We start from the raw sequence: 57,671 nt of genomic DNA on the forward strand, positions 1-57,671 counted from the left end.
GCTCCAGGCCGCGCCGTGCCTCTTCGTCGAAGGCAATGATCTTCGGCATATTGGAGTGTTTCCTCCTGGGCTTGAGCCATGCGGAGGAGTGCCTGCCGCCGGCGGGGCCCAAACGAACATGATGATCGGGCCGTCGGCCCGGGCACCCGTCGCGCCAGAGGTTGGCACTCAACCCTGTCGAGTGCTAACCCACTTATAGCCTTCGCGAGCCCTGAAAGCAACCGCGCCCGGGACTGTCCCGGCGGTGTCGGGAGCCGCCGGGACCCGCCAGCGACCGTCCCGTTGGTGACCCCGTGATCGGGGGCAGACTGGACGAGCGGGCAGCACGCTGCTCGGTGTGGGGGTTTGCGGATGGGGATCCCAGCAGACGCCACCGAGCCGGGACCCGCCGGCGATGGTGCGGACGGAGCTGTTGCACGAGACGGCCCGGACCAGGGTGACGAGGCTGCTGCTCCCGGCCGGGAGCGTGATCCGCAAGGAACCGCTGGGTCCGGGCGCCCGGTGGCGGCTGCGCCACGAGGTCGACATCCTCGAGCGGCTGGCCGGGGTCGAGGGGGTCGCACACCTGGTGGGCGCCGGGCCCGACGGCCCGGCCCCCGCCCTGCCGGCCGCCGAGCTCGACGGCGCGGGCTCCGCCCTTCTGGCCGACAGGGGCGGCGTCCCGCTGGCCGGCCTCGGCGGCCTCCTGCTGGCCGACGTCGGTGGCGCGGACCTGTCCCGGCGGGTCACGCCCATGGACCCGGCCGAGCTGGTCGACCTGGCCGGGGCGCTCGCCCGGGCGGTGGCGGGGATGCACGGGCGCGGTGTGCTGCACCGGGACATCAGCCCGGCGAACATCGTGGTGAACCGGGCCGGGAACCGGCCGTACCTGATCGACTTCGCGCTCGCGACGACCGCCACCGAGATCCAGCCCGGGTTCGCCCATCACAACGAGATCGTCGGGACGGTGCCCTACCTCGCGCCGGAGCAGACCGGCTGGACGGGGAGCCCCGTCGACCAGCGGGCCGACCTGTACGCCGTCGGCGCCACCCTGTACGAGCTGGCGACCGGCGCGCCGCCGTTCGGCTCGGGTGACCCGCTGCGGATCATCCACGACCATCTCACCCGGGTGCCCGTGGCGCCGTCGGTGGTGAACCCGGCACTGCCGGCCGGGCTGTCGGACGTCGTCATGCACCTGCTGGAGAAGGAGCCGGACGACCGCTACCAGAGTGCCGAGGGCCTGGCCCTCGACCTCGTCCTGGTGCACCGCGGCGCGTGCGTGCGGCCCGGCGAGCACGATCTTCCGGAGCGGCCGCTGACGCCGTCCCGGCTGGCCGGCCGGGAGCGGGAGACCGGCGAGCTCCGCGCGGCGTTCACCGACGCGGTGGCGGGCCGCTGCCGCGGGATTCTCGTCGCCGGGGTGCCCGGGGTGGGGAAGACGTCCCTGGTGAACGAGCTGCGGTCGATCGTGGCCGGTGCCGGCGGCTGGTTCGTGACGGGCAAGTTCGACCAGTACCGGCGGGACCAGGAGTACGACGGGGTCCGCCAGGCGCTGCGGGCGCTGGGCCGGCTGCTGCTGGCCGAGCCGGAGGGCTCCCTGGACGAGGTCCGGGAGCGGCTCCTGGGCGGGCTGGGCCCCGGAGCCGGCATGGCCGCCGCTGTGGTGCCCGAGCTGGCCGTGCTGCTGCGGATCCCGCCGAAGGCGGGCGACCCGATGACCGCGCAGGTACGTGCGCAGCGCGGCGCCGCCGAGACGCTGCGCGCCGTCGCGTCCCGGGAACGTCCGCTGGTGATCTTCGTCGACGACCTGCAGTGGGCCGGTCGGACCCCGCTCGGCGTGCTCGACCTGATCCTCGGCGGAGAGAAGGACCACGAGGGGCTGCTGGTCGTCGGCGCCTACCGGGACGACGAGGTCGACGCCACGCACCCGATGGCGCCGATGCTCGCGCGCTGGCGGCGCCAGCCGGCCGGGCCGCGCCACCTGCGGCTGCGGAACCTGCCCCCGCCCGACCAGGCCGCCATGGTGACCGACCTGCTGCGGCTGCCTCCGGAGCGCGGCCGGCAGCTCGCGCGGCTGATCGCGCCGGCCACCGGGGGCAATCCGTACGACACCGTCGAGCTGGTCAACTCGCTGCGCCACGACGGCCTGCTGACCCGGGTGGCCGGCCGCTGGCGGTGGGCGCCGGAGACGCTGCGCGCCCGGCTCGCCCGGGCGGACGTGATCGAGCTGCTGCGCGCCCGGGTGGCGGCGCTGGCCCCGCCCGCCCGGGAGGCACTGGCGGCGGCCGCGTGCCTGGCCGGCCAGGTGGAGTTCGAGCTCCTGGCGGCCGCGACCGGGCAGGCGGCGTGGGAGCTTGAGCGGCGGCTCGCCCCGGCGTTCGCACGCGGGCTGCTGGTGCTGGAGACCGACGGGCGACGCGGCGTGCGCTTCCGCCACGACCGGGCGCAGGAGGCCGTCCTGGCCGGCCTCACCGGGCCGGCGGAGCGGGCTCTGCGGCTGGCCCTGGCCCGGCGGCTCGCCGGCCGGCCCGAGTACCTCGCCGTCGCGGCCGCGCAGTACCTGCCGGTGCTCGACGAGGTGCGCCTGCCCGCGGAGCGGCGGTTGACCGCCGACCTGCTGCGGCGTGCCGCCGACGAGGCCACGCTGCTGAGCAACTACCCGCTGGCGGAGCGGCTGCTGGCCGCCGCGGTGGCGTTCACCGACCCGGCGGACACCGACCAGCTGATCGAGGTGCACACCGGCCGGCACGCCGCCCTGTACATGCCCGGCCGGCTGGAGGACGCCGACGAGGAGTACGGGACCCTCGGCCGGCTGTGCGCCGATCCGGCGCGGCGCACGGCCGCGACCCTGGTCCAGGTCAGCAGCCTCACCAACCGGGGCCGGGCGGGGGCGGCGCTGAGTCTGGGTTACCAGCAGTTGCGGTGGCTCGGCCTCGCCATCCCGGAGCGGGACGACCTCGACGGGGAGATCGACCGCGGCCTGGACACGCTCGATCAGTGGCTCGAGCGGACCACGACGGCCGACGACCTGCGGCGGGCCCGTGGCGCGGACCTGGCGGGGTCCGGCGCCGCCGAGCTCATCAACCGGCTCATGCCCGCCGCGTTCTTCGAGGACCAGCAGATGCTGGCCTGGCTGGCCATACAGACACTGCGGATGTGGATCCGGGACGGTCCCGGCCCGGCCCTGGCCGGCCCTGCCGGCCACGCCGGGTTCGCCGCCGTCGTCCGGCGCGACGACTATCGCACCGGGTGGCGGGCGCTGCGGCGGATCATCGAGGTCTGCCGGGCCCGCGGCTACGAACCCGCGCTGTGGCAGGTGCGTTTCCTGTATGTGCTCGGCGCCGGTCACTGGTTCGACCCGCTCGAGGAGAACGTGGGCGCGGCGCGCCGCGCCCTGGAGGGCCTGATCCGCAGCGGCGACCTGCAGAACGCGTGCTGGACCCACTACGCGCTGGTGTACGGCCTGTTCGACTGCGCGCCGTCCCTCGACGTCGTCGCCGCCGAGGTCGACGAGGCGCTGGCGTTCGCCGCGTGCACCGGCAACGGCCACGCCGAGGAGACGTTCTGCATGTACCGCCACCTGACGGACGTGCTCCGCGGCGCGGCCGGCCCCCCGGCGGCCGACGGGACGTCCGACCTGGGCCGGCTGGGCGCGGAGCTGCTGGCCGCCAACCCGCTGGCCGCCGCCCAACTGCACATCACCCGGGCGGTCGCCGCGGCCATCCTCGACCACCCGGTGGAGCTGGCCCGGCACACCGCGGGGGCGATGGCGGTGCTGCCGGCCGTCCAGGCGCACTACTCGACGGCGCTGGCGCGGCTGCTGCGCTCGCTGGCGCTGGCCGGCCAGGCCCGGGCCGCGGTGCCGTCCCGGCGTGCCGCCGTGCTGGCCGAGCTGGACGAGCTGGACGAGTCGATCGACTGGCTGGCGGCGCGCGCGGCCGACGCGCCGTCCAACTACCTGCACCTGCTGCGCCTGGTGGAGGCGGAGCGGGCCTGGGCGGCCGGGGAGTTCCGCGAGGCGGCTTACGCGTACGGCGTGGCGCAGCGGGAGGCCGCCACCCGGGCCCGGCCGTGGCACCAGGCGCTGATCCTGGAGCGCGCGGCGCGGTTCTACCTGGCGCACGGGCTGGAGGAGGCCGGCCACGTGCTGCTCGCCGCCGCCCGCCGCCACTACCTCGCGTGGGGCGCGACGGCGAAGGTCGCCCAGCTTGACTGGGCCCACCCGGCGCTGCCCGCCGGGCCTGTCGAGCTCACCGGGCCCGGTGGACTCGTCAGGCCTGAGAGCATCACCGGGCCCGGCGGACTCACCGGGTCCGACGTGGCGGGTCCGGCCGCCGACGTCGCCCGCCCGGCGCCGGTGCCGGCGAACGCGTCGGGCGCGGACCCACCGGCCGGGCGGCGCGCCGTCCTGACGACCGGGACCATCGATCTGCTCGGCGGCGTCGCGCACGCTCAGCTCCGAGACCAACGTCGGCGGGCTGCGGGCCAGGGTCGCGGGCATCCTGTCGGAGATGGCCGGCGCGACCGGCGTCCACCTGCTGCTCCGTGACCAGCAGGATCAGGGTTGGCTGGTGCCGGTCGGGAACGGCGGCTCCGTGCCGCTGCCCGAGGCCGCCCGGCGGCGCCTGCTGCCGGCCTCGGTCGTCCGCTACGCCGAACGCACCCGGGAGCCGGTCGTCGTCGTCGACTCGATCCGCGACGACCGGTTCTGCCGCGACCCGTACTTCACCGACATCGACCGCTGCTCCCTGCTGGCCGTCCCCCTCATGATCCGGGGCAGGCTGCGGGCGATGCTGCTGCTGGAGAACCGGATGATCCGCGGTGCGTTCGCCACCGAACGCCTCGAAGGGATCATGCTCATCGCCGGGCAGCTGGCCGTCTCTCTCGACAACGCCCTGGTGTACGCCTCGCTGGAGCGCAAGGTCGCCGAGCGCACCCAGCAGCTCGCCGCCGCCAACCGGCGGCTGGAGCAGCTCTCGCGTACCGACTCGCTCACCGGCCTGGCGAACCGGCGGCGCCTCGAGGAGGTCCTCGACGCCGAGTGGCACCGCGCCCGGCTGCACTCGACGCCGATCGCGCTGGCGATGATCGACATCGACCACTTCAAGCTCTACAACGACCACTTCGGGCACACCGCCGGTGACCGGTGCCTGCAGCGGGTCGCCGCCGGCCTGGCCGCGAGCCTGCGGCCCACCCATACGGCGGCGCGGTTCGGCGGGGAGGAGTTCGCCGTCGTCATGCCCGACACCGGCCCGGAGACCGCCGTCGAGCTGGCCCGGCACCTGCGCCGTGCGGTCGTCGAGCTGGCCGAGCCGCATCCGCTGGTGATCCACCGGATCGTCACCGTGAGCATCGGGGTCGCGGCGACCATTCCCGCCCCGGGCGACGAGGTGGCGGCGTTCGTCGAACGCGCCGACGTCGAGCTCTACCGGGCCAAGCGCGGCGGCCGGGACCGGGTGGAAGGCCCCCTCCCGCGCCCCGTCACCCGTTGAGCACCCGGATTACCACGGCGCGGGCGAGAGGCCGGGCTCGAACGCGGCCGCGCTCCCTTCAACGGCGGCTGAGCGCACCGAACGGGACCTCGACACCGTGCCCCACGGCCCCGTACCCGGCTGTCAGAGCTGTGGTCATCGTGCGCCTCCGGTCTCCTGTATCGCGGCGACGAACCGCCGCGCCACGTCGATGAGCTCGTGCCCGGGGACGTCCCCGGGCACGTCCCCGGCCGCGTTGTCGAGCGCGCCCGCCATCAGCGTGACGTCCTTGGCGAGTGTCGGGCCGGCCGGTGTCGCGGCGATGGCGGCCAGGGAGCCGGCGCGCAGGCGCAACCCGGAGGCGACGCACGCCGAGCTGCTGGTCGTCAGGATCGCCGCGAGGCCCTCGGGGTCGACGCCCAGGGATCCGCCGGCCGCCATCGCGGCGTCCGTGAGCGCGATCTGCGCGGCGAACAGCGTGTTGTTGATGAGTTTCGCGTGCGATCCGGCCCCGACCGGGCCGAGGTGGACGACGTGGTCGGACAGCGTCGACAGCAGCTCGCGCGCCGCGGCGACCGCCTCGGTGTCCCCGCCGATCATGATCGTCAACTTGCCGTCCAGTGCCCGGGGGGCACCGCCGCTCACCGGCGCGTCGAGGACGCGCAGACCGTGCTCCGCCGCCCGCGCGGCGATCTCCCGGATCTGCGTGGGGGAGACGGTGCTGTGCACGAGCACGACGGCACCGGGCCGCAGGGTGCGGACGAGGCCGTGTGGGCCGAACACGACCTCCTGGACGCCGTCCGCGTCGAAGACGCAGATCCCGACCGCGTCGAGCCCCGGATCCATCTCCGCCGGCGTCGCCGCGACGGTCACGCCGGTGCCCGCGAACGGCTCCAGCGAGGCCGCCCGCCGGGCGTACAGGGTGAGATCGTGGCCCTCGGCCTGGATCCGCTGCGCCATCGGCAGCCCCATGCTTCCCAGCCCGACGAAACCCACCTTCACCGCGTCCTCCTTCGGCAAGAATTGACCTGTATCCAACACGCGGGTTCCCTGGTCAGAGGTGACCCCGCCGTACCAGCGCCGCCATGACGCAGGCCGAGGGCGCGAGCGGGATCCACACCGTGATCAGCCGGTACCCGAGGACGGCGGCGAGGGCGGAGGTGGGTGACTGCCCCGCCGCGACGATCGCCGCGGTCAGCGCCGCGTCCAGCGAGCCGAAACCACCCGGCGACGGGATGAGCGCGGACGCGCTGCTGGCCAGGTAGTAGATGGCGAACACCGCGCCGGCGGCCAGCGGGAGATGCAGCGCCCGCACCACGAACAGCAGGGTCGCCGCGTGCAGGAGCGGGATCGCGGTGGAGCCGCCCCAGAGCATCACCGCCCGGCTCGGCACCCGCAGGATCTCCGCCAGCATCCGGGCCTGGGCCGTCACGTGCGTCCAGCCGCGCCGGCACGCCCGCCGGACCGGCGGCAGGGCCCAGCCGACCGCGAGCAGCCCGGCCACCACGGCGGCCACCGTGGCGATCAGCCCACCAGGTGGCCCGCTCATGTGCAGGAACCCGCCGGAGAGCAGCGCGACCAGGACCGCGACATGGGTGATCATTCCGGCGGTGGCGTCGAGTCCGACCGCGGCCACCGCCTCGCGCAGGGGGACGCCGTGCCGGTTGAGGAAGCGCAGCTTCACCGCCCCGACGCCGAAGCCGGCGGGCAGCACGTGGTTGGCGACGCTGCCCGCCACCTGCACGGCCAGCATCGGCCCGACGGGCAGCCGCCGGGCGACCGCCCCCTGCAGGCTGGCGGCTCCCGCGATCCAGGTCGGCAGGGCGGCGAGCATCGCGACGACGAGCCAGCCCGGGTGCGCGGCCGTCAGGTGGCGGACGCTCGCCGTGACCGTCGACCAGCTGTGGAGCAGCCAGAGCACCGCGAGCAGCGGGACGACGCAGGCGAGGGCCGTCCGCCACCGGTGGCTCGCCGAGCCCGCCGGCGGCCGCCGGCCGTACGCGGGCTCGGGCCCTACGGCCTCGGCCGGCGCCTCAACGACCATCGCCGCGCTCCGGCACCGTCATGCCCACCCGGGCGCCGCCCACCGCGACAGCCGTCCGGGCCCCGGCCTCGGCATCTGCCCCATCCTCGGCATCTGCCGCGGTCCATGCCGCATCGGCGGCGGCGCCGGCGCCGGTCGGGGCCTGCCCGCTGAGGATGCCGGCGAGGCGCAGGCTGAGCGTCTCCCAGCTCCACGCCGCCCGCATCCACGCGCGGCCGGCCGCGCCCATCCGCTCCGCCTGCCGCGGGTCGTCGAGCAGGTCGATGACGGCGGCGGCCACGGCCGTGCGGTCGTGCCCGTTGACGGCCACGCCGGTGCGGCCGGGGATGACGACGTCCGGTGCGCCGCCCTGGGCGCCGGTGATCACCGGCAGGCCGCTGGCCGCCCCCTCGAGCGCGGAGAGCCCGAGGCCCTCCAGGTCGAGCCCGCACAGCCGGGTGCGTGACGGCATCGCGAAGACGTCCGCCGCGTCGAGGTAGGCGGGGAGGAGCTCCTCGGGCACGGGACCGGCGAAGTGCACACCGTCGGAGACGCCGGTCCGCGCGGCCAGGCGGCGCAGGCGGTCCTCGGCGGGCCCGCCGCCCACGAGCAGCAGCCGCGCGTACGGGTGCCGGCGTCGGACGTCGTGCCAGCCCCGGATGAGTGTGTCCTGGCCCTTGCGGGTGACGAGGCGGGCCACGCAGATCACGACCGGCTCGTCCGACCAGCCCAGGCCCCGGCGGATCTCGTCCCCGCCGGCGCCCGGCTGGAACCGCTCGGTGTCGACGCCGCCGGTGAGCCGGGCCAGCTCGGTCCCCGGCGGGGTGACCGCCGCGAGCCGGCGGCGGGTGAACTCGGTGAGGTAGGTCAGCACGTCGACCCGCGCGCCGACGGTGGAGACCAGCAGCCGTCCGAACGGCAGCCGGGACCAGGCGACCTCGTGCCCGTGGCTGGAGGCCACCACCCGCTCGACGCCGGCCTCGCGCAGCACCGGCGCGAGCACGCCGAGCGGGGCGGCGGTGGGGAACCACGCCACCTCGCACCCGTGCGCCCGGACGGCGGCCCGCAGCTCCCGCCGGCCACGCGGCGAGGTGATCATGCCGTGCTCGGTGCGGATCACCGGAAAGCCGAGGGTGCGGTCGAACTCGGCGTCACCGGGCTGGGTCGGGGCGAGGACGACGGCCCGGTCTGGGGGCAGGCCGGCCGTCAGCCGGCAGGCGAACGTCTGGATCCCGCCGATCGTCGGCGGGAACTTGTCCGCCACCACCAGCACACGCGGCATGTCGTGGACGGCGGGCAGGGGCTCCCGCTGCCGGGCGATCACCGGGGCGCGCGGGGGGCGGGCGGTGGCGGACGGGCTGCTGGGGCGGGCTGGTGATGGCAGTGGACAACCTCTCACGAAGGGGAGCTTCGCCGCTGGATCGTGTGACGCTGATGAGAGCGCTCCAGGCGCGCGGGTCACCGCTTGTCCCTCGGGCCGGCTCCGGGGTCGAGGGCGCGCATCCCACGATTTTGCCGTCCGCCTGTGGCCGCCTGGTCAGGGCGTTGCCGCCGGCTTCCCGACACCACCGTCCGGCGCGGACATGGGACTCCTCCAGGTTCTACCGGTCCGGCGGGGAACCGCCCGCGGCGGGCAGCGTGAGCGTGACGACGGCGCCGCCGTCGGGATGGTTGGCGGCGGTGGCGGTCCCCTGGTGGGCCCGCGCCACCGCCGCGGCGATGGCGAGCCCGAGCCCGGTGCCCCCGAGGCCCGTCCCGCCGCTGTTTCCGCTGGTGCCGGCGCCGCCGTGGTCGCGGGTGCGCGCGGCGTCGGCGCGGCTGAAACGTTCGAAGGCACGCGGCAGGAAGTCCGGGGGGAACCCCGGGCCGCGGTCACGCACCCGCACGACGACGGTCCTCCCGGCCTCACCCGGCCCGGCCCGGACGTCCACGGCGGTGCCGGGCGGCGCGTGGCGGATGGCGTTGGCCACCAGGTTGTCGACCGCCTGGCGGAGCATATCGGGGTCCGCGTCCACGGCGAGGGCCGGGTCGGCGTCCAGGTGGAGGCGGACCTGCCTGGTCTCGGCGTGGCCGGTCGCGGCGCGGGCGGCCCGCTCGAGGAGGTCGCCGACGTCCAGCCGCCGCGGGGCGGTGATGCCGCTGTCCATCCGGGCGAGCGTGAGCAGTGACTCGGAGAGCCGGATCAGCCGCTCGGTCTCCTCCGCCGCGCCCGCGACCGCGTCGACGAGCTCGTCACGGGTGCGGGCCGGGCGGCCGGCGAGCTCGAGCTCGGCCTTGAGGTTGGTGAGCGGGGTCCGCAGCTCGTGCCCGGCGTCGGCGACGAACGCCCGGTCGCGGGCGCGGGCGGCGTGCAGCCGGCGCAGCAGGTTGTTCATCGTGGCGGCCAGGGCGGCGATCTCGTCGCGGGTCGGGGGCACGTCCAGCTCGGCGGAGCTGTCCGACTCGCTGATGGCGGCGGTCTGCCGGCGCATGCGGTCGACCGGGCGCAGGGCGGCGCCCGACAGCAGCCAGGCCGCGAGCCCGGAGAGCGCGACCATCGGCGCCGTCGCGCTGACCATGATGTTGCGGACGCGGTCCTCGGCCGAGTCGGTCAGATCGGTGCTCGTCGCGACGACCAGAACCCCGCCCCGAGCCCCGGTCCGCACCGGGACGGCCAGCGCGCGCGCGTCGTCGTCATCGTCGCCCGGCTCCTGCAGCTCGCCGGATGTGAGCAACTCCGGGCGGACGAGCGCGGTGGCCACCTGCTCGGGCTCGAGCAGCGGCTCGGGACCGGCGCTGTCGTTCGAGGCGGCGACGGAGCCGTCGGGGCGCAGCAGCTGGGCGGGCCCGGCGCCGTATGCCCGCAGCTGCGCGGCCGGGTCCGCCGCGGCGGGGACCTGCACGGCGAGCACGGCCATCCGGGTGCGCAGGTTCGCGTCGACGGAGTTCCGCAGGTTGGTGCGCAGCAGCGCGTAGAACAGCACGCCGGCGGCCGCGAGTACCAGCGTGGTGCCCAGGACGAACAGCAGGGTCAGTCGTACCCGCAGCGGCACGGGCGCTACGTCCCCGTCTCGGCTGTGTCAGCTGTGTCGGTGGTCTCGGTGGTCTCGGTGCGGAGGCGGTAGCCGGCGCCGCGGACCGTCTCGATGCGCGACAGGCCGTCCGCCGGGTCGATCTTCCTGCGCAGGTACCGCACGTACTGGTCGACCACGTTGGACGTGCCGCCGTAGCCGAGGTCCCACATGTGATCCAGGATGTAGCTCCTGGTGAGGACCTCGCCGGGGCGCCGCATCAGCAGCTCCAGCAGCGAGAACTCCTTGGCCGACAGGTCGACGGGCTCGCCGGCCCGCCGCACGCTCCGCGCGGCGGGGTCGAGGTGGATGTCGCCGACCCGCAGCGTGGCCGGCCGCTCGACGGCACCGCGGCGGATCAGCGCGCGGAGCCGGGCCGTCAGCTCACCGAAGCTGAACGGCTTGGCGAGGTAGTCGTCGGCGCCGGCGTCGAGGCCGTGGATGCGGTCGTCGACGTCGCCGCGGGCGGTGAGCATCAGGATCGGGGACCACCGCCGGGCCGCCCGGAGCCGGCGGCAGACCTCGAAGCCGTCGAGGCCGGGCAGCATCAGGTCGAGCACGATGGCGTCGTAGGAGATCTCGCCGGCCTGCCAGACCGCGTCCGTGCCGTCGTGCACCAGGTCGACGGCGTAACCCGCTTCGGTCAGGCCCCGGCGGAGCAGGTCCGCGGTGCGCTCCTCGTCCTCCACGACCAGTACCCGCACCGCTCGATCGTAGAAGGCCGGCGCCGTGTCGGCCGTCGCGCCGGATGGGCCGATCGTCACGCCGGGGACGCCGGCGCCGCCGGCCCGCGGTGTCACGTGGTGAGCGTGCCGGTCGCCAGCAGCCCGATCAGGATGACGGCGACGGCGACCCGGTAGCCGACGAAGAGGTCGAACGAGTGCCGGGCGACGTACCGGAGCAGCCAGGCGATCGAGGCGTAGGCGACGACGAACGACACCAGCGTGCCGACGGCGAGCGGGAGCACGGAGACTCCGCCGCCCACCGCGTCCTTCAGCTCGTAGAGCCCGGCTCCGGTCAGCGCCGGGATCGACAGGAAGAACGACAGCCGGGTCGCCGCCACCCGGTCCAGGTCGCGCACCAGCGCCGTCGACATCGTCGCGCCGGAGCGGGAGAAGCCGGGGAACAGCAGTGCCAGGATCTGCGACGAGCCGACCGCCATGGCGTCGGTGAGGTCGATGTCGTCCTCACCGCGCTTGCGGCGGCCGAACCGGTCGGCGAACCACATCACGGCGCTGCCGGCGAGCAGCGAGCCGGCGACGACCCACAGCGAGGCGAGCGGGCCGTCGATCAGGGACTTGGCGGCCAGCCCGACGGCGACCACGGGCAGCGTCGCGTAGAAGACCCAGCAGGCGAACTTGAAGTCGTGGCGCTGCCGGGCCTCCCGGTCGACGAGCCCGTTCGCGAAGGCGCCGACGAAGCGCCGGATGTCGGCGAAGAAGTACAGCAGTACCGCGGCGATCGCGCCGACCTGGATGACGGCGGTGAAAGCGACGACCGACCTGTCGTCGACGGGGATGTCCATCAGCCCTTCAGCGATCTTGAGGTGGCCGGTGGAGGAGACGGGCAGGAACTCCGTCACCCCCTCGACGATCCCGAGGAGGACGGCCTGGCCGACGCTGATCGCACTCACCGGATTGGATCCTCTGGCTGGTTCGGGCACGGCGGCGCCGCGCGCGGTCATGTGCCAGGCAGAGTAGGACGGCACCCATGTGAGGACGATGTGGTGGTCTCCGAAGACGCAGGTGGGAGCCCTGGAACGGCTCTGCGGGACCGCTGCCAGGCCCCGGGCAGGGCGTCGGAATACAGTTCCCGACATGAAGAGCGAAGTTCTGCGGATGTCGCGGGACGTCGCCGCGCGCATCGAGCGACGGTGACGCCCGGGCCCGGGTCGGGCGAGGACAGGTCGGGCGAGGACAGGGTGCGGCTGGTGCGCCTCGAGGGCGCCGTCAACGTCCGTGACCTGGGCGGCTACCCGACCACGGGCGGGGGCCGGGTGCGCTGGGGCCGGGTCTACCGGTCGGCGGCGCTGCACCGCCTCACCGCCGCCGACCTGGCCACCGTCGAGCAACTCGGCCTGCGGGTCGTCTACGACCTGCGGACCGAGGCCGAGATCGAGCGGGCGCCGTCGCTGCTACCCGGCGGGGTCCGGTGCGAGCGGCTCGCCATCGGCGGCAGCGCGGCGCGGACCAGGGAGTTGACCGATCTCGTCGTCGCGGGCCGGCTGGCAGAGGTGCCGCCGGACTTCCTCGCGCGCGTCTACGACGCGATGGCCGAGACGGGCGCACCGACGTTCGGCCGACTCCTCACCGGGCTCGCCGAGCCGGACGCGACGCCGGCCCTGTTCCACTGCACGGCCGGCAAGGACCGGACCGGGGTCGCCGCCGCGCTGCTGCTCTCGCTTCTCGGCGTCGACGAGGCGGTGATCCTCGACGACTTCGAGCTCAGCGCCGTCCACTACACCGACCCCAAGATGGCGCGGCTGCGGCGCCGGCTCGACGGCACCGACGTGGACGTCGAGCGTTACCGGGCCGTGTTCGGCGCGCCCAGGGAGGCACTGGGCACGCTGCTGGCGGCCCTCACCGAGCGGCACGGGTCGGTGCAGGGCTACCTCGAGGAGGCCGCCGGGATCGCCCCCGACCTGCCCGAGCGGCTGCGAGCCCAACTCGTCGAGCCGCTCGGGCAGGGATGAGGATGCCTCAGGAGGCGCCCTCGACCACCTCCACCGCGTTGCCGTCCGGGTCCTGCAGCACAGCGATGCGCACACCGGGCCCGATGGACGCGGGGCCGTGCGTCACCTTGCCGCCGTGGGCGGTGGCCCGCTCGACGATGCCGTCGAGATCGTCCGAGTAGAGGGTGATGTACCGCAGCCCGGTCGCGGCGAAGAAGTGCGTGGCCGGCTCGGTGGCCGCCGGCGCCCGCTTGGGGACCATCACCTTGATCACGATGTCGGACGTCCGCAGTCGGTGCACGACTCCGGGGCCCGCCTCGATGCCGGGCAGGCGCTCCATCCCGAACGTGGTGGCGTAGAACTCCGCCAGGGACTCGTCGGTGCTGACCAGCCCGACCTCGATCCGCTGCAGCGTCAAGGCACTCCCTCAGTAGGTCTGCCGGCTCTCACTCGGCCGGCTCTGTTCGTCCGGTACTCGTTCGTCCGGGTCCCGGCCCCGGTCGTTCTTCGGTGCCCGTCGCGCGGGCGGGGTCACCTCGGCGTCGCCGTGACCGGGAGCTTCGCCCAGCCGCGGACGGTGGAGGTGCGGGCCTGGACGGCGCGGTCGTAGTCGACCTCCCAGTGGTCCCAGCGCTTGAGCACCTCGTCCAGCGCCACCCGTCCCTCGAGGCGGGCGAGCGCGGCGCCCAGGCAGAAGTGCAGCCCGCGGCCGAAGCTGACATGACGGCTGATCGACCGGTGGATGTCGAAGCTGTCGCCGTTGACGAACTGGCGCTCGTCGCGGTTGGCCGAGCCGTTGAGTAGCACCATGACACTGCCCTCCGGCACCGTCTGGCCGTGCACCTCGACGTCCCGGGCGACGTAGCGGGCCTGGATCGGGGAGGGCGCCTCGAAACGGAGCACCTCCTCGATCACCTGGTTGACCAGCGAGCGGTCCTGCGCGACCTGCCGCAACTGGTCCGGGTGCTCGGCGAGGATCTTCCCGGTCCAGCCGATCAGCCGGGCGGTCGTCTCGTTGCCGGCGCTCGCCAGCATGTTCACGTAGGTCAGGACCTCGGCGCGGGTCAGCCGGCGGGTCGTGCCCGTCTCGTCCTCGAACTCGGCGGTGATCAGGTCGGTCATGAGATCGTCCGAGGGGTTGCGCGCCCGCCAGTCGAGGTAGTCGGCGAACATGCCCTCGGAGCGGGCGAGGGGATCAGCGGGCAGCGGCTTCGGCGCGCCCTCGGTGAGGGTGAGGCCCTCGTCGATGGCGTCGCGGATCGCCTCCTGGTCCTGCTCGGGGATGCCGAGCAGCATGCCGATCGTCCGCATGGGCATCTGGGCGCCGAGGTCGGCGATGAAGTCGAAGTCGCCGGCGGCCACCAGCGGGTCCAGCGAGCGGGCGCAGAACTCGCGCACCTCCGGCTCGATCGCGAGCATCCTGCGCGGGGTGAAGACCCGGCCGAGGATGCCGCGGTGCAGGTCGTGCAGGGGCGGGTCCTCGAAGAGGATGTTGCCCGGAGGGAAGCGGATGTCCGACCTGATCAGCTCGATGAGCGTGCCGCGGCCCGAGAGGAAGATGTCCGGCTCGCCCATGGCCTTCTCGACGTCGTCGAACCGGCTGACGGCGTAGAAGTCGTATTTGACGTTGTAGTACAGCGGCACGGAGTCCCGCATCCGCCGCCACACCGGGTACGGGTCGGCGTCGATCTCGAAGTCGTACGGGTCGTAGTAGACGTCGCCGGCGGCGTCGCTGGTTTCCGTCGTCACCGTCGTCATCGCCGCGCCCCCGCCGGTGCGGTCGCCAGCGCGGTCGCGCGGGTCCGCCGGTCCGCCGGCGTCCTCGAGGGCGCTGTGATCTCGGATGCGTCCGCCACGGTCCGTGCTCCTTGTCGCCGTCCTGCCCGGTGCGTGCCGACGCACGCCCCCGGCCCAACCGTCTGGCCTGGGCATATCGTGCGTCGGGTGACGCCCCTCACAGAATCATCTAATTGTATGGCGCAGTCAACATTGTCTCCGGGGCTGACCTTCGCCGCCGGACGACCGTCGACAGGCCGGCACGGCTGATACAGCATGGGGGCGTGACCGGTGCGTCCGTGCGGGTGGTGCTGCTCCAGATCGCCTGCCCGGACGACGAGTCGCCGGCCGACCGCGGCGCGCGGGTCCTGGCCGATCTGCGCGGGCTCGGCGCGGGCGAGGCCGACCTGGTCGTCCTGCCCGAGCTGTGGCGCACCGGCTACTTCCACTTCGACCGCTACAGCGAGGATGCCGAGGAGCTGGCCGGCCCCACGATCGGCGCGCTGCGGGAGGTGGCGGCCGAGCGCGGCCTGCACATCGTCACCGGCAGCATCGTCGAGCGCGCTCCCGGTGGGGCGCTGCACAACACCACCGCCCTCGCCGGCCCGGACGGAGCCCTCCTCGGCCGGTACCGCAAGATCCACCTGTTCGGCCACGAATCCGCCGAGGCGACGCTGCTCACCGCCGGCGACGACGTGTTCGTCGCGCCGACGTCGCTCGGGGCCGTCGGTCTGGCCACCTGCTACGACCTGCGGTTCCCCGAGCTGTTCCGGCTGCTGGTCGACCGCGGCGCCGAGGTGGTCGTGGTGGTGTCGGCCTGGCCGCTGGCCCGCCTGGAGCACTGGGAGCTGCTGGTGCGGGCCAGGGCGGTCGAGAACCAGGTCTTCGTCGTCGCCTGCAACGCCGCCGGCCGGCACGGGGGAGTGGAGCTGGCCGGCACCAGCCTCGTCGTCGACCCGTGGGGCACCGTGCTGGCCCGGGCCGGTACCGGCCCGCAGACCCTGCGGGCGGTGCTCGACCGGGCCAGGCTGGCCGCCGTGCGCGCCGACTTCCCAGTGCTCGCGTCGCGGCGCCTTGCATCACCCGATGTAGGGCGGCCCCGGCTGATGTAGCCGCACCACCCGGGGCCTCGGACACGAGACCCGTGGAGGTCCCGAACGGTGCGATCCACGTCCAGCGACGCCCGTGTCCGGCCGTCCTGCTTCGCCAGTGCGCCGGCGGCGACCGACCACGTGAGCCCGGCCGCCTGGGCGTCACCCGCCTCGACGGCCAGCGACGCGGCCATGTCCGCCGTCCGGGCGGCGTCGGCGTGCTCGCCGAGCGCGCTGGCCACCGTCGCGGACATGGCGAGCACCTGGCTGGTCGGCCGTCTCCGTCGATCTCAGGGCGCCGTCCTCGCCCCCGGAACGGCCACGGCCCGCCGGTGGTGTCCAGCGGGCCGATGGTCCCGCCCGGGTGTGCGGATATCGCCGGCTCCGCCCCGGACGGAGGGCCACCTCCAGGGCCGAGATGACGCCAACGGCGCCGGGGGCAACGTCTCCAGACCGCCGGCCCGGGATTGACAGAGTGGGGTCGGCGGCCGGGCGGGGCGCCGTAGGCCACTGTCGTGCGAGATGGCAGCCCCGCGGCACCCCAATTCGCCTAGTACCCAGGGGCGGGTCGGCCAAACCCCCGTCCCGGCATCACTCCGGCCGGTATCCGAAGGCCGGTATCCGAACGGCGCTCCGCGTCCATCTGAGGGCGCCGTCTACGGGGCCCAGGAACGCCACAGCCCGCCCGGATGTCCGGGCGGGCTGGTGTGTGAGGCGCGTGCCAGTGCACCAGGATCTCCTCGCCGTCGCACCCCCGTCTGACCTGCGCACCGACCTGCGCAGACGGGAGTAATTGTGCTCAAACGGGACAGTCACACCAAACCCGACATGGTGCAACGCGGCCACCGACGAGACTCCCGATCTGGCTTATACGAGGGCATTGTGCTTGGCATCACACCTCGCTAGACTGCCGGACAACCGGTCATATGGATAACCATACGAGTGGGGGTGCTGCTGCGGTCGTGGAGCCACATGAGGTGGTCGGATCGCTGGGATTCTGAGACCTTCCTGGTGCTGGGACCGGCAACGTTTACCCTGCCCGCCGTGCCCCGGCGGCGCCTGGCGGCGTTGCCGGAATCCTCGAGGAGCGCTGCTACGCGGCGGATCCCGGCGCCTTGCCATCCATCCACCTGGCCACGACGGACAGGGCGAACATTGCCGGTCCCAGCACTAGCTTTCCAGCGTCGATCAATGCCCGTGCGTTAGCGCGGCCCGCGGCGACACGTGGCGGTGAATCTTCGTCGGTGCGTCGCGAGGCCCACTGATGGCACCAGGTGCTGGAGCGGTCCGCGAATGACCTGCGGCGTCTATGCCGACCGATCGACCTGAAGGAGTTTCTGTATGCGTTTCGCCCGTGTCCGTGTTGGTGGCGTGCCGCGTTTTTGTCACGTCGATGGTGAGCAGTTGTACCTGCTTGGTGAGGGCGAGCCCGAGCGCGCTGAGCGTACTGGTGAGCGCGTGGCGATTGGTGATGTGGAGTTTCTGGCGCCGGTTGAGCCGACGAAGATTCTGGCTGTATTGGGTGCGTTTCGCTTCGGTCGCGAGCCCGAGGTGGCCCGTCAGACGTCGCCGAAGTTCACTTCCAAGCTGATCACATCAGTCAATGCGCATGGATGTTCGATCATCAAGCCGTTCGATATGCCGAACACGTTGGATGGTGAGGCGGAGCTGGGTGTGGTTCTGGGTCGCGATGTTCGGCGGGTCAGTCCTGAGGGTGCTCGTGATGCGATTCTCGGGTTCACCTGTGTGAATGACATGACTCTGACCGATCAAGGGGTGGAGGACATGGACTTCATGCGTGCTAAGTCGGTGGACACGTTCGCCTCATTCGGCCCCTGGATTGATACGGATGTGAGCCCGGACCAGGTTAGGAAGGGGTTGGTGATCAGCGGGTCCGTCAACGGTGTACCGAGCCAGCTGGGCAATACGGCGGACTACACCTGGGACGTGCTGGAGACCATCAGCTGGGCCTCGCAACTGTTCACCTTGCGCCGGTTCGACCTGATCGCTTTGGGCACTCCGGTTCCGGTGTCGCGGGTCGACGTGGGCGACGTCATGACCGTCACCGTCGAGGGGGTGGGCACCTTGATCAACAAGATCGCAAGGGAGGAGTTGATCGCGAGTTGATCCGGGCGTTGGTACCGACTGAAAGATCGAGCCGGAAGACATGAGGGGGCAGCATTGAGATGACCGCATTGATCATTGAGGCCGATAGTCATATCACCGAGCCGGCCGACGTGTGGACCAGCCGGGTGGCGTCGAAGGATGTGGAGCGAGTGCCGCACGTGTTTCGCGACAAGGACGGTCGAGACGTGTGGGTTCTGAATGACATGAAGATCGACATGGTGGGTGTGTCGGCTCCGGCCGGTTGGGAGGACTTTCTGGCGAGCTACCCTCCGGGGTTCGACGAGGTTCACCCCGGCGCCTACAGTTCGGCCGAACGGATCAAGTACATGGACCAGGCGGATACCTGGGCGCAGGTCCTGTATCCGAACATCGCGGGGTTCGGAGCTCAGTGGTTCCTGAGCATGAACGACGGGAAGCTGCAGCTGGACTGCGTGCGGGCGTACAACGACTTCCAGCATGAGTTGGTGTCGGTTGCCCCGCGGCGGTTGATTCCCAACGTGTCCTTGCCGTTCTGAGATGTGTAGGCGTCAGTGGCCGAGATCGAGCGGTGTACCGAGTTGGGGTTCAAGTCAATTCTGTTCACGGGGGAACCGCACCGTTTCGGCCTGCCTCCGCGCGTGACCGGTATTGGGATCCGCTGTACTCAACCGCGCAGGACGCGGACATGCCGCTGCACTTCCACATCGGCGGCGGCGAGGGCAGTAGCAGTAGGAAAGCGCAGATCAATGCCGATCGGATCGCCGTGCACGGCATCGCCGGTTTCATCACCTATTTAGCCGTCGACCTGTTCTTTAAGAACGGAATCCAGTGCGCGGATCTCATCTCATCCGGCGTGCTGCAGCGCTTCCCCCGCCTGAACTTCGTCTCTGTCGAGAGCGGAATCGGGTGGTGCCGTTCATGCTCGAGGCCGCCGACTACTCCTACCTGGGGGCCGTCTCATCCGGGCGCGAACGCCACGCCGACGATCTGCTGCCCTCAGACCTGTTCCGCATTTTCACCAGCCAATGACGTTTGGGCCACGGCTCGCACAGTCTTCCTCCAGTGGCACGACATTCTTCCAGTGAGATGAGGCAATCGATAGCCACGGCGATCTGGTGCTCGAAGGCGGCTCGGCGGAGCTGAGTCGAAGCCGGGAGGTACTGGAGAGCAGCTACTTGGGTGTGCGAGCCCTTTGACCACGTGCATCGCTTCGGATCTGGCTGACAAGGAGTCTTCGATGACAGTCGTATCAACCACAGCAGCACGTCAGGACGTCGCCCGGTGCAGGTACGCGATGACGTTCGCCGTACAGAAGGTGAGCTCATGACCACCGCCGACGGCTGGGACTACGTCACCGACCTCCTGGTGGTCGGCAGTGGCGGCGGTGCGTTGTGTGCGGGTCTCGCTGCGCATTCGAGGGGCCTGCAGACGCTCATCGTCGAGAAGACCGACAAGATCGGCGGTTCCACAGCGATGTCCGGCGGGGTCCTCTGGCTTCCCGACAATCCGGTATCCCGCCGGGCGGGGGTCGAGGACAGCCGAGAGGACGCCCGGAACTACTTTGCCGCCGTCGTCGGTGACGAAGGACCTGCGACGTCACGGGCCCGTACCGAAGCCTTCCTTGATGCCGTCGAGCCGTTGGTCGAGTTCCTGACCGACGCCGGCGTGCCGTTGCGGCACTGCGAAGGCTACTCGGACTATTACGACGAACGTCCGGGCGGCAAGGCTCGCGGGCGAGCCATCGAACCCGAGCTGTTCGACACTGGCCTGCTCGGGCCGTGGGAGTCCAAGCTCCGGATCGCCGAAGGCCTCCCACCGCTGCCGGCCTACACGAACGACATCGCACCGCTCGCGGTCGCTCCGCGGACGATGAAGAGTGTACGCACAGTGGCCAAGGTGGTGGGCCGGTATTTGTGGGCCACCGCGCGTGGCCGGCAGGTGCGTGGCTCGGGGGCGGCACTGCAGGGATACATGCTGATGAGCCTGCAGCGGGCCGGTATTCCGATCTGGACGGACAGTCCGCTTGCTGACCTCATCGTCGAGGACGGCAGGGTCGTCGGTGGGATTGTCGAGCACGGAGGCCAGGCCCGCCGAGTGCGTGCACGGCGCGGGGTCCTGCTCGCGGCCGGCGGTTTCGCGCGCAACGCGGAAATGCGCCAGAAGTACGGGCGCCAGCCCTCCTCCGCGGAGTGGACATCCGCCAACCCCGGGGACACCGGCGAGGTGATCGAGACCGCGATGCGCCTTGGAGCCGCGGTCGATCTGATGGACGAGGCATGGTGGATCCCCTCCTCGATACTCCCCAACGGGTACCCGCTGTTCGCCGTCTTCGAGCGCTCGAAGCCGTTCGCGATCATGGTTGACGGCGACGGCGACCGGTACTGCAACGAGGCTGCGTCCTATATGGAGGTCGGCCGTGAGATGTACAAGCGGCACGAGGCCAACGCGTCGGCGGTGCCCAGTTGGTGGATCACCGATTCACGCAACCGCAATCGCTATCTCTGGGGCCAGACTCCTGGGCGGATTACCCCGAAGGACTGGATCTCCAGCGGCTACATGAAACGCGCGGACACGATCGAAGAGCTGGCGGGAATCTGTGGCATCGATCCGGCGCACCTACGCCAGACGGTCGATCGGTATAACCGGAGTGCCGCGCATGGCCAGGACCCCGACTTCCACAAGGGCGAGCGCGCCTACGACCGCTTTTACGGCGACCCCACGGTCAAGCCTAATCCGTGTGTCGGCACCATCGAAAAGGGACCGTTCTACGCCGTCGCTCTCTACCCCGGAGATGTGGGCACCTCCGGTGGCCTGCTCACCGATGAACACGCACGGGTCGTGGACCAGAAAGGCCGTCCCATCGAGGGGTTGTACGCGACCGGAAACGGCACTGCCTCGGTGATGGGCAGGCACTACCCCGGCGCTGGGGCGAGCATCGGTGCGACATTTGCCTTCGGCTGGATCGCGGCACAGCATGCGGCCGAGTCCGCTACCGTGCCCGCTCCATCGACACCTCCCGTCTCGATTGGGACAATCCGTCGGCCTGGCACCAGACGACCAGCTACAGCTCCCCCAGAGAAAGGCGACCAACGATGACCCTGACTGGCCCCCGACCCGCCGCGCGCGAGATCGAGCAGGCCCTGGCCGCTGGGCCCAACGGCGATGAGGTGAATTCCAAGGTTCCATTCCACATGAACGACTCATTACACGTGCCCGCCGAGCGCTACTACTCCCGAGAGTTCTACGACCTCGAGAAGGAGAAGCTCTGGCCGCATGTGTGGCAGATGGCTGCGCGCGAGGAAGAGATCCCTGAGCCGGGAGACTTCGTCGAGTACGAGGTCGTCGGCCAGTCCATCCTGATCGTCCGGCAGGAGGACGGGTCGGTGAAGGCCTTGCACAACGCCTGCCGGCACCGCGCCACCCAACTGGCTGTGGGCGCAGGCCGGTTCCCTGGTGGGCAGATCGCGTGTCCGTTCCATGGCTGGCGGTGGAAGACCGACGGGCAGTGCTCACACATCTTCGGACGGGAAGGTTTCTCCGATGAGGTGCTCCGTCCCGACGATCTCGCCCTGCGCGAGTGTCTCGTGGAGACGTGGGGTGGGCATGTGTGGATAAACATGGACCACAATGCGCCGCCACTGCTCGAGGCGCTGTTTCCGGCGGCACAGATCCTCAGCGGGGTCGGCGTCGGGAACATGCGGGTGAAGTGGTGGAAGGAAGCCATAATAAACTGCAACTGGAAGCTGGCCCAGGAGGCGTTCTTCGAGGGCTGGCATCTGAAGCAGACCCATCCCCAGCTTTACACCTTCGACCAGGACGACAGCGACGAGACCGATCTGGCAGCCTTCGAGTACACGGCGTTCGTGAACGGACACGGCCGCTTCCAGAGCGGCGACGCCAAGGAGAGCTACGGCGGCCGTCCCGGCGCAGAGGTCGAGGATGCGGAGGACAAGTCCGACTTCATCGAGTTCCACCGCGTGCTCCAATCGGGTCAGGACGCGATGGCGCTCGAGCGCGACATCCACGTGTTCGAGGGACTGGCGGGCGAGCTCGACCCCAAGGATCCGGAGTTCGCCGGTAAGGCCATCCAGGCACTCTTCGAGTATTGGAAGGGTGCCGGCATCCCGAACCCGGTGTCGGATCCGGCGGCGATGAGGCTCTGGGGCGGGGACATCTTCCTGTTTCCCAACTACCTGATGCTGCCCATGTACGCCAACTCGCTGAACTATCGGGTGCGGCCCTACAACGACGACCCGGAATGGTGCCGCTTCGAGGTCTGGTCGGTGACCACGTACCCGGCCGGGCAGGAGCCGGAGCGCGCCGAGCTCACCGGACGCTTCGACACGGACGACACGGACCACTGGGGTCTGATCCCGCGCCAGGACTTCGAAAACCTGGAGCGCCTGCAGCGCGGGATCAAGTCCAAGAGCATCTCCGAGACCCGGTTGTCGCAGCTGTGGGAGCAGACCATCAGCAATATGCACCAGGAGTTGGACCGCCGACTCGCAGCTGACTACAGCACTCGGCCGGCTGGAGACGCGACTCGGTGAGGGGTGGTGTGTTCCGTGCCCTGGGTGACCGTTGAGCCCTCGGGCATCCGGATCGAGGTACATGAGAAGGAGTCCGTGGCCGCGGCGGCTTGGCGACAGGGAATCACTTGGCCAACCAAGTGCTGGGGCCAGGCTGAATGCATGTCCTGCTTCACCAAGATCGTGGGCGACGAGCTGGCTGCTGAGCCGATGACTCAGGAGGAGTCCGATGCGATGAGACTCCGGATGGCCAAGCGGGTGCGGAGTCCTCCCGTGCGTCTGGCCTGCCGGCTGCACGTCGAGAAGGACGGCCTCGTCCTCGAGAAACGGGGCGTCCGGACCGCGACAGGGACTGACAACAACATGACCCGTGCCCGCCAACCGACGCCGGAGTCAGAAGGAACATGGGGAGCTAGCCCAGAAGGAGTCTTGAATGACAGTCATATCGACGACTGCCGTGAGTCAGGACGTCGCCCGGCGGATGTACACGACGATGACGCTCGCCGCCGCCTGCGATGAACGCCTGCGCCGGGGCATCTTGCGGGGGGAGTTCGCCGCCACCATCTGGCCGTCGCGGGGTCAGGAGGCAATTCCCGCTGGCATGGGGGCCGCCCTTCGCACCGACGACCGGCTGGTCACGACCTACCGCGGGCTGCACGACCTGATCGGCAAGGGCGTGCCGCTGACCCAGGTGATTGGTGAGGTGCTCGGCCATAGCGTCGGCGCATCTCGTGGCAAGGGCGGGACGATGCACATCACCGCACCCGAGCAGGGGGTCATGCTCTGCACCGGCATCGTCGGTGCGGGCGTCCCGGTCGCCGTCGGGCTGGCCTTGGCGGCCGTGCAGCAGGGGAGTGACCGAGTCGCGGCCGTCTGCTTCGGCGACGGCGCGACGAACACCGGGTCGTTCCACGAGGGTATGAACCTCGCGTCGACCTGGCAGCTGCCGGTCATCTTCGTCTGCCAGAACAACCTCTTCGCGGAGATGACGCCGATCGGCGACACGATGCACATCGACCAGGTCGCCGACCGGGCGCTCGCGTACGCGATGCCGGGCTTGCGGATCGACGGCAACGACCCGGAGGCGGTGTACCAGGCGGTCACCGTGGCCGCCGAACGGAGCCGCGGCGGCGGTGGTCCGACGCTACTGGAATGCGTCACCTTCCGCTTCAAAGGCCACTATACCGGGGACCAGATGTCATACATGCCACCGGACGAACTCGCCGCCGCTGAGGCGGTCGATCCCATCCCGCGCTACCGGCAGAAGCTCCTCGACAACGGCGTGTCGTCAGAGGACGAACTCGCCGCCATAGACGAGCAGGCGACGCAGCAAGTCGATACGGCGCTCCAGGAGGTTCTGGCCGCATCCGTACCCGGGCTCGACGAGCTCGAGAAGGACTTCTTCGTCGACATGAAAGGCATTCCGGCATGACCACTATCGCTGACACAAAGACCCTGACGGTCGTCGGCGCGATCAACGAAGCGCTCGACGAGGCGTTGGCCGCCGATCCACGCGTTTTCCTCTTGGGCGAGGACCTGGCCGACCCGGGCGGCGGCGTGTCGGGCGCGACCAGCGGGTTGTCGACCAAGCACGGCAAGAGTCGGGTCCTGGACACTCCGATCTCCGAGGCGGCAATCGCGGGTGCAGCGATCGGTGCGGCTCTCGAAGGTCAGATTCCCGTCGCCGAGATCATGATCATGGACTTCATCGCGATCGCAATGGACCAGATCGTCAACATCGCGGCGAAGGCGCGCTTCATGTCGGCAAACCGGACGTCGTGCCCGCTCACGGTGCGAACCGCGACGTTCGGCGGACTGGGGTCGGGGGCCACGCACTCGCAGTCCCTCGAGAGCTGGTTCATGCATGTTCCCGGCCTGAAGGTGATCGTGCCGAGCACGCCGGCGGACGTTAAAGGCCTGCTGAAGGCGGCCATCTTCGATCCCGATCCGTCCATCTTCGTCGAGACGATCGCCTGTTATGGCATTCGCGGTGAAGTTCCGGCCGGCGACCACGTCGTCGAGATCGGCACCGCCGACATCAAGCGCAGCGGCAGCGACGTCACCCTCATCACCTACGGCCGCGGCGTATTCGACTCGCTGCAGGCCGCCGAGCAACTCGCCGCCGAGGGCATCGACGCCGAGGTGCTCGACCTGCGCACGCTGGTCCCGCTCGACACGGAGGCTGTCCTGGAATCGGTGGGCCGCACGGGCCGGGCGGTTATGGTGCACTACGCGGTTGAGTTTGCCGGACCGGGCGCGGAGATCGCCACACGCATCAACTCGGAGCTCTTCGGACAACTCAAGGCGCCGGTCCAGCGTGTCGCGTCTCGGTACCGGCCGATCCCCGCGGCCGTGGGTCTCGAGGCCGCTGTGTACCCGAGCGTCGACCGCATCACGGCAGCAGCCCGTGCTTCCGTGGAGTACGTCAAGTGACCGACATCGTTCCGGTTCGGATGCCCAAGCTCACCATGGCGGCGATCGAGGGCACCTTCATAGAGTGGCTGGTCGCGGACGGCGAGCACGTCAACGAGGAGCAGCCGCTCTACCTCGTCGGGACCGACAAGGTCGAGACGGAGGTACTCTCACCGGCCACCGGCGTGCTCCGGCATGGAGACGCCGAGCCTGAGGCTGTCTACCCGGTCGGGGCGCAACTCGCCGTGATCGACGTCGAATGCAGCTAACGGGGCTTCGCCCCAGCCCGACGAGCGTGTGTCTGCGGTCCGGTATGCGGGTTGCTTCCACCGCCCCGCTGGCGTCAGTCATCGAGGGCTTCGTGACCGCGGTCCGCCGGTTCGCCGCCAACCACGACATCCCGATCGTCGACTTCGCCAAGGGACACCGCAGCAGCGTCCTATAGGAGGTGGAAAGTGAGCCGATACAGACTCGTTGTTCTCAGCGAGCCGACGGCCGGGAAAGAGGATGAATACAACGAGTGGTACGACCAACAGCACTTGGGTGACCTTGTGGCCATCGACGGCATCGAGTCGGCCCAGCGGTTCCGCAGGGTGGATGGACTCCCGCCGGAAGCCGCCCAGGTGGCCCCGCAACGATACCTTGCCCTGTATGAGATCGAGACCGATAATATCGAGGATGTTCTTGGCGATTTGATGAAGCGTGCCGGCACTACGGCCATGCCCATCAGCGAGGCCCTCGATCTCGCTAATGCAACGCCCTGGGTCTTCGAGGAGATCGGCGAGCCACGGAAGTCGGAGCCGCCGGTTAGCTGACTACCAGCTGGGCTGATAGTGGAGGTAGGATAGGGAGCTGGCGCCGTCACCCAGGGTGATAGTTTCCAGCTCCTTCTCTCGGTCAGGAGGGCTTTACCAGGCAGCGTCACGGTTCGCCCATCGACCATCCGATAGCGCCGGTCTGGGTGCAGGGTACACGTGAATGTGCTTGCGCCCCTGGGTACCTTCGTACTTAAAGCACCGAACGGACTCGCGGCACTCTGCCCGAAATATGCTACGGCGTCACCGTCCGCCGATCAGGCCCGCCATTTGCCGTCGCGGTCGCCGCCACCGCGACAGCACACGGGGTCATCCCGCTCCGACTCCCGAGCGGTGGCGCCGGTCGGAATTTTCCAGCATCGGGCCATCCCTGTCTCCATCCTTTTCGGCCAAATTCTTGCTTTCCGTGGCCATGGCCCGCAACGTGCTCGGCGAGGACGACGACGAGACCAGATCACGCTTGCGACAATGGCGATTCGCGGTATAGATTCACAATTCACGGTCCGTGTATAGGCGGGCCTGCCCCCGGCTCGCCGGTAGAACTCGCGAGACTCGCCCTGCTGCTGTCCGTCGTGATCTCGGTGGCGTCGGCCATCGCCTCCGCGATCCCATCGGTCGCTCCGGGCCGTCGTGCGAGGACCTCGTCGGTGCGAGGACGTCGTAGGGCCGGCTCGTACCACCGGGATCAGCCCGGTCTACGCGCGGATCCGCCACGCACCGCAGCCTTCGTCGTTTGCTCCACCCCTCCTCCATCGCCAACGTAGTTGAGAGGTGCATCATGCCGACCAAGAGGGGCTTCCCCCTGGCCGCCGTGGCCTGCTGTCTGTTCCTTGTCCTGGCGGCCTGTGGCGGTGGCGCTTCGCCCGCCGGTAGTTCGGCAGCCGCTGACGGCGAGCCGGTGCCGGGCGGTACTGCGCGTGTGTTGACATTAAGCGACGCACGCAGTCTCGATCCCGCGATGCTCTTCAACGCGTACGCGAGTACCGCAGTGCTGGGCAATGCGCTCTACGGGACGTTGCTGACCGACGATCCGGCGTCCGGAGAAGTCCGGTACCGGATGGCCGAGTCCTTCACGACCTCGGACAACGGCACGACGTTCGAGTTGAAGCTGCGCCCGGGGCTGGTGTTCTCCGACGGCACCCCGTTGGACGCAGCAGCCGTCAAGTACAACTGGGACCGGCTCAAGACGGTCCCCGGGGCGTCCGCCGCGGACGCGTCGCTGGTTGGATCGACCGAGGTGATCGACCCGCGGACGCTTCGGATCACGCTGACCACGCCGATCCCGAAGTTCGCCCAGATCGTCGTCATCTCCTCGATGAACTGGATCGCGTCGCCTGCTGCGCTGGCGGCGGGCCAGCAGGCGTTCGACGCGCACCCGATCGGCGCGGGCCCGTTCACATTGGAGCGCTGGACCAGGCAGGACGCCATCGAGCTGGTCAAGAATCCGCGGTACTGGGACGCACCCAAGCCCTATCTCGACCGCCTGACCCTGCGCGTGGCACTCGACGGCGGCCAGCGGCTCAACACGGTGGTCAGCGGTGGCGCCGACGTCGCTATCGAGTCGCACTGGTGGAACGTCTCGCGCGCGGCAGAGGCGGGGCTGCGGACCAACGTCATGCAGCTGAGTGGAGGGGTGTACGTCGCGCTGAACCAGCGCCGGGCACCGTTCAATGACGTCCGAGCTCGTCAGGCGCTCGCGTACGCGAGCGACCTGCAGGCACTGAACCTGGCGGCCTACAACGGCGCCGGACAGGTCGCGGACACGTTGTTCAGCAAGCAATCGACGTTCTACACGGACACCCCACTGACGACGCCGAACCGCGACACGGCGCAGCGGCTGTTCGACGAGCTGGCCGCCGCGGGCAAGCCGGTGTCGTTCACGCTAACCGTCTCCCCCACGGCCGACAGCAAGGCGTTGGCGGAGGGCATCCAGGCGCAGCTCAGCGCGTTCCGAAACGTGTCTGTCCAGATCGACGTCGTCGACCACGCACGGTCGGCTGCCCTGCGCACCAGCCACGACTTCGACGCGATCTTCTCGGGGGTCTTCTTCGTCGACCCCGAGCCACGGCTGTGGAATGCCTTCAACGGGCAGTCGGACGCGAACATCTCGGGCGTCAACGACGAGGCCCTGAACACCGACCTCCAGGCCGCCCGGACGGCGACCGGCGAGGCCGAACGCAAGGCGCTCTACGCCGCCGTGCAGCAGCGGCTGGCCGAGCTGGTTCCGGTGATCTTTCTCGTGCGGGCTGCGCCCAGCGCCTTGGCCGGGAAGAACGTCGGTGGTCTCGTGCAGTACGGCAACGGCTCGTTGTTGCCCGAAGAACTGTGGATCCGACGGTAACCGAGAATCTGTGCGGCAGCGCACCCACAAGGCAGGACGCGATCCAAATGACTAATTGGGACTGCACAACAGACTTCCTCGTGGTCGGCAGCGGAGCAGGACCTTCCTGTGGGGTTCCAGAACTCGGCCACCGGCGTTGACCTGGCCTTTTACAGGGTGTTTGATCCCTCATCGGGGACTACCGGCCGGTTCATTTTCCGTCGACGATCACACATAGCACGTAATCGCCGAGATCCATGTGCAATTTTAGACGATCTGACCGGTAAAACGCTTATGGCGGTGCGGTGTTCGCACAGAAGGATCCTGTCTCATCCCGCCATCGGACGGTCTACCACTTTTACCGGTGACGCAGAGAAGTCCGGGTAGCCATGGCCGATCCGCGGAAAGCCACCACCATGACCGAGCAGCGACGCTACCCCAGCGACCTATCCGACGCCCGGTGGAGGCTGGTCGAACCCGTGCTCACCGCCTGGCGCGCCGAACGCCACCAGAAAGGCCTGAACATCGGCCGCACCCCGACACACGATCTGCGCAGCATCCTGAACGCCACCCTGTACGTCGACCGCACCGGTATCCCCTGGCGCTACCTGCCCCACGACTAGCCGCCCTGGGAAACCGTCTACGGCTACTTCGCCCACTGGCACAACGATGGCATCCTCGACCAGCTCGTCACCCTGACCCGCCGCCACGTCCGCACCGCCGCAGGCCACAACCCCGAACCCACCGCCTGCGTGGTCGACTCCCAGAGCGTCAAGACCGCCCCCACCGTTCCCGCCACCACCCAGGGCATCGACCCCGGCAAAAAGATCATCGGACGAAAACGGACCATCATCGTCGACACCCTCGGACTGCTCCTCACCGTCCTGGTCACCACCGCCGGCACCTCCGACAGCCGTGCCGGCCTCCACCTGCTGACCACTCTCGCCGCCACCCATCCCGGAATCCGTAAAGCCTGGGCCGACAGCGCCTACCGCACCACGGTCATCGAACACGCCGCCGGGCTGGGTATCGATGTCGAAACCGTCCGCCGTGACCCCGCCGCCAAAGGGTTCATTCCTCTTCCGCACAGGTGGATCGTGGAACGAACCTTCGGCTGGCTCATGTCCTACCGACGTCTCGCCCGTGACCACGAAACCCACCCCACCCGCTCCGAAGCCATGATCCACCTTGCGATGATCGACCTCACGGCCCGCCGCGCCACCGGCGAATCAACCCCAACCTGGCGAGGAACCTAAACCCGAACCAAACAGAACCCACAGGATCAAACACCCTGTCAGAGGGCGTTCAGGTAGCCCTGATGAGGATAAGTCGTTTTTGGGTCCGGAGCTTTTTGATGTGTTCTGCGTCGTAGAAGCATGTTCGTGTACCCCGAGACGATGATCGGGGTGTCCGTTCAACCGGTAGATGCTCCTCGGATTCCGTCTGGTGTGGCGATGAGATGGAAGCTCCCGACTGGTCGAACGGACACGTCCGGTCACACGGTTTGAGGTATGAGCGTCTGTCGTGAACCAGCGCAAGCCGTACCCCGGCGACCTGTCGGACGCCCGGTGGGCGCTGATCGCCCCGATCCTGCACACCTGGCGCCAGGCCCGGCTCGACCGCCGGCCCACCGGCCAGCCAGCCCAGGTCGAGCTGCGTGAGATCTTCAACGCGATCCTGTATGTCAACCGGACAGGGATCGCCTGGAAATATCTGCCCCACGACTTCCCGCCGCACGGCACCGTCTACTTCTACTTCGCCGCCTGGCGGGACGAGGGAATCTTCGCCCAGCTCAACTACGACCTGACCGGCCTGGCCCGAGCCAAGGCCGGCCGCACCCCCGAACCGACCGCGTGCATCCTCGACACCCAGAGCGTCAAGACCTCCACCAACGTACCCCTGACCAGCCAGGGCACGGACGCCAGCAAGAAGATCGTCGGCCGGAAGCGGGGCATCGTCGCCGACACCCTCGGCCTGATCCTCGCCGTGACCGTCACCGCCGCGCATCTGTCGGACAACACCATCGGAATACGCCTGCTCGACCAGGCCGAGAACACCTCCCAGGCGATATCCAAGACCTGGGTCGACACCGGCTTCAAAAACACCGCCATCGAACACGGGGCCACCCTCGGCATCGACGTCGAAGTCGTTCCCAGAAAAACCGGGACCCCCGGCTTCCACGTCGTGAAACGACGCTGGGTCGTCGAACGCAGCCTGGGCTGGCTCATGCTGCGCCGCCGCCTGGCCCGCGACTACGAGAACCTCCCCACCAGCTCCGAAGCGATGATCCACGTTGCCGCGATCGACAACCTCGTCAGGCGCATAACAGACGAGACCACCCCAACCTGGCGAGGCACCTACTAAAATATAAGCCGCAATCGGGGCAGATTAAACGCCCTCTTATTCGCCGCCCTGCATCAGCAACAGCCAGTTGCGGTAACCGAGCACCTTGTCCGCCGCGTCCACGGCCGCGGCCGAGTCCTCGAGATCCATGATGGTGCTGACCGCGGTCTCGATCACGAGATCCTTGACCCCCGCCAGGTCGGCGGACCCGATTGGGCTGGCTCGGTCGATCTGGATCTCGACGTGCAGGCCGTGATGGCGTCCAAGGGCAGCTGATTGTCGAGGAACGCCCGGCCGCGGGCAACAAGCTCGGCCCCGCGCCTCGGGTTGTATCCGGTGCCACGCTCGCGACCGTCGGCCTCGTCGATGACATCCGTACCGTACTAGCGCGTCGTATAGAGAACCCCAGCGTGCGTTCGCAGGGCAGACAGCGAACCGTGTGTTCAGCAGCGGCACGACGAGCTGCGCTCCTGTCTGTCTCGACACTCCGAATCGACATCAGCAGTGCCAACCTCGAACACCTCCGGGCTCGGGCGCGAGGTAGCCGATCTCGGTCGGAAACTCTTGATATGCGGCGTCGGTTCACGGTCCAGGGAGTCGACGGTGGTACTTATCGATTGCGGTCTGTAGCTCGACCCGACGGGCAAGCAGCTCTTGGTGCCGCAGTGCGAAATCGTGGATCAGTGCCTCGGCCCGCGACCAGAAGGCTGCTGGATTGACGCCAGAGCCAGGTATTGCTTCCTCGACGGCAAACTCACACAAGACCCTGGCGACTTTGAGCTGACCAACCTGAACTCGATTCGGCACTCCCGTTGTCTACTCTCTGAACAGCCTTCGAAGGCCGTTTTCAACGAAAAGATAGCCGCTCTACCCTGGCCTGCGATCAATGACCGTCGACCCGCCCCCCCACGACGTCGACCGCCGCTCACCGAAGTCTCGGGGCAGCTTCATTTCGCCGGAATGGACGGCTCGTCCACGGATACCGTAACAGTCAGATTTGTGCCGCTCCAGGCGAAGCTCAGATCCGCCTGCCACTTGAACATATCGCCCCGATACCACGTATGAATGAACTCCACCGGCCTCAGCTCGCTCCGCACGACGCGCTCGGAGAACAGAACGGGCTGGCCGATTTCGATCGATAGGTTGGTCGCGACCAGCGAGTCGGCGATCTCAGCCGACATCGACTGCGTTGCTCCCGTGATCGGCATACCGCGCTTCATCTCGAAATGGGCACGTTCAAAGGGGACGATCTCTTCGGGCTCGAGGAGCTCGACAACTGCCGGAGACAGGTAGACGACCGTGTAGGCGAACGGCTCCCCGCGCAAGTCGCGACGATAGACCAGAGCCGTACCCGAAGATGATTGCATCCCGAGCGCCTCACGAACGTTCACAGGGAACGGCACATCGTGTTCAACGCTGAATTCGCGAAACGACATGTCGTCCGTGCCTATAATGAGCTCGGTAAACGAGCCGACAAAGGCGTGCGGCCTGTGGACCGCGGCGTCTTCACGTACGAATGTGCCACGCCCCTGACGTCGCTCCACGAGTCCTCGCTCGACGAGTACCCCAACGGCCTGCCGAATGGTCGCTTTGCTCACCGCGAACTCAGCAACGAGCTCGTCTTCGCTCTCGAGAGCGGCTCCCGGCGCGTACACACCGCGCTGGATACGTCGGTAGAGAACCCCGTATATCCGCTGATACAGCGGTGCTGAGAGTGGACTATGAGGCATGTACTCAACCCCACCCGGCGGTCTGTGCGGTGTTGGACATCGCGTGATCCCAGTGATGCGGTCCACTCGAGTTGTTAGTCAACTCGCACTTCCCTTCCGACCACACCGACGCCCCCGATGGAAGTAGCCGACGGAGCGGCGTAAGTGGGCGATGCGGCTGGTGCAGCAAGCCCTTGAGCAGGATCCAGGTCATTCGCTGAACGTCGCGGCGAGGAGCAGATCGGCCACAGCCTGTACGAGGTGCGCAGACGCCGCTCTGGTCCGCGAGGCCGGCTTCGACGGGCAAGCGGTCACGCCAGCAGATCAAACGGCTCATGCGCTGAGTCGGCAGCCAGGCACCCGGCGCGGGCGGCCCGCCTCCCCGTGACCAGGCCCGCCCGGCTCGTCCCGGCCGTCGCCGAAGTGTTCTCGGATCGACGCGGCCAGCCGCAGCAGCCCGTCGACGTCGACCCGGTCGGTGCGACCGAGGTTCATCAGCACCTGCGGCTTCACCGTGCATCCACCTGCCGGTTGTTGCGCCAACGCCGCGTACCGCACCACCGCCCCGTCGGCGTTCCACCGCTGCGTGAACCGCAAGTACATGCCCACACCGAACACATCAGACCAGGCATAGCAAACAAAATCAGTCAAGTGATGATACCACACTTTCGGCTCCACGCGACTGAAATTCGAGATCGGCAGGCCCATGACCTGCGGTTTCATCTCAGCGATCTTCGCCATGTGCCCACGAACTGTGGAACCCGGGGCGGAGGATGAAGGTGGTCGACGCCCGCCCGGTCGGCGTGACGTGGTTGTTGGACGCGCTGTGGCGCGAGCTCGGGGTCGCTGCCGCGATCGAGAAGGCGGTGGCGGACCGCGGGTTCACGGCGGCGGTGGAACGGGTGCTGTTCGCGCTCGTGGCGAACCGGGCGATCGAGCCGATGTCGAAGCTGTCCGCAGCCGAGTGGGCCTGCGAGGACGTCGTCATACCCGGGCTTTCGGGTATGGACGACGACCAGGCGTACCGGGCGCTGGACAGTCATGACGGCGCAACGACGGCCGGACCGCGTGCTGACTGGCGCGCACGAGGAGTTCTGTGCCATTGCGCGGCTCTCGGCCGGGAGCTGGTTACCCGGGGGGTCGAAGATCGCGACCTCGACGTCGGGCAGGATGCGCCCGACCACTGACTGTCTGCTTCAGAGAATGGCGCCGCTGCTCTTGAGCTGCCCGATCTCTTCCCAGGACAGACCCAACTCGAGGAGGGTGGACTCGGTGTGTTCGCCGTGTTCCGGGCCCCGAGTCGGCTTTCCCGGCTGCCCGTCGAACTGTACCGGGCTGGTGACCAAGGGGATTTCGACGCCGTCGAAGTCGACCGTCTGCAGATAGCCGTTGGCGATCACCTGCGTGTCATCGGCCGCTTCGTGAGGGCTGACCACGGGCACCCACTCACCGTCGAAATCGGCGAGGATCTGGCACCATTCGTCGAAATTCCGATCGCCGAAGACGCCGTCGAGCCATTCGATGCACTCGAGGCGGTTCTCCCGACGGGCCTCCAGGTCGATGAACCGTGGATCCGCGGCTATCTCCGGCTGGCCGATCGCCCGACACAGGTCAGGCCAGTAGCGATCGGGCGAAAGCATCTGCAGCGCGACGAATCGATTGTCCTTGGTCCGGTACGAGAGCATCAGCGGGTTCGGGAACTGGTACCGATCCGGCGCGCCGTGATGGGCTAGGCCGGAGATGCGCGCGTTCATCACGTTGACCTGGAGCTGCCACATCCCGGACGCGAGCAACGATACGTCGATGACCGATGGCTGACCCGAAGTGGCCCGCCGGTACAGCGCCGTGCTGATCGCCCCCGCGATGGTGAGACCACCCACCACGTCGCCGAAGGCCGGCTTGCCCATCGTCGGCCATTCGGCCTCCGGCGGCGTGAAGGTGTACTGCATGCCGGTGCGCGCCCAGTACGCGCCGGAGTCGTACCCACCCCGGCCGGCATCCGGCCCCTTGGCGCCGAAGGCCGTGCCACGGACGTAGATGATCGAAGGATTGTCGCGTCGTATGTCCTCGACCTCAATCTTCAGGCGAGTGAGGGCTCCCGCTCGCAGATTGGTGACGAACACATCGGAGGCCGCCGCGAGCCGCGAGAGCAGTGCCCGACCCTCCGGATGTTTGACGTCCAGGGCAACCGAGCGTTTGCCGCGGTTCGCGGAATGGAAGTAAGGGTCGATGCCCCCATGGAGCTTGTGCAGACCAGCTGTCACTAGACCACGGTAGGGATCGCCAGTCTTCGGATGCTCGATCTTGATGACATCGGCCCCCCATTCCGACAACACCGCGCCCGCCGCCGGGACAAATACATGGGAAGCGACTTCAAGTACCTTCACGCCACTGAGCGGCAGCGATCCTGTCTCGTTAGGTTCCACAACCCGTCCCATTCTCGCGGCGATAGGTGTAACCATGTACGATCGGAGCAATTGTGAGCGAGCCATCAGCTCGTCCGCATCGAACCCATCATCGACTGAGTGATCTTGCCGAGCCCGTATTGTTTGCCGGGCACGTAGGAGACGTCGTGACCGGCGCTGCGGGCGCGAAGGGCTGCGACAGTCGCATGCTCCTTCGGGATGTACTTGAATGGGTCGAAGTTGAATATCCGCATGGCGTTCAGGTGCGTGATCTTGTTGACGATCTCGTCGTTGTTGACCCGCTGGAGGTACGGCCACGCCTCTTCCGGCGTGTACGGCCAGGTGCTGTCCGGGTGCGGGTAGTCGCACTCCCACGTGACGTTCTCGACATTCATCAGGTGGAGATTCTCCACGCCGTGAGCGTCGTCGATGAAGCATGTCACGATCCGGCGGTTGAACCGCTGGCTCGGGGTCTCGCCATAGAACGGGTGCTCCTCGATGTCGGCCACGTGGTGCTTGTAGGTGAAGTCGGCGCGCTCGAGGAAGTACGGGACCCACCCGATGCCGCCCTCGGACAGAGCGAAGGTCAGGTTCGGGAACTTGTTCATCATCGGCGACCAGATCAGGTCGGCGGCCGTCGGGTAGATGTTGATGCCCGAACACGTCACCCGGGTCAGCATCGGTGCGTCCGGCGAGGTCTGAATCATGGCGGCGCCGGATCCGATATGCATGCAGACGACGATCTGGTTCTCTTCGCAGGTCTCCCAGAATGGGTCCCAGTACGAGTCATGCAGCGAGGGGAACCCGAGCCCGAACGGGTTCATGGAGAACGCGACGGCATGCACGCCCTTGGCGGCCACCCGGCGCATCTCGGCCGCCATGAGGTGGACGTCCCAGATTGGGCCGAGGGCACAGGGGATGAAGCGCTCGGGGTAGGAGCCGCACCACTCGTCGATGTGCCAGTCGTTGTATGCCCGCACCACGGCCAGGGCTAAATCGCTGTCCTTCTGCCCGACCTGGGCGAACAGCGCGCCGGAGAAGCGGGGGAACGACGGGAAGTTGAGCGATCCGAGGACACCGTTGGCGTCCATGTCCTTGACCCGCTCGTGGACGTCGTACGTCCCCGGGCGGATCTCAGCGAACGACTTAGGCTCCTCGTGGTACTGCTGGGCCTTGCCGCCCACGCCGCGGCCCGCGGTGGCGGCCAGCGCCAGCTGGCTCGCTTTAGCGCCGTCGAAGACCCAGTTGAAGCCAATCTTGCTGTCGCCGACCACCCGAGGAGCGCGGTCCGCGTACTTGGCTGGCAGTCGACCGTCGAACATGTTGGGCGGCTCGATGATGTGATCATCGGTACTCACCAGAATCAGGTCGTTCATGTTCACCGCGGTCACCTTCGCCTTCACTTTGCCGATTGATTGGTGGTATCGAACTATCGAAGTTCCTAGCTTGGGCACCATGGCAGTCAAGGTCTACGGGTGGAGACGACCTGCCCCCTGGCGACGGACCCACAGCTCGCGCCGGCCGCCTGGTGCCCGCCGCGCCGGTCCCCGGTCGACACAACGCCGCTAGGCGCCGCCGGGGCGCGGCGGGCAGGGTAAACGTTGCCGGTCCCAGCATCAGGAAGGTCTCAGAATCCCAGCGATCCGACCACCTCATGTGGCCCACGACCGCGTGGCAGCACCCCCACTCGTATGGTTATCCATATGACCGGTTGTCTGGCATTTTAGCGAGGTGTGATGCCAAGCACAATGCCCTCGTATGAACCAGATCGAGAGGTCGTCGGTCCGCGTGGCACCAGGGGCGGTGGCTCGGTCGGTCGGCCGACGTTGCCCGGCCAGTGCTCAACGACGATTCAGCAGCCGTCGCCAGATCGGCAGCCAAGCCCTTCGCGAAGTGTGGACGATCATGAAATTCCCACCCCGAGGGGCCGTGGTGCGCGACCCCGCACGCCACCGCGACCTGCCGTTCGACATCCGGGTGGTGGCCGGTGACGTCACGGATGCGGTGAGCGCCGAGCGTGCGGCGGCCGGACAGGACGCGGCCGTCAGCGCTGCGGCGGACCTGTCCGTGCCAGCACACGACTTCTTCACCGCGTCGTCTCGCGCGCTGGCCACCGGTCTGGCGAAGGCAGGGGCGCGCCACCTGGCGGTCGTCGGCCTCTCCTCGGTCCTGCCGGGGGCATCCGGCGCTGCGTTGATGGACGAGCCCGGCTACCCGAACGAGTACCGTTCCTTCTCCCTCGGCCACCTGGCGGGCCTCGACGAGCCGTCGGGCCAGCGAGCTCGACTGGGCGTACGTCGCAGCAGTGATCATCTGCCTGTTTCCCGATGTAGATCGCGACGTGGTGGATGTTGTCGCGGGTCCCGCAGTAGGACGAGGTCGCCAATCGCCAGCGGTTCTCCGGGTGGGACAACGGGTCCTGCCTCGTACTGGGTTTGGGTCGTGCGGGGTAGGTCGATGCCTGCGGCCAGGTAGGCGGCGCGGGTGAGGCCGGAGCAGTCGAAGCCACCCTCGGCCGGTCCGTCTCCGCCCCATAAATACGGGATACCAATCTGCCCTTGGATGTACACGACAGCGGCGTAGCCGGCGGGTCCTCCGTCAACGCCGGGTCCAGCCCGAGCGCCGGCCTGCCCGCCGCAGAGCGGCCATTTTCAGATGCACTGTGAGTGGTCGATTTCGATCAGCCACCAGTTGTGATAGAGCCGGACCAGGTCGGTGGCGGGGATCGCCGGGTCGAGCAGGGTGGAGACCAGCAGGTAGTAGCCGGTCTTCCTACCGGCGTCGGTGGTGATCGTGATCTCGCAGCGGATCACCCGGACGTCGAGCCGGCCGGCCCGCGAGCGCCAGGAGCCGTCCCGGTAGGTCTCCCCGACCGGGAAGAGCCGGTTGTTGGTGACCCGGACCAGCGGGTCCGCCTCGGTCGCGGCGATCTTCTCCAGCAGCGGCTGGCCGCCGACGTTGCGGTCGGCGAGCACGATCATCCCGGCACGCAGGCTGCTGAGGAGGCGGGTCGCGCAGGTCGGCTCGCCGTCGGACGTCGGTGCGAACACCGCGTCGATCACCCCGCGGGTGCCGCAGGCGATCAGCACGACGAGGCGGACCAGCGGGTAGCCGGTCCCGCCGTGGTTGCCGCCGCCCTTGCGGTGGACGGTCTTGTTCTCGTCGGTGTCCGGCACGACGACCTGTGTCCCGTCGAGCGCGCAGACCAGCCGGCCGTGCCACCACACCGACCCCGTCCAGCCCGCCGCGACCGCCCCACGCACCGCCTCGAACAGGCCGCGCAGTGGCGCGACGCCCAGCCGGCGGCGCGAGGCGGCCATCGACGACGCCGACGGGGACGCTACCGGCATCCCCTTCCTGATCCCGCCGACCAGCTCACGCCACACCCCCGGCCAGCCGGTGTCGGCATGGAGCACACCGGCAAGCAGCAGGTAGACCCCGACCGGGCCGGCAGGCCCCGGACCCTTTTCTGGATCTTCCCGGTCTCGGCCAGCGCGGCGTCGACCAACTCGAAGGGGACCTGGCGGGTGAGCTCACCGAGGTGGCCCGGCGCGAACCGGCCCCCGGCGACACGGACAACACGCGTGACAGATTCGATGGACAGCGGAGCTCCTGGAGCAGGGGACTTGTCTTGGTCGACTGCCTCCTAACGGGGCTCCGCTGCCCGTTTCAGCACGACACTCCGGTCCCCACCGAGTCTTGACAGACCGTTGCCCCCGCTGTAAAACCTGCCAGGCCCGCGGCCGCGCACCCGGGGTGTGGTGAGCGGGAAGGCCGGTCGCCCAGCTCGTGGTGCGAGGCGAAGCCGGTCGCCCGGCGCGCGGTGAGTGGAGAGGCTGGTCGCCCGGCCCGTGGCGAGATCGACATGGTTCGAATGATTTGTGAGGTTCGCCACCTAGCGGACGTCGTGGCGGTCGCGCGACGGCCCGCGGTCGGCTCCTGACACCGTTCGGCGGCTGTCGCCGCCGCGCCCCGGGGCGGGTGGCCGTTACGGCCTGGCGGGCCGCGGCCCGCGTGCCGCGGACGTCCCATCGCTGCTTGGCCGGTAGGCCTTCCCAGGTCAGGGCGGCTCTGCCCGGCCCAGCGCGAGAGCGAAGTTCCTGCTGACTGGAAGTCAAGATCTGGATCCGTCGGGCCACCGGTGCGGCCCCCGGCCGCCGGGCGTCGGCCGACCCCCGGGGCGACATCGATGTCTAGCCGGTCGGCTAGCGTGACAGTCGTATCCCAGGTGTCGCCCAGGGAGGCGGGGGGACGGCCGGCGCAGGCGGCGTGCCCGCGCGCGGGCTGGCCGGTGGGGCGGGCCCGCGGGCGGCCTCGGCCCCCGGTCGGGACCCATGGGGGCGGGTTTGATTCTCGCGGTCGGAGCCGATAGTTTCCTCTCACCGAGAAGGAGCCTTCCGGAAACTGGCAGTGACACTTACCTCATCATGATCGGCCGGGGCAGGGCTGGCAGCGCTGCGTCAAAGCCGTTCGGGTGATGAGATTCGGGGCACCGCCACGGCGCGCGAGAAGAATCGGAAACGCGAATGTCACGCCCGACCAAGGGCCGGCGGGGAGCGGAACCAGTGGCCTCGTCCCCCTGGCTCCGCCGGTCCCGCGGCCTGATCGCCGGCCGACAGCGGCAACGCTGTTCTCGGTGGGGCGATACGCTCGTCCGCGAACCGCGGGTACGTCGTGCCGTCCAGCGGTGGGCCGGTGTGTCGTCGTGGTTTCCGCGGTGCGCGCTCGCCGGTTTCCGGCAGCGATTCGGTTGCTCCAGCATGCCCAGCCCGACCGGACTCGGTTGATCCGCGTTGTCCGGCCGCCCAGGTAGGACCCGGGCGACCAGGTCGCATCCAGGCGATGCGGCCGGTCGGGATAGCAAGAGGAGGAGATCCGTGAGACCCCGTAGAACTGTCGCGGCCGTCGCTGCCCTCGCAGCGGTGACCGTCTTCGTCGCAGGATGTGGCCGCGACTCGGGCGGCGAATTAGGGAGTGAGGACACTCCCGCCACCCAGGGGTCCACGGCCGCCGCAGCGGGTGACTTCGGCGACCTGAAGGACGTCTGTGGCACCGGCGACCCGAAGGGTGCGCCCGCTCAGGGCGTGACCGCGAGCGAGATCAGCGTCGGTGTCTTCAGTGACGTCGGCTTCACCAAGAACTCTGAGTTCGACGACGCCGCCAAGGTGTTCACCTCCTGGTGCAACGAGGCCGGCGGCATCAACGGACGCAAGATCGCCTACAACCTGCGGGACTCGAAGATCTTCGAGACCCGCCAGCGGATGATCGAGTCCTGCCGCGAGGACTTCGCGATCGTCGGCGGTGGCAGCGCGCTCGACGCCGGCGGCGTGGAAGAGCGCCTCAAGTGCCTGCTCCCCGACATCCCCGCGCAGACGAGCCAGCCGGAGAACATCGGCTCGGACCTGCAGATCGACGCGATCGGCGCCGGGCACTCCTACATCCGCTACGCCGGTTACTTCAACTGGCTGCTGAAGGAGGCCTACCCGGCCTCCGCCGGTGCGGTCGGCATCATCGCCGGTGACTCCCCGGTGACCAAGGTCATCGGGGACCAGACGGTGGAGGCCGTGCAGAAGGCCGGCGGGACGGTCGCCTACAACGACCTCTACCCGGCGGCCGGCGTCTCGGACTGGACGCCCTACGCCCAGGCGCTCAAGAGCAAGGGCGTGAAGGGCCTGGTCTTCCAGGGCGACTTCCGCAGCCTCGCGAAGCTCGAGCAGGTGCTGTCGTCGATCGACTACAAGCTCGACTGGATCGACGCCAACAGCAACGCCTACGGATCCGCGTTCGTGGAGCTCGCCGGCGACGCCATCAGCACCCAGAACAACCTGGCCGACCTCAGCGGGGTCGCGCCTCTCGAGGTGGCGGACGAGGCCCCCGCCGTCCAGAAGGTCCTGGACCTCTACAAGGAGTACGCGCCCGACGCGGAGGTCACCTTCCCGGCACTGCGCGCCTTCTCGTCCTGGCTGCTGTTCGCGGAGTCGGCCAAGGAGTGCGGGGACGACCTCACCCGCAAGTGCCTCTACGACACGGCGCGCGAGCAGACCGAATGGACTGCCGGTGGCCTGCAGGCCTCGGTCGACATCACCAAGGCCGACGCGCCGCTGAAGTGCTTCAACGTCGTGCAGGCGAGCGCGGACGGCTGGAAGCCCGCGGACTTCGAGCCTGACACCGGTGCGTTCCGCTGCGATGCCCCTTCCGTCAAGTACACGGGCTCGTACGGCACGCCGCTCACCCTCGCCAGCGTCGGCAAGAGCCTGAGCGACCTCAAGTAAATGGAACAGCTGTTCACTTTCGGGATTGTGGGGCTGAGCACCGCCGCGATCTACGCCATCATCGGCAGCGGTCTGGTGCTCACCTACACCACCACCGGCGTGTTCAACTTCGCGCACGGTGCCGCGGGCATGATGGCCGCGTTCGTGTACTGGCAGCTCACCGAGGGCTGGGGGCTGCCGGTACCGATCGCGCTGGTCCTGGTGCTGGCCGTGCTCGCGCCCGGTTTCGGCCTCCTGGTCGAACGGGTGGTGCTCCGGCCGGTCCAGGGCCTGGGCGAGGCCGAACGCCTGGTGATGACGGTCGCGATGCTGAGCGGTCTCATCGCGGTCGCCCGGTGGATCTGGGACCCGAACGAGGCGCGGTCGCTGCCGACCTTCTTCGCTGACCAGGGCGCGATCGACATCGGGCCCGCCACGATCACCTGGCACCAGGCCCTGACGATGATCGTCGCGGTGGCGGTCGCGGTCGGCCTGCGCGTCCTGCTCTACGGGACGCGCATCGGCGCGGAGATGCGGGCGAGTGTCGACGACCGGGCGCTGGTGGGCCTCACCGGCGCCAACCCGGTCCGCTCGAACCAGGTCGCCTGGATCCTCGGCACCCAGCTGGCGGCGATCGGCGGCATCCTCATCGCGCCGTCGGTCTCCCTGGACGCCGGCCAGCTCTCGCTGCTGATCGTCAGCGCCTACACGGCGGCCATCTTCGGGCGGCTGCGCAGCCTGCCGCTGACCTTCCTCGGCGCGGTCGTCGTCGGGTGCCTGGAGAGCTACCTGACCGGGTACCTCCCGAGCAACGACTACCTGCCGGGGCTGCGGCTCGCGGCGCCCGCGTTGCTGCTGTTCCTGGCGCTGCTGGTCTTCCCGCACCGCCGGCTGCGCGGGCGGGACACGAAGGCCCGCCCGGTCGCCGTCCCGTCGATCCGGGGGACTCTCGTGTTCGCCGGGGTGATCGTGGTGTTCGGGGTCGTGCTGGCCTCGGTCCTGGGCGAGGGCGACCTGATCACCTACGGGACGATCTTCTCGTTCGGTGTGATCGCGCTGTCCTACGTCCCGCTCGCGGGTTACGCCGGGCAGATCTCGCTGTGCCAGCTCAGCATGGCCGGCATCGGCGCCGCGGTCTGGGCGCACATGGGCGCCGACGGCGGGATCTGGGCGCTCGCGGCCACCGTGGTGATCTCGGGGGCGGCCGGTGCGCTGGTCGCGCTGCCGGCACTGCGGCTCTCCGGCGTGTACCTGGCGCTGGGTACGGCGGCCTTCGCGGTCATCCTCGACCGGTGGATCTTCACCCTTCCCGCGTTCGACCTGTTCGGGGCGAAGATCTCGCTGTACGACGGGGGAACGGTCGACGTGTCCGGGCCGTCGCTGTTCGGCTGGCATCTGGACAGTGGCTCCGAGCTGATGGTGTTCTCCGCGGTCTGGCTCGCGCTCACCACCCTGGCGGTGGCGTGGCTGCGTCGTGGCAGGTTCGGCCGTCAGCTCATCGCGCTGCGGGACAGCGAGGCGGCCTACGCCACCCTCGGTGGCAACCTGCTGCGGTCCAAGGTGGCGGTCTTCGCGATGTCCGCGGGCATCGCGGGCCTCGGTGGGGCGCTGTACGGCATGCAGCAGCGGTCGGTCACCGCCGAGCAGTTCGGTCTCGTCGCCGGCCTGCCGCTGTTCCTGATCGCCGTGATCGGCGGCCTCACCTCGGTGGGCAACGGCCTGTTCTCGGGGGCCGCACTGGGCGGATCTTTCCCCGTGATCTCCGCAGCGGGGACGTTCGCGCAGAACATCACCTCGGTGCTGCCCGGCCTCGCCGGGCTCGGGCTCGCGCGGAACCCCGACGGTGCCGTCCCCGAGATGCGCGCCGGCGCCGAGCCGCTCGGCCGGAACAAGCCCGTCCTGGCCGGGCTCATCGGCGTGCTCGTCGTGCTCTGGGTTCTCCAGCTCGGCGACGTGCTCGACGGCTGGCTGACCTTCAGCCTGGCGCTGGTCCTGATCGTCGCGGCCCAGACCTACGCGCAGGTCCGGGAGGCGAAGCCCGTCGAGTCGGACGTCCCCGTCGAATGGTGGGGCGTGCGCCGGGCCTGGCGTCGCGAGGACGAGGAGGTGCTGGCCCGTGGCATTGCTGGAGGTTAAGAACGTGACGGTCGCCTTCGGGGGCGTTCGCGCCCTCGACGGCGTCGCCATCGCGGCCGAGAAGGGGCGGGTCACCGGGCTGATCGGGCCCAACGGGGCCGGCAAGAGCACGCTGTTCGACGTGATCTCCGGGCTGCGCCGGCCGTCGTCCGGGCAGGTGTTCATCGACGGCCACGACGTCACCCGGCTGGGCCCGTCACGGCGCAGCAAGCACGGGCTGGCCCGGACGTTCCAGCGGCTGGAGCTGTTCGGCCGGCTGAGCGTGCGCGACAACCTCCTCGTCGCCGCGGAGCTGGGCCCGGAGCGCCGCAAGGCGGCGACCCTGGTCCCCGAGGTACTGGACAGGCTCGGCCTGACCGGCATCGCGGACACCTCCGCCGACACGCTGCCGACGGGCGTCGCCCGGCTGGTGGAGGTGGCCCGGGCGCTGACGGTCCGGCCGAAGCTCCTCCTGCTCGACGAGCCCGCCGCCGGGCAGGACGCCGAGGAGACCGAGCGCTTCGCCGACCTGCTGCGCTCGCTCGCCGCCGACGGGACCACCGTGGTCATCGTCGAACACGACATGGATCTGGTCATGAGCGTGTGCGACGACCTGTACGTGCTCGACCTGGGCAAGGTCATCGCCGCCGGCTCTCCGGAGGAGATCCGGCGCGACGAGCTCGTCCTGGCCGCCTACCTGGGAGACGCGGCATGACACCTCTCCTGGAACTGCGGGACGTCCGCGCCGCCTACGGGAAGATCACCGTCCTGCACGGCGTGAGCCTGAGCGTCGCGGCGGGTCAGGTGGTCGCCCTGCTCGGGCCGAACGGCGCGGGCAAGACGACCACGCTGAAAGTCGCGGCCGGCACGCACCGGGCCGAGTCGGGCCGGCTGCTGCTGGGCGGGCGCGACATGACCGGAGCGAACCCCCGCGACCTGGCGCGCGCGGGGGTCTGCCTCATCCCGGAGGGGCGTGGGGTTTTCCCCAACCTGTCCGTCCGGGACAACCTCCTGATGATGACCTTCACCGGTCGTTCCCGGGAGCAGATCGAGGAGATCGCGTTCGCGCGGTTCCCCATCCTCGCGAAGCGTGCCAACCAGGCCGCGGGAAGCATGTCGGGCGGGGAGCAGCAGATGCTCGCCCTCGCCCGCGGGCTGGCCACCGACCCCGCCGTCCTGCTCCTCGACGAGCTGTCCATGGGGCTGGCCCCGCTGGTGGTCGCCCGTCTCTACGAGCAGGTGGCCGAGATCGCCCAGCAGGGCGTCGCCGTCCTGGTGGTGGAGCAGTTCGCCGCCGCGGTTCTCGGTATCGCCGACCACGCGGCGGTACTGGTGCGTGGACGGGTCGAACGCCAGGGCGCCCCTGACAGCGAGTTGCGCGCCGAACTATCCGCCCTCTATCTGGGGAGTTCCACATGACGTCCACTGACGCGCGCGCGGACCGCTTCGTCCGCGAGCTCGGGGAGTTGAAGATCCCCGATCCGGCGGCCGGCCGGCCTCAGCTGTGGGTACGGCTCGGGGTGGCGTTACTGGTGGTCGGCGCCGCTCTCGGCGTGACGGCGTACGCGATGTCGCACGGCACCCGGGACCCGCTCGTCCAGCGCGACGCCCTCGCGCTCGGCCTGGGCGGCGTGGTCGCGAGCGTGGTGGGGGCGGCGCTGTTCCTGCGTTACTCCCTGACCGGCTTCCTCCGGTTCTGGATGGCCCGCCAGTCCTACGACCTCGCCCAGCTCGGCGACCGGCTGGCCGGGGTCGAGGCCGTCACCGGCCCGGCGGCCGCGGCGGCCGCGAACGGTGCGGTCGCCAGCTCGGCGGCCGAGCCCGCCGCCGCCGAGGCGCCGGCGGAGACGCCCGAGGCGGCGGCGGAGACGCCCGAGGCGGCGGCCTCCGAGACGGCGGCGCCGGCTGCGGAGCCGGCGACGAAGGAGTCCGTCTCGACCTGACCTGGCGGTCCTGAAAAGGCTTGCGGCCAACGACATCCTCGTTGGCCGCAAGCCTTTTCGCGTTCCCGGAGCCGTCTGGCCAGGCCTTCCGCCATTGCGGACCCACCCGTATTCATGACATCATCCTGCCGTCAAAGCTTCCCGACCGGAGATGGGGGAAATGGTGCGCGCTCGTGTAGCCGGTGCCGAGGGGGTCACGTGGGGGATGAGGGCCGACTGCCCGCAGGCCGTGACGCTACGCCCGCGCCGTCCGTTCCGCTACGAGTCCTCATGATCGGCCGTCCGACCGGACGCCGGTCCCGACGGCTGCTGGTGGTTGTTCCCCTCGCCCTGGCCGGGTTGCTCGCGGCGGCCTGCGGCGGGAGCGACCCGGCGCTGGCGCCGGCGCCGGGTACGGCCGCGGCGGCGGCGAACGACCTCTCCGGCGTCACGCTGCGTTTCGGTGACCAGGTCAACGGGGTCCGCTCCGTGCTGGAAGCCTCCGGCGAGCTGGAGGACACGCCCTACAAGATCGAGTGGAGCCAGTTCCAGGGCGGTGGCCCCACGGTGATCGCGGCGCAGACCGGCGGGGACGTCGACCTCGGGGTGATGGGCGAGACCCCGGTGGTGTTCGCGCAGGCCGCGCACAGCCCGGTGACGGTCGTCGGGGCCGCCCGGATCGTCGACCCGGCGAAGTCGAACTTCGCGCTGGTCGTGAAGAAGGACTCGCCGATCCGGTCCGTCGCGGACCTGCGGGGCGCGACGATCCTCAACAGCCAGGGCACGGTGTCGCAGTACCTGGTCGCGAAGGCGCTGGAGAAGGGCGGCCTCACGACCGACGACGTGAAACTGGTGAACCTCCAGCAGGGCGCGCAGGCCGCCTACGACCGCGGCGACATCGACGTCATCGCCAGCGGGGGACCGCCCCTGGCGATGATGCTGGCGAAGGGCACCGACCGGGTCCTCATGACCGGCACGGGTGTGCTGCCCGGAGTCAACTACCTGGTCGCACGGAACGGCGCTCTCTCCGACGCCGGGCTCAGCGACGCCATCGGCGACTTCCTCGGCCGGCTCGCGCAGGCGCAGGACTGGTACAACGCCCACCCGGACGCCGCCATCGCGATCGTGAAGCCCACCTACAAGGTGGACGACACCGTCGCCCGCGCCCTCATCGACCTCGCGCCCCTGCGCTACGTGCCGATCGACAGGACGGTCACCGACGCCCACCAGCGCGAGGCGGACTTCTTCGCCGATCAGGGCGTGCTGAAGGCGAAGATCGACACGTCGACGGTCTTCGACGACCGTTACAACCCGATCATCAACGCGGTGGCCCAGGGCCGGCCTGGTCCGTCATGACCGACCTGCTGCCCTCGGGCGCGTCCCGCGCCGGGGCGCCCGACCTGGCCGGCGGGGGGCCTGGGCTGGCCGGGGCGGCCGCCGCTCCGGGCGCCGGGGCGGACCTGCCGCCGGCGCCCGGCCTCGTCCGCCCGCGGGCGTCACGGCGGCACACGCACGGGCGCGGGGCGTCACTGGCGCTGCGCGCTCTGCTGCCCCTCATCCTGTTCGGCCTGTGGTGGTGGGGCACCGAGGCGGGCTGGATCTCGTCCGACGTTCTCGTCTCACCCCCGCGGATGGTCGAGACCTTCGGTGACCTGGTGCGCGAGGACGAGCTGTTCCACCAGGTGTCGGTGTCGCTCGGCCTGGCCCTGCGGGGGGCGCTGTTCGGGGCGGCGGCCGGTTTGCTGTTCGGTGTCGTCGCCGGCCTGTGGCGGATCGGCGAGGAGCTGCTCGACGCGGTGCTGCAGATGCTGCGGACCATTCCCTTCCTCGCGGTCGTGCCGCTGTTCATCGTCTGGCTCGGCATCGGCGACCTGCCGAAGGTGCTGCTGATCTCGCTCGCCACGCTGTTCCCGATGTACCTGAACACCTACAACGGCGTCCGCAACGTGGACCGCCGGGTCATCGAGGCCATGGAGGTGTTCGGCCTGCGCGGGGCCCGGCTCGTGCTCACAGTGATCATTCCGCTGGCGCTGCCGTCGATCCTCACCGGGCTGCGGTACTGCCTCGGGATCTCCGTCCTCGCGCTCATCGCCGCCGAGCAGATCAACTCCAGCGCCGGCCTCGGCTACCTCATGTACCAGGCGCAGTCGATGCAGCAGGTCGACGTCCTGGTGGTGGTGCTGGCCATCTACGCCGTGCTCGGGCTCCTGTCGGACCTGGTGGTCCGGGTGCTCGAACGCCTGCTGATGCCGTGGCACCGCGGCCTGGCCGTCCGATGAGCCGCTCGACGAGCGCGGGCCCGGCGGCGCCGCCACGCCCGGGCACCGGCGCGCAGGCCGGCGGTGAGCTGGCCGTACAGGTCCGGGCGGCCCGTAAGACCTTCGAACGCCCGGTGCTCGACGGGGTGGATCTCGCCATCCACGCCGGCGAGTTCGTGGCGCTGCTCGGTGCCAGTGGCAGCGGCAAGACCACACTGCTGCGCATCCTCGCCGGCCTCGAGGCCGCCGACGACGGCGCGGTCTGGGTGCCGCCCACCCGCACCGTCGTCTTCCAGGAGCCCCGGCTGGTGCCGTCGCAGAAGGTCTGGCGCAACGTCGTCGTCGGGCAGCGGGGTGGCCGCGGCGCGCGCGAGGCGGCCCGCGCCGCCCTCGCCGAGGTCGGGCTGGCCGAATGGGCGGACGCCTGGCCGTCCACGCTCTCCGGCGGCCAGGCCCAGCGGGTCGCCCTGGCCCGGGCGCTGGTGCGCGAGCCGCGGCTGCTCCTGCTCGACGAACCGTTCGCCGCGCTCGACGCGCTCACCCGGATCAGGATGCGCGAGCTCATCGGCGAGCTCTGCGCCCGGCACCGGCCGGCCGTGCTCCTGGTGACCCACGACGTCGACGAGGCCGTCGTCCTCGCCGACCGCGCCGTCGTGCTGACCGACGGCCGGATCTCGCTCGACCGGCCGATCGGCCTGCCCCGCCCGCGCGCCGTGGGCGACCCGGGCTTCGCACAGGCCCGCCGCCTGCTGCTCGAGGAGCTGGGCGTCCACGAGTCGCGGCAGGCCGAGGGCCCGATCCCCGGCACGACCGAGAACGGCAAGCCTGTGGATGCCCGGGAGACCCCGGGCTTTACTACCTGACTACCTGTTCCGCGGCGCGGGCGCGTGGGCGCCCGGCCGACCGAGATGTGGAGGAGACACCATGGCGATCGACCTGACCGGCGGTCTGAGCGACGACCGCGAGTACGTGTTCCCCGCCCAGCCCGACAACCCGGACATGCGCGAGTCGGTCAACGCGTGGGTGTGGGACGACGGCGTCGAGTTCGGATTACCCCGAATCGGCATCGAGGCCGCCGCGGACCAGTGGGACACCCACGACATCCAGGTGAACATCGCGTTCGCCGGCGGCCGGGTGCTCAACATGTACGGCCCCAGGAAGGTGCACGACCCGCTGGGCGCGGACGGGAAGGCCCGCGTCCTGGGCGCGGGGCCGCTGTCCTTCGAGCTGGTCGAGCCCTATCGGCACTGGAAGATGCACCTGGAGGGCCCCGCGGTGGTGACCTCCGCCGAAGGCCAGATCGGCGGCTGGAAGCGCGGCGTCACCGGCGGGCCGACCGTCGAGGTGCGCCTCGAGCTGGACATCAGGTCCGCGGTGCCGCCGTGGGAGGGCGGCACGCTCCTCGAGGAGGCCGGCCGGGTCCTCGCCACCCAGGAGGAGGGCGACCTGATGGGCGGCCCCCGCTTCGAGCAGCTCTCCCGGGTGACCGGCAGCCTGCAGGTCGACGACGAGGTCCACGAGCTCGACGGCGGTGGCCTGCGGATCCGCCGCGCGGGCGTTCGCCGGCTCGCCACCTTCCGCGGGCACGTCTGGCAGTCGGCGCTGTTCCCGAGCGGGCGCGCGTTCGGTCTGTGCCTCTACCCGCCGCGCGCCGACGGCAAGGCGACCTTCAACGAGGGCTTCCTCTTCGAGGGCGACGGTGCGCTCATCCCGGCCCGCGTCGTGGACGCGCCCTGGCTGCGTGAGCTGCGGCCCACCGGCGAGGATGTCTCCGTCACCCTCGAGACCGAGGACGGCCGGACGACGACGATCCACGGCGAGTCGCTCCTGTCGACCTTCGCGGTGATGGGCGCGGACATCGGCTCCCAGCGCCTGAACCTGCAGCAGGCCATCGCCCGCTACACCTGGGACGGCGAGACCGCGAACGGCATGATGGAACGCTCCAGCGTGAGCGACACGGTCGCCCGGTGACCGCGGCCACCTCCGGCGCCGAGCCCGGGTCCGGCCGGGAGTCGACGGCGCCGGAGGCGGCCCGCAGGTCGGGCTTCTGATTGTCGCTGGCTCGGTCAGCCGCCGACAGTGGAGTTCTGAGCCGCGGTGACGATGGTCCTGGCGTCCGCGGGTGTCAGGAACCCGCGGAACACCGACGTCCACGCGGACGCCCGCACCTTGTTCACGTAGTCGGCGTGGGTCGGGTAGAGCTGGCGAAGCACCGGCTCCGCGGTCTGCGGCGCGGTCGGGTTGGACGGGTCGCCCGCGTTGTGCGTGTCCCAGGGGTCGGCGTCGCCGTTCCACGGGTCGGTCGCGCCGAACAGGCCGCAGAACAGGGCTGCGGCACCCTCGGCGAAGCGCTGTCCGGTCAGGGTCCTGGTGGGCACCGCGACGTCCGGAAGCCGGATGCCACCGCGGGCCAGCCCGGTGGCCGGGTCGCGGACCGGCGTGTTGCCCTGCATGCTGAGGGTCGTGCCGGTGGCCGGCGCGGGCCCGCCCCGCATCCACCGGTTCACGGCCGACAGGGCGGCGTTCAGAGAGTAGTGCGCCGGGCCGTCGTTGATGGGCGGTGTATTGGCCCCGCAGTCGCGAGGCGGAACGGGCTTGCCGAACATGCGCTCGTACACGGGCTGCCCGGTGGTGAGGAGCCACTGGTCGGCATGGGAGGTGCCGGCGAGCTCCCAGGTGTGCACGGTCGCCGAGTCCGGCTGCCGGGCGGTCACATGGAGCGTCATGTCGGTCTCGGTCAGCACGACGAAGGTCGGCACCCTCAGATCGGTACGGATGAGGGTCGGATTGGGCATCGTCTCCGACGGGTCGGCGTTCAGCGGGGGCGGTGCCGCCATGTTGCTGTGGATGAGATACCCGTCGTACGCCCGGGCCACCGGAGCCACCGCGTTGACATAGGTCGTCAGGCGCATCGCGGACTGCGACTCACCCACGCCGAGCAGCTTCGTGAACTTGAGTTTCCCGAGCGGATTCGGTCCGTTCGGAGTGCGCAACGCCTGCGCCGCCTGCGAGAAGATGTCGTACGAGTACTGGTCGCCGGGGTGGCTGAGGGTCCCGTACCGGGCCTGGTCCCAGGCCTTGAGGCCGGGGTAGGCTCCCGTCGCGTTGACGCCGAGCTGCTGGGCGGAGACGCCGACGTAGGCGTAGCCGGAACGCAGGATCTCGTCGCGCATGGTTGTCCAGTCCACCTGCGCGTCGATGCCGCCGCTGACGTTGAACCACTCGACCAGGACGGTCCCGTTGAACTTCGCCGGGTCCGACGGATAACGGACCAGCATCCTGCTCTGGTAGGGGGCCTGCGTGCCCGGTGTCACCTGCCATCTGCCATCCGAGCCGAATGTGCCGTTCCTGTTGTAGGCGGTGGCCGTGCCGCCGAACAGGAACTCCCGCTCCACGTAGCCCCTGGCGGCGAGGAGCGCCGGGTCCTCCGCCTGGAACGGGAAGCCGTGGCTACCAGCCGCCGGCTCGGTGATCGTCGGGGACGCGACGGCGCCCGCTCCGGCGCCCGCTCCGGCGCCCGCCCCGGGCGCCGCGGTCGCGGCCGGGCCGCAGACCGCGAGCACCGCGGACGTGCAGGCCGCCGCGGCGAGCAGCGCGGTGACGCGCCTGCCCGGTAATCGTGGAAAGGGCATGTGAAACCTCCACCGATTTTCCGTCTTGAGATGGGAGATGGTCATTCTCGCGCCAACCTGATCTGAGGTGCCAGGCTCACCCGATGGCTGGCACCGAGGTGCCAGTTCCCGACGGCGTCCGTTCTGCCGCCGATGGTCGCGGGCTTTCCGTTGCTCGCAGAAAGGCTCGCCTTCAGCGCGGAGAATGACACGGGCTGGCGAAGGCCCACAGGTCGAAACCGTCGTCGGAGTTGTCGAAGAGCCGGACGTCACAGCGCACGAGAAGATGACCGCGCTCGGCGCCTGATTCGCCTGGAACAGAGAACCTCCGGTCGCGGTTTGGTCAGGACATGACCGACTCACCGTTCGACCCGCACGCGCTGCTCGCGCAGAGCCGGCTCGGTGTCCTGGCCACGATCAGATCGGACGGCCGTCCGCAGCTGTCGCCCGTCCTGCCGTTCTACGAGGAGCAGTCCGGTGTGCTCTACGTGTCGATGACGGAGGGCCGGGCCAAGACGGCGAACCTGCGCCGCAAGCCCTGGGCGGCGCTGGAGGTCACCAGCCCCGACGGCCGGTCGTGGGCGACCGTGGAGGGCCCGGTCACCCTCACCGGGCCGGGAGCGGACCCACACGGCCCCGAGGTCGAGGCCCTGGTCGACTACTACCGGGCCGCCGCCGGCGAGCACCCGGACTGGCACGAGTACCGCGCGGTCATGGTGACCGAGCGCAGGGTGCTCATGGCGATGGCAGTGGCTCACCTGTACGGGCAACACCTCGGCTGACTCCCGTCGCACAGGCCGGCCGTCCACTGGGGCGGGAACGGACCCTGATCACCCAGACAGCAAATCCCCTTCAAAGGCGGGGCGGATCGCCGCCTCGCCGCTCAGGCTGTGCCGGTGGACCGAGATCCCGACGCCATCAGTCTCGTTCCGGCGCAGCGAGAGGCCCGATCCCGACCGCCCGAGGGGCCCGATCCGGGGACCGGCGCACCGGAGCAGGCACGTGACCCGGTACTGACCTATGGAAGGGAGGACGACGACACCCCACGCCCATGGAGCCGGCACGACCGGACAATGGAACGGACCGGCGTGCTCGCGATGACCCGGCGGCTGCCAGGGCTGCTCCGGCTGGCCTGGTCACTGGCCTGGGAGGCCGACCGGATCGGCCTGGTCACCATGGTCGGCCTGCGAGTTCTGTCCGGGTTGGTCGAGGCCGCCGGCCTGCTCGCCGTCGCCGGCGCGCTGACGGCGGTGCTCAGCGAGGGTCCGACCCCGCAGCGGCTGCACGACGCGATTCCCGCGCTGGTCCTCGTCGTCGGCGCCGGCGTCGTCCGGACGGCGATCTCCCTGGTCACCAGCCTCCTGCAGAGCCGCTTCGGGCCCAGGGTCGACCGCGTCTCGATCGTGCGGCTACTCGACCTGGCCACCCGGACGTCCGTGATGTCCTTCGACGACCCCCGGTTCGTCGACGATCTTGATGCGGCCGAGCGGGGTGCCGCCAGCGGGCGTCAGCTCGTCGACAACGCGGTCAACGTGTTCACCTCGGGGGTGCAGATGGTCGCCGCCGGCAGCGTCCTGGGTGTGTTGCACCCGCTCCTGCTGCCGCTGCTGGTGCTCTCGATTCTGCCGGACGGCTGGGCGACGGCGCGTTCGGCGCGGCTGGCGCACGCCTCCTGGCTCGGGCGCATCCGCAAGATCCGGCGTCAGTTCATGCTGCGCAACCACATGACCGACCGGGACTGCTCCGCGGAGATCCGCTCGTTCGGCCTGAACCGCTTCCTGCTGGACGAGTACATCGCGCTGGCCCGGGAGAACGAGGCCGAGCAGGTGCGCGTCGCCCGGGGCCAGGCGCTGTACCGGCTGACCGGGGAGGTCGTGTCCGGACTCGCGCTGGGGGCCGTGTACGTGACGCTGGTCCTCCTGCTCAACGCCGAGATCATGCCGCTCGCCGCCGCGGGCACGGCGGTCCTGGCCATCCGGAACGGGCGAGGCGCGCTGTCCTCGGCGCTCGACAGCCTGAACAGCGCCTTCGAGAACTTCCTGTACTTCGGGGAGTACCGGTCGTGGATCGCGGAGGCGGCCCGCCGGGTACCGGCGCCACGCGGCGACATGGCGCCGGCCGAACCGGCGGTCGTCCGGGTCGACGCCGCCACCTACACCTACCCGCACACCGACACCCCGGCGCTGCGCGGGGTCACCGTCGAGCTGCGGCGCGGCCAGGTCGTCGCGTTCGTCGGCGCCAACGGCAGCGGCAAGTCCACCCTCGCGAAGATCCTCGCGGGCCTGTACGAACCGGACGAGGGGACGGTCAGCTGGGACGGGGTCGACCTGGCCCAGGTCGACCCGGACAGCGTCCGGGCACGGGTCGGTCTGATCCCGCAGCAGTACACACAGTGGCCGATGTCGGCCCGGCTCAACATCGCCGTCGGGAACATCGACCGGCTCGCGGCGGACGGCCCGGACAGCGTGATCCCGGCCGCGACGGCCACCGGCGCGGCCGAGGTGATCGAGAAGCTGCCGTACGGCTACGACACCTCGCTGGCCCGGCAGTACAACTCGGGGCACGACCTCTCCGGCGGGCAGTGGCAGCGGATCGCCTGCGCGCGGGCGGTCTACCGGGACGCCCCGTTCCTCATCGCGGACGAGCCGTCCGCGGCCCTCGACGCCCGCGCCGAGCAGGCGCTCTTCGACCTGATCCGCGAGCAGGGGCGGGACAGGGTGGTCCTGCTGATCACCCACCGGCTGGCCAGCGTGCGCACCGCCGACCGCATCTACGTCCTCGACGAGGGCCTGGTCGTCGACAACGGCACGCACGCCGAGCTGATGACGCGGCCCGGCATCTACCAGGAGCTGTTCAACCTGCAGGCACGACAGTTCGTCGACCTGCCGGATCCGGCGGCGCCAATGCCCTGACGGCCCGGTGGGCGCGCGGACGCCAGTCGCTCGGCGGTGGTACCGCGGAGCGCGGGTCCGCGCCGTCGGCTAGCATGCCCCGCATGCTCGCGCGGATGAACTTCTGGTGGCCCGTCACAGTGGCGGCCCACTCCCACCGCGCGTAGATCTCTCCCGCGGCCGCCCTGCCCGGCGGCCGCCGTTGTTTCCCATCCCGGGGCAGGGCTGATCGCCGAGTCCAGGCGACCGCCCGGCGACCAAGGAAACGACCATGGAACTGCTCCGCCACCTGCTCGGCGCGCTCACCGCGGGCCGGGACCCCGGCCCGTTCGCGCTGCTCCGCCGCGAAGGCGCCGATCATCTCGACGTCCTCACCGGGGACGTCGAGGTCGCCTCCCGGCTGGCCGACATCCCGCTGCCACCGGGGCCGGCCGGGCCGCGCACGCTGGCGCTCGTGCCGTTCCGGCAGATCGTCGAACGCGGCTTCGCCTGCGTCGACGACGGCGCCCCGCTGGAGTGCCTGCGGGTCAACGGGCACGAGCGGGTGCCGCTGCCGGCCGCCCTTGCGGCTCTGCCGGCGGGTGCCGTGACCGCCACCGGCGGGCGGTTCGACATCGGTGACGAGCGTTACGCCGAGATCGTGGGCGAGGTGCTCCGCGACGAGATCGGTCGCGGGGAGGGCGCGAACTTCGTCATCCACCGCACCTACACCGCCTCGATCGCGGGCCCGCCGCTGACCGCCGCGCTCACCGCGCTGCGCCGCCTGCTCACCGGCGAACGGGGCGCCTACTGGACGTTCCTCGTCCACACCGGAACGCGCATCCTGGTCGGGGCCACCCCGGAACGCCACGTCAGCGTCGACGCCGGGCTGGTGCGGATGAACCCGATCTCCGGCACCCACCGGCTGCCGGCCTCCGGGCCCGACCGCGGCGCCCTGCTGCGGTTCCTGTCCGACCGCAAGGAGATCGACGAGCTGTTCATGGTGCTCGACGAGGAGCTGAAGATGATGGCCCGGGTCGCCGAGCACGGCGGGCAGGTGCTCGGGCCGTACCTCAAGGAGATGTCGCACCTCGTCCACACCGAGTACCTGCTGGCCGGACGGGGCTGCCTCGACGTCCGGGAGGTACTGCGCGAGACGATGTTCGCCCCGACCGTCACCGGCAGCCCGCTGGAGAACGCGTTCCGGGTGATCGCCCGGCACGAGGGCCGCGGGCGGCGTTACTACGCCGGCGTGCTCGCCCTGCTCGGCCGGGACGAGGCGGGCGCGCAGACCCTCGACGCGCCGATCCTGATCCGGACCGCGGAGATCTCGCCCGGCGGCGACCTGCGCGTGCCGGTCGGCGCGACCCTCGTCCGCCACTCCACCCCGGCCGGCGAGACGGCGGAGACACACACCAAGGCCGCCGGGATGCTCGCCGCCCTGGGCCTGCGCCCGCCCGCCACCGGCGCGGCCCCGGCCCCGGGCGCCGTCAGGGACGTGGCTGACCCCGTCGGCGCGGGCGTCCCGCTGGGAGCCGATCCGGAGATCGCCGCCGTGCTCGCCGGCCGCAACCTCGGCCTGGCCCGGTTCTGGATGGCGGAACGCGCCCCGGCGCCGAACCCGGCCCCCGGGCTGGCCGGCAGGTCGGCGCTCGTCGTCGACGGCGAGGACACCTTCACGGGGATGCTCGCCCACCAGCTGCGCGCACTCGGCCTGACGGTCACCGTGCGGCCGTGGCACTCGGCCGGGGACACCGCCCGATTCGATCTGGTGGTGCCCGGCCCCGGCCCGGGAGATCCAACAGTGCGTGCCGACCCCCGGATGGCAGCGATGCGCGGTGTCGTGGCCGACCTGCTGGCACGGCGGCGGCCGATGCTCGCGATCTGCCTGGGCCACCAGCTCCTCGCCGGCCTGCTCGGGCTGCGCCTGCGCCGCCGGGAGGCCACCTACCAGGGGCTGGCCCGCGAGATCGACCTGTTCGGCCACCGGCGCCGGGTCGGTTTCTACTCCACGTTCACCGCGGAGTTCGACCAGGACGAGATCCTCACCCCCCACGGTGTGGTCCAACTCGCCCGCGACCCCGCGGGCGTTCGGGACCTCGCCGGCAATTCGGACGACCGGCGGGACGAGGCGGTGCACGCGTTGCGTGGGCCGACCTTCGCCGGGCTCCAGTTCCACCCGGAGTCGGTGCTCAGCCTGGACGGCCACGAGGTTCTGCGCGACCTGCTGACGGATCTGCTGCTCGTTCCCGTGCGCCTGGCCTGATCGCGCGCCCGTCACACGCCACATCGTCTACTCGCCCTTTTGACGTCCTTCTCGCCGTTTCAGAATCGGATCCGGCCCGATTCACCCTCGAAACAGCGAGAAGGACACTAAACGACGAGCAGTTCTATTTGTGACCCCGGCCCCGGGGCCCGGGCCCGGATTTCGGTTCGTCCCGCGATCGGGTCGGGCTGGTTACTCGACGACGTAGCGGCGGGGGATCCAGGTCTGGCTGTCGATCGGCGGGCGCTTGTAGGCCCGGTCCTGGCGGGGCGGCAGGTCGACGGCGGGGTACGGGAGGGCCTCGTAGGGCACCGTCGACAGCAGGTGGCTGATCAGGTTCAGCCGGGCGCTGCGCTTGTCGTCCGCGTCGACCACGTACCACGGGGCCTGCCGGATGTCGGTGTAGGCGAACATCTCGTCCTTGGCCTCGGCGTAGTCGACCCAGTGGGCACGGGCCTGCAGGTCCATGTCGGAGAGCTTCCAGCGCTTCTCCGGGTTCTTGATCCGGTCCGCGAACCGGCGCTCCTGCTCGGCGTCGCTCAGCGAGAGCCAGTACTTGACCAGGGTCAGCCCCGACCGGACCAGCGCGCGCTCCAGCTGGGGGCACGTCCGCAGGAACTCCTCGTATTCCTCGTCGGTGCAGAATCCCATCACCCGTTCCACCCCGGCGCGGTTGTACCAGCTCCGGTCGAAGAACACGATCTCGCCGCCCGCCGGCAGATGGGTGATGTAACGCTGGAAGTACCATTGGGTGCGTTCCCGCTCGGTCGGCGTGCCGAGGGCGACGACCCGGAAATGGCGGGGGTTGAGACGTTCGGTGATGCGTTTGATGACGCCGCCCTTGCCGGCGGTGTCCCGGCCCTCCATGATGACGGCGACCCGCCGCCCGGAGTGGACGATCCATTCCTGCATTCGCACCAGCTCGGTCTGCAGCCGGGCCAGCTCCTTGTCGTAGGCCGTTCTCGACAGGCGCTCCGGGGTCACGTCGGCGGGCATAGCGGCAACTGTCGGCCGCGGCGCCCGGCCTGTCAACGCCCGTACCCGGGCGGTTACCAGAGGCGGTCAGAGACCTACGGTGCTGTCGAGGAGCTCTCGGATCATGTCCGCGTGGCCGTTGTGCCGGGCCTACTCCCGGATGCGGACTGCCCGCGACCGCCGGGTCGTACCAGATCCGTCCCAGGTCGGGCTTCGCCTCCAGGATCCGGCTGAACCAGTTCCGCTCGGTCTCCGCCAGGTGGCAGAGCAGGCCGTGCAGGGACAGCGGCGACGTGACCACCGGCCTGGCTCTGCGCAGGTCGTCGCTCAGCCCGTCGCACTTCGCCAACAGGGTCGACCGGTGGAACTCGAGCCAGCCGTCGAGCAGCTCCCGTTCGTCCTGGAGGTAGGTGAGGCGAGCCCTGGCGGGCGGCTCCGGTTCGTCAGCCACCAACCGTTCCTTCGCGCGCCGCGGTCGGCAGGTCGTGGGCTCGGGCGCGGGCGTAGGGCTCGAACACGGTCGCGATGTGCCCCTGTTCCGCGGCGGACTTCGGCCGTTGCAGCTCGGTAGAGGTGGGGAAGCCCGGCCCAGGCGGTCACCGCGTCCCACAGCCGGCCGGCGGCCGCGCCGACCGGCGCCGGGGCCACAACCGGGCCGAACTGATCTCCCTGCCAACTCTGTCCGGTCGATCGTGTCGGCCCC

Annotated in this window: 45 protein-coding genes and 5 pseudogenes; 31 read left to right on the forward strand and 19 right to left on the reverse strand. The window is 70.1% G+C overall.

Features of this window, described 5'->3' with window-relative positions; all coding sequences use genetic code 11:
* Positions 1 to 394: 394 nt before the first annotated feature.
* Positions 395 to 5,471, forward strand: a pseudogene (locus tag E0504_RS36535) (diguanylate cyclase).
* Between the two features lie 135 nt (positions 5,472 to 5,606).
* Here the strand turns inward: E0504_RS36535 and E0504_RS36540 are convergent.
* From E0504_RS36540 to E0504_RS36565, 6 genes are all read right to left on the reverse strand, one after another.
* A complete protein-coding gene (locus E0504_RS36540) occupies positions 5,607 to 6,452 on the reverse strand; it encodes an NAD(P)-dependent oxidoreductase (RefSeq protein WP_112108305.1) in 846 nt (281 codons plus the stop codon).
* 52 nt (positions 6,453 to 6,504) lie between these two features.
* The gene (locus E0504_RS36545) at positions 6,505 to 7,494 is read right to left on the reverse strand and encodes a lysylphosphatidylglycerol synthase transmembrane domain-containing protein (protein WP_112108298.1); all 990 of its coding nucleotides are present in this window, start codon (positions 7,492 to 7,494) and stop codon (positions 6,505 to 6,507) included.
* The gene (locus E0504_RS36550) at positions 7,484 to 8,755 is read right to left on the reverse strand and encodes a glycosyltransferase family 4 protein (RefSeq protein WP_071067261.1); all 1,272 of its coding nucleotides are present in this window, start codon (positions 8,753 to 8,755) and stop codon (positions 7,484 to 7,486) included. Before E0504_RS36550 ends, E0504_RS36545 begins: the two co-directional genes overlap by 11 nt.
* 319 nt (positions 8,756 to 9,074) lie before the next feature.
* Positions 9,075 to 10,505, reverse strand: coding sequence for an ATP-binding protein (locus tag E0504_RS36555; protein WP_112108296.1), 1,431 nt, complete (start codon positions 10,503 to 10,505; stop codon positions 9,075 to 9,077).
* 5 nt (positions 10,506 to 10,510) lie between these two features.
* Entirely contained in the window at positions 10,511 to 11,227 is a 717-nt protein-coding gene (locus E0504_RS36560) for a response regulator transcription factor (protein WP_131626761.1), read from the reverse strand.
* A gap of 92 nt (positions 11,228 to 11,319) precedes the next feature.
* Positions 11,320 to 12,156, reverse strand: a complete 837-nt coding sequence (locus tag E0504_RS36565; RefSeq protein ID WP_112108303.1) for an undecaprenyl-diphosphate phosphatase — start codon at positions 12,154 to 12,156, stop codon at positions 11,320 to 11,322.
* A 240-nt stretch (positions 12,157 to 12,396) separates the two neighbouring features.
* On the opposite strand from E0504_RS36565, the gene E0504_RS36570 reads away from it, so the two are divergent.
* The gene (locus E0504_RS36570; protein WP_112108295.1) at positions 12,397 to 13,215 is read left to right on the forward strand and encodes a tyrosine-protein phosphatase; all 819 of its coding nucleotides are present in this window, start codon (positions 12,397 to 12,399) and stop codon (positions 13,213 to 13,215) included.
* A 7-nt stretch (positions 13,216 to 13,222) separates the two neighbouring features.
* On the opposite strand, the gene E0504_RS36575 is transcribed toward E0504_RS36570, so the two are convergent.
* Complete coding sequence (locus tag E0504_RS36575; protein WP_071067259.1) at positions 13,223 to 13,612, reverse strand: VOC family protein; 390 nt, start codon at positions 13,610 to 13,612, stop codon at positions 13,223 to 13,225.
* Between the two features lie 113 nt (positions 13,613 to 13,725).
* Positions 13,726 to 14,952 carry a cytochrome P450 gene (locus tag E0504_RS36580; protein WP_112108302.1) on the reverse strand — a complete coding sequence of 409 codons (1,227 nt, stop codon included), beginning with the start codon at positions 14,950 to 14,952 and terminating at the stop codon, positions 13,726 to 13,728.
* A gap of 317 nt (positions 14,953 to 15,269) precedes the next feature.
* Between E0504_RS36580 and E0504_RS36585 the strand changes: the two genes are divergently transcribed.
* From E0504_RS36585 to E0504_RS36655, 15 genes and pseudogenes are all read left to right on the forward strand, one after another.
* Positions 15,270 to 16,082 (forward strand): carbon-nitrogen family hydrolase, encoded by an 813-nt coding sequence (locus tag E0504_RS36585; RefSeq protein WP_112108301.1) that lies wholly within the window; start codon positions 15,270 to 15,272, stop codon positions 16,080 to 16,082.
* A gap of 1,320 nt (positions 16,083 to 17,402) precedes the next feature.
* Complete coding sequence (locus E0504_RS36590; protein WP_131626754.1) at positions 17,403 to 18,188, forward strand: fumarylacetoacetate hydrolase family protein; 786 nt, start codon at positions 17,403 to 17,405, stop codon at positions 18,186 to 18,188.
* 59 nt (positions 18,189 to 18,247) lie between these two features.
* A complete protein-coding gene (locus tag E0504_RS36595) occupies positions 18,248 to 18,703 on the forward strand; it encodes a hypothetical protein (RefSeq protein ID WP_112108293.1) in 456 nt (151 codons plus the stop codon).
* Positions 18,704 to 18,735: 32 nt separating this feature from the next.
* Entirely contained in the window at positions 18,736 to 19,257 is a 522-nt protein-coding gene (locus E0504_RS36600; RefSeq protein ID WP_368672111.1) for an amidohydrolase family protein, read from the forward strand.
* 233 nt (positions 19,258 to 19,490) lie between these two features.
* Entirely contained in the window at positions 19,491 to 21,263 is a 1,773-nt protein-coding gene (locus tag E0504_RS36605; protein ID WP_112108292.1) for an FAD-binding protein, read from the forward strand.
* Positions 21,260 to 22,717 carry an SRPBCC family protein gene (locus E0504_RS36610; protein ID WP_200835427.1) on the forward strand — a complete coding sequence of 486 codons (1,458 nt, stop codon included), beginning with the start codon at positions 21,260 to 21,262 and terminating at the stop codon, positions 22,715 to 22,717. The genes E0504_RS36605 and E0504_RS36610 overlap by 4 nt, the downstream gene beginning before the upstream one ends.
* Positions 22,718 to 22,741: 24 nt before the next feature.
* A complete protein-coding gene (locus tag E0504_RS54525) occupies positions 22,742 to 23,215 on the forward strand; it encodes a 2Fe-2S iron-sulfur cluster-binding protein (RefSeq protein WP_373693975.1) in 474 nt (157 codons plus the stop codon).
* A complete protein-coding gene (locus E0504_RS36620; protein ID WP_243657784.1) occupies positions 23,190 to 24,128 on the forward strand; it encodes a thiamine pyrophosphate-dependent dehydrogenase E1 component subunit alpha in 939 nt (312 codons plus the stop codon). Before E0504_RS54525 ends, E0504_RS36620 begins: the two co-directional genes overlap by 26 nt.
* Positions 24,125 to 25,129 carry an alpha-ketoacid dehydrogenase subunit beta gene (locus tag E0504_RS36625; RefSeq protein ID WP_112108289.1) on the forward strand — a complete coding sequence of 335 codons (1,005 nt, stop codon included), beginning with the start codon at positions 24,125 to 24,127 and terminating at the stop codon, positions 25,127 to 25,129. The genes E0504_RS36620 and E0504_RS36625 overlap by 4 nt, the downstream gene beginning before the upstream one ends.
* Complete coding sequence (locus E0504_RS36630) at positions 25,126 to 25,377, forward strand: biotin/lipoyl-containing protein (protein ID WP_112108288.1); 252 nt, start codon at positions 25,126 to 25,128, stop codon at positions 25,375 to 25,377. The genes E0504_RS36625 and E0504_RS36630 overlap by 4 nt, the downstream gene beginning before the upstream one ends.
* Positions 25,378 to 25,421: 44 nt before the next feature.
* Positions 25,422 to 25,553, forward strand: a complete 132-nt coding sequence (locus E0504_RS53650; protein WP_255565743.1) for a hypothetical protein — start codon at positions 25,422 to 25,424, stop codon at positions 25,551 to 25,553.
* Between the two features lie 10 nt (positions 25,554 to 25,563).
* The gene (locus E0504_RS36640) at positions 25,564 to 25,923 is read left to right on the forward strand and encodes a hypothetical protein (protein ID WP_112108287.1); all 360 of its coding nucleotides are present in this window, start codon (positions 25,564 to 25,566) and stop codon (positions 25,921 to 25,923) included.
* 778 nt (positions 25,924 to 26,701) lie between these two features.
* Positions 26,702 to 28,264: an ABC transporter substrate-binding protein gene (locus tag E0504_RS36645; protein WP_112108286.1), complete on the forward strand. Its 1,563-nt coding sequence runs from the start codon at positions 26,702 to 26,704 to the stop codon at positions 28,262 to 28,264.
* Positions 28,265 to 28,659: 395 nt separating this feature from the next.
* A pseudogene (locus E0504_RS36650) lies at positions 28,660 to 29,499 on the forward strand (IS5 family transposase).
* 268 nt (positions 29,500 to 29,767) lie between these two features.
* A complete protein-coding gene (locus E0504_RS36655; protein WP_112108285.1) occupies positions 29,768 to 30,607 on the forward strand; it encodes an IS5 family transposase in 840 nt (279 codons plus the stop codon).
* A 561-nt stretch (positions 30,608 to 31,168) separates the two neighbouring features.
* Here E0504_RS36655 and E0504_RS52605 read toward each other — a convergent pair.
* The 3 genes from E0504_RS52605 to E0504_RS36670 form a co-directional block, all read right to left on the reverse strand.
* Positions 31,169 to 31,393, reverse strand: coding sequence for a hypothetical protein (locus tag E0504_RS52605; RefSeq protein WP_235014574.1), 225 nt, complete (start codon positions 31,391 to 31,393; stop codon positions 31,169 to 31,171).
* Between the two features lie 140 nt (positions 31,394 to 31,533).
* Entirely contained in the window at positions 31,534 to 32,316 is a 783-nt protein-coding gene (locus tag E0504_RS36665) for a GntR family transcriptional regulator (protein WP_112108284.1), read from the reverse strand.
* Positions 32,317 to 32,628: 312 nt separating this feature from the next.
* Positions 32,629 to 33,036, reverse strand: a complete 408-nt coding sequence (locus E0504_RS36670; protein ID WP_131626757.1) for a hypothetical protein — start codon at positions 33,034 to 33,036, stop codon at positions 32,629 to 32,631.
* Positions 33,037 to 33,068: 32 nt separating this feature from the next.
* Here E0504_RS36670 and E0504_RS36675 point away from each other — a divergent pair, with 32 nt between their 5' ends.
* Positions 33,069 to 33,482: a hypothetical protein gene (locus E0504_RS36675; protein ID WP_112108282.1), complete on the forward strand. Its 414-nt coding sequence runs from the start codon at positions 33,069 to 33,071 to the stop codon at positions 33,480 to 33,482.
* 9 nt (positions 33,483 to 33,491) lie between these two features.
* On the opposite strand, the gene E0504_RS36680 is transcribed toward E0504_RS36675, so the two are convergent.
* Together E0504_RS36680 and E0504_RS36685 are read right to left on the reverse strand one after the other, a co-directional pair.
* Positions 33,492 to 34,721: a CaiB/BaiF CoA-transferase family protein gene (locus tag E0504_RS36680; RefSeq protein WP_243657785.1), complete on the reverse strand. Its 1,230-nt coding sequence runs from the start codon at positions 34,719 to 34,721 to the stop codon at positions 33,492 to 33,494.
* A gap of 65 nt (positions 34,722 to 34,786) precedes the next feature.
* The gene (locus tag E0504_RS36685) at positions 34,787 to 36,076 is read right to left on the reverse strand and encodes an amidohydrolase family protein (RefSeq protein WP_243657787.1); all 1,290 of its coding nucleotides are present in this window, start codon (positions 36,074 to 36,076) and stop codon (positions 34,787 to 34,789) included.
* A 529-nt stretch (positions 36,077 to 36,605) separates the two neighbouring features.
* On the opposite strand from E0504_RS36685, the gene E0504_RS36690 reads away from it, so the two are divergent.
* Entirely contained in the window at positions 36,606 to 37,175 is a 570-nt protein-coding gene (locus tag E0504_RS36690) for an NAD(P)H-binding protein (protein WP_243657788.1), read from the forward strand.
* Here E0504_RS36690 and E0504_RS52610 read toward each other — a convergent pair.
* The 3 genes and pseudogenes from E0504_RS52610 to E0504_RS54530 all read right to left on the reverse strand — a co-directional run.
* A pseudogene (locus E0504_RS52610) lies at positions 37,121 to 37,270 on the reverse strand (C40 family peptidase); the annotation flags it as partial. The gene E0504_RS36690 and the pseudogene E0504_RS52610 sit on opposite strands and share 55 nt — an antisense overlap.
* A gap of 81 nt (positions 37,271 to 37,351) precedes the next feature.
* Positions 37,352 to 38,050, reverse strand: a complete 699-nt coding sequence (locus E0504_RS36700) for a transposase (RefSeq protein WP_131626758.1) — start codon at positions 38,048 to 38,050, stop codon at positions 37,352 to 37,354.
* Positions 38,027 to 38,208: pseudogene (locus E0504_RS54530) on the reverse strand (transposase domain-containing protein); the annotation flags it as partial. The gene E0504_RS36700 and the pseudogene E0504_RS54530, both read right to left, overlap by 24 nt.
* Positions 38,209 to 39,577: 1,369 nt before the next feature.
* On the opposite strand from E0504_RS54530, the gene E0504_RS36710 reads away from it, so the two are divergent.
* From E0504_RS36710 to E0504_RS36750, 9 genes are all read left to right on the forward strand, one after another.
* Positions 39,578 to 40,972 (forward strand): ABC transporter substrate-binding protein, encoded by a 1,395-nt coding sequence (locus tag E0504_RS36710; RefSeq protein WP_112108278.1) that lies wholly within the window; start codon positions 39,578 to 39,580, stop codon positions 40,970 to 40,972.
* Positions 40,973 to 43,087 (forward strand): ABC transporter permease, encoded by a 2,115-nt coding sequence (locus E0504_RS36715; protein WP_112108277.1) that lies wholly within the window; start codon positions 40,973 to 40,975, stop codon positions 43,085 to 43,087. It abuts the gene before it with no gap.
* The gene (locus E0504_RS36720) at positions 43,068 to 43,781 is read left to right on the forward strand and encodes an ABC transporter ATP-binding protein (protein ID WP_071066977.1); all 714 of its coding nucleotides are present in this window, start codon (positions 43,068 to 43,070) and stop codon (positions 43,779 to 43,781) included. The genes E0504_RS36715 and E0504_RS36720 overlap by 20 nt, the downstream gene beginning before the upstream one ends.
* Positions 43,778 to 44,485 (forward strand): ABC transporter ATP-binding protein, encoded by a 708-nt coding sequence (locus E0504_RS36725; RefSeq protein ID WP_020461396.1) that lies wholly within the window; start codon positions 43,778 to 43,780, stop codon positions 44,483 to 44,485. Before E0504_RS36720 ends, E0504_RS36725 begins: the two co-directional genes overlap by 4 nt.
* On the forward strand, positions 44,482 to 45,009 hold the full coding sequence (locus E0504_RS36730) for a hypothetical protein (RefSeq protein ID WP_131626759.1): 528 nt from the start codon (positions 44,482 to 44,484) through the stop codon (positions 45,007 to 45,009). Before E0504_RS36725 ends, E0504_RS36730 begins: the two co-directional genes overlap by 4 nt.
* 270 nt (positions 45,010 to 45,279) lie before the next feature.
* Positions 45,280 to 46,344: an ABC transporter substrate-binding protein gene (locus E0504_RS36735; protein ID WP_243657786.1), complete on the forward strand. Its 1,065-nt coding sequence runs from the start codon at positions 45,280 to 45,282 to the stop codon at positions 46,342 to 46,344.
* Positions 46,341 to 47,267 carry an ABC transporter permease gene (locus E0504_RS36740; RefSeq protein WP_112108274.1) on the forward strand — a complete coding sequence of 309 codons (927 nt, stop codon included), beginning with the start codon at positions 46,341 to 46,343 and terminating at the stop codon, positions 47,265 to 47,267. Before E0504_RS36735 ends, E0504_RS36740 begins: the two co-directional genes overlap by 4 nt.
* Positions 47,264 to 48,109: an ABC transporter ATP-binding protein gene (locus E0504_RS36745; RefSeq protein WP_112108273.1), complete on the forward strand. Its 846-nt coding sequence runs from the start codon at positions 47,264 to 47,266 to the stop codon at positions 48,107 to 48,109. Before E0504_RS36740 ends, E0504_RS36745 begins: the two co-directional genes overlap by 4 nt.
* Before the next feature lie 61 nt (positions 48,110 to 48,170).
* Positions 48,171 to 49,217, forward strand: coding sequence for a hypothetical protein (locus E0504_RS36750; RefSeq protein ID WP_112108272.1), 1,047 nt, complete (start codon positions 48,171 to 48,173; stop codon positions 49,215 to 49,217).
* 95 nt (positions 49,218 to 49,312) lie between these two features.
* Here the strand turns inward: E0504_RS36750 and E0504_RS36755 are convergent, their stop codons facing one another.
* The gene (locus E0504_RS36755; RefSeq protein ID WP_112108271.1) at positions 49,313 to 50,878 is read right to left on the reverse strand and encodes an alpha/beta hydrolase domain-containing protein; all 1,566 of its coding nucleotides are present in this window, start codon (positions 50,876 to 50,878) and stop codon (positions 49,313 to 49,315) included.
* 329 nt (positions 50,879 to 51,207) lie between these two features.
* Between E0504_RS36755 and E0504_RS36760 the strand changes: the two genes are divergently transcribed.
* From E0504_RS36760 to E0504_RS36770, 3 genes are all read left to right on the forward strand, one after another.
* Entirely contained in the window at positions 51,208 to 51,639 is a 432-nt protein-coding gene (locus E0504_RS36760) for a PPOX class F420-dependent oxidoreductase (RefSeq protein ID WP_071066984.1), read from the forward strand.
* 291 nt (positions 51,640 to 51,930) lie between these two features.
* Positions 51,931 to 53,769 (forward strand): ABC transporter ATP-binding protein, encoded by a 1,839-nt coding sequence (locus E0504_RS36765; RefSeq protein ID WP_235014567.1) that lies wholly within the window; start codon positions 51,931 to 51,933, stop codon positions 53,767 to 53,769.
* A 250-nt stretch (positions 53,770 to 54,019) separates the two neighbouring features.
* Positions 54,020 to 55,993, forward strand: a complete 1,974-nt coding sequence (locus E0504_RS36770; protein ID WP_112108269.1) for a chorismate-binding protein — start codon at positions 54,020 to 54,022, stop codon at positions 55,991 to 55,993.
* A gap of 192 nt (positions 55,994 to 56,185) precedes the next feature.
* Here E0504_RS36770 and ppk2 read toward each other — a convergent pair whose 3' ends face one another.
* On the reverse strand, positions 56,186 to 56,989 hold the full coding sequence (ppk2, locus tag E0504_RS36775; RefSeq protein WP_112108268.1) for a polyphosphate kinase 2: 804 nt from the start codon (positions 56,987 to 56,989) through the stop codon (positions 56,186 to 56,188).
* 229 nt (positions 56,990 to 57,218) lie between these two features.
* Positions 57,219 to 57,578: pseudogene (locus E0504_RS54535) on the reverse strand (DUF664 domain-containing protein); the annotation flags it as partial.
* Between the last annotated feature and the right edge of the window lie 93 nt (positions 57,579 to 57,671).

The sequence above is a fragment of the Parafrankia sp. BMG5.11 genome, from assembly GCF_004337455.1.

Coding starts and splice junctions, on each gene's coding strand:
- E0504_RS36645 (WP_112108286.1), top strand. CDS start 26,702: ATGCCGACCAAGAGGGGCTTCCCCCTGGCCGCCGTGGCCTGCTGTCTG.
- E0504_RS36715 (WP_112108277.1), top strand. CDS start 40,973: ATGGAACAGCTGTTCACTTTCGGGATTGTGGGGCTGAGCACCGCCGCG.
- E0504_RS36740 (WP_112108274.1), top strand. CDS start 46,341: ATGACCGACCTGCTGCCCTCGGGCGCGTCCCGCGCCGGGGCGCCCGAC.
- E0504_RS36610 (WP_200835427.1), top strand. CDS start 21,260: ATGACCCTGACTGGCCCCCGACCCGCCGCGCGCGAGATCGAGCAGGCC.
- E0504_RS36580 (WP_112108302.1), bottom strand. CDS start 14,952: ATGACGACGGTGACGACGGAAACCAGCGACGCCGCCGGCGACGTCTAC.
- E0504_RS36665 (WP_112108284.1), bottom strand. CDS start 32,316: ATGCCTCATAGTCCACTCTCAGCACCGCTGTATCAGCGGATATACGGG.
- E0504_RS36730 (WP_131626759.1), top strand. CDS start 44,482: ATGACGTCCACTGACGCGCGCGCGGACCGCTTCGTCCGCGAGCTCGGG.
- ppk2 (WP_112108268.1), bottom strand. CDS start 56,989: ATGCCCGCCGACGTGACCCCGGAGCGCCTGTCGAGAACGGCCTACGAC.
- E0504_RS36620 (WP_243657784.1), top strand. CDS start 23,190: ATGACGCTCGCCGCCGCCTGCGATGAACGCCTGCGCCGGGGCATCTTG.
- E0504_RS36755 (WP_112108271.1), bottom strand. CDS start 50,878: ATGCCCTTTCCACGATTACCGGGCAGGCGCGTCACCGCGCTGCTCGCC.
- E0504_RS36550 (WP_071067261.1), bottom strand. CDS start 8,755: ATGCCGCGTGTGCTGGTGGTGGCGGACAAGTTCCCGCCGACGATCGGC.
- E0504_RS36745 (WP_112108273.1), top strand. CDS start 47,264: ATGAGCCGCTCGACGAGCGCGGGCCCGGCGGCGCCGCCACGCCCGGGC.
- E0504_RS36765 (WP_235014567.1), top strand. CDS start 51,931: ATGGAACGGACCGGCGTGCTCGCGATGACCCGGCGGCTGCCAGGGCTG.
- E0504_RS36685 (WP_243657787.1), bottom strand. CDS start 36,076: ATGAACGACCTGATTCTGGTGAGTACCGATGATCACATCATCGAGCCG.
- E0504_RS36725 (WP_020461396.1), top strand. CDS start 43,778: ATGACACCTCTCCTGGAACTGCGGGACGTCCGCGCCGCCTACGGGAAG.
- E0504_RS36595 (WP_112108293.1), top strand. CDS start 18,248: ATGACCGCATTGATCATTGAGGCCGATAGTCATATCACCGAGCCGGCC.
- E0504_RS36760 (WP_071066984.1), top strand. CDS start 51,208: ATGACCGACTCACCGTTCGACCCGCACGCGCTGCTCGCGCAGAGCCGG.
- E0504_RS53650 (WP_255565743.1), top strand. CDS start 25,422: ATGCGGGTTGCTTCCACCGCCCCGCTGGCGTCAGTCATCGAGGGCTTC.
- E0504_RS36770 (WP_112108269.1), top strand. CDS start 54,020: ATGGAACTGCTCCGCCACCTGCTCGGCGCGCTCACCGCGGGCCGGGAC.
- E0504_RS36605 (WP_112108292.1), top strand. CDS start 19,491: ATGACCACCGCCGACGGCTGGGACTACGTCACCGACCTCCTGGTGGTC.
- E0504_RS36750 (WP_112108272.1), top strand. CDS start 48,171: ATGGCGATCGACCTGACCGGCGGTCTGAGCGACGACCGCGAGTACGTG.
- E0504_RS36690 (WP_243657788.1), top strand. CDS start 36,606: ATGAAATTCCCACCCCGAGGGGCCGTGGTGCGCGACCCCGCACGCCAC.
- E0504_RS36590 (WP_131626754.1), top strand. CDS start 17,403: ATGCGTTTCGCCCGTGTCCGTGTTGGTGGCGTGCCGCGTTTTTGTCAC.
- E0504_RS36700 (WP_131626758.1), bottom strand. CDS start 38,050: ATGCCGGTAGCGTCCCCGTCGGCGTCGTCGATGGCCGCCTCGCGCCGC.
- E0504_RS36625 (WP_112108289.1), top strand. CDS start 24,125: ATGACCACTATCGCTGACACAAAGACCCTGACGGTCGTCGGCGCGATC.
- E0504_RS36545 (WP_112108298.1), bottom strand. CDS start 7,494: ATGGTCGTTGAGGCGCCGGCCGAGGCCGTAGGGCCCGAGCCCGCGTAC.
- E0504_RS36670 (WP_131626757.1), bottom strand. CDS start 33,036: ATGGCGAAGATCGCTGAGATGAAACCGCAGGTCATGGGCCTGCCGATC.
- E0504_RS36735 (WP_243657786.1), top strand. CDS start 45,280: ATGATCGGCCGTCCGACCGGACGCCGGTCCCGACGGCTGCTGGTGGTT.
- E0504_RS36675 (WP_112108282.1), top strand. CDS start 33,069: ATGAAGGTGGTCGACGCCCGCCCGGTCGGCGTGACGTGGTTGTTGGAC.